General features: G+C 54.8%; 44 protein-coding genes, 1 pseudogene and 1 riboswitch. Of the genes and pseudogenes, 22 read left to right on the top strand and 23 right to left on the bottom strand.

Annotated features, from left to right (window positions below):
• The coding region (locus J4P41_RS13495; protein ID WP_426067536.1) for a hypothetical protein at nt 1-198 on the top strand (198 nt) is incomplete at its 5' end.
• A gap of 241 nt (nt 199-439) precedes the next feature.
• Here the strand turns inward: J4P41_RS13495 and ribH are convergent.
• The 5 genes from ribH to J4P41_RS13470 form a co-directional block, all read right to left on the bottom strand.
• Complete coding sequence (ribH, locus tag J4P41_RS13490; RefSeq protein ID WP_426067534.1) at nt 440-907, bottom strand: 6,7-dimethyl-8-ribityllumazine synthase; 468 nt, start codon at nt 905-907, stop codon at nt 440-442.
• Nucleotides 904-2,157 carry a 3,4-dihydroxy-2-butanone-4-phosphate synthase gene (gene ribB, locus J4P41_RS13485; protein WP_426067533.1) on the bottom strand — a complete coding sequence of 418 codons (1,254 nt, stop codon included), beginning with the start codon at nt 2,155-2,157 and terminating at the stop codon, nt 904-906. The genes ribH and ribB overlap by 4 nt, the downstream gene beginning before the upstream one ends.
• Nucleotides 2,154-2,792 (bottom strand): riboflavin synthase, encoded by a 639-nt coding sequence (locus J4P41_RS13480; protein WP_062505043.1) that lies wholly within the window; start codon nt 2,790-2,792, stop codon nt 2,154-2,156. Before J4P41_RS13480 ends, ribB begins: the two co-directional genes overlap by 4 nt.
• A complete protein-coding gene (gene ribD, locus J4P41_RS13475; RefSeq protein ID WP_426067538.1) occupies nt 2,774-3,808 on the bottom strand; it encodes a bifunctional diaminohydroxyphosphoribosylaminopyrimidine deaminase/5-amino-6-(5-phosphoribosylamino)uracil reductase RibD in 1,035 nt (344 codons plus the stop codon). The genes J4P41_RS13480 and ribD overlap by 19 nt, the downstream gene beginning before the upstream one ends.
• 118 nt (nt 3,809-3,926) lie before the next feature.
• A riboswitch (FMN riboswitch) is annotated at nt 3,927-4,085 on the bottom strand.
• A gap of 186 nt (nt 4,086-4,271) precedes the next feature.
• The gene (locus tag J4P41_RS13470; protein ID WP_007284482.1) at nt 4,272-4,463 is read right to left on the bottom strand and encodes an entericidin A/B family lipoprotein; all 192 of its coding nucleotides are present in this window, start codon (nt 4,461-4,463) and stop codon (nt 4,272-4,274) included.
• Between the two features lie 188 nt (nt 4,464-4,651).
• Between J4P41_RS13470 and J4P41_RS13465 the strand changes: the two genes are divergently transcribed.
• On the top strand, nt 4,652-6,103 hold the full coding sequence (locus J4P41_RS13465; protein WP_426067532.1) for a cryptochrome/photolyase family protein: 1,452 nt from the start codon (nt 4,652-4,654) through the stop codon (nt 6,101-6,103).
• A gap of 45 nt (nt 6,104-6,148) precedes the next feature.
• On the opposite strand, the gene J4P41_RS13460 is transcribed toward J4P41_RS13465, so the two are convergent.
• A complete protein-coding gene (locus J4P41_RS13460; RefSeq protein WP_426067531.1) occupies nt 6,149-6,601 on the bottom strand; it encodes a hypothetical protein in 453 nt (150 codons plus the stop codon).
• 76 nt (nt 6,602-6,677) lie between these two features.
• Nucleotides 6,678-7,280, bottom strand: coding sequence for a Crp/Fnr family transcriptional regulator (locus tag J4P41_RS13455; protein ID WP_034881553.1), 603 nt, complete (start codon nt 7,278-7,280; stop codon nt 6,678-6,680).
• Between the two features lie 269 nt (nt 7,281-7,549).
• Here J4P41_RS13455 and J4P41_RS13450 point away from each other — a divergent pair, with 269 nt between their 5' ends.
• The 4 genes from J4P41_RS13450 to J4P41_RS13435 all read left to right on the top strand — a co-directional run bounded on the left by J4P41_RS13450 (nt 7,550) and on the right by J4P41_RS13435 (nt 14,373).
• On the top strand, nt 7,550-8,323 hold the full coding sequence (locus J4P41_RS13450; protein ID WP_211567956.1) for an OmpW/AlkL family protein: 774 nt from the start codon (nt 7,550-7,552) through the stop codon (nt 8,321-8,323).
• 273 nt (nt 8,324-8,596) lie between these two features.
• A complete protein-coding gene (locus tag J4P41_RS13445; RefSeq protein ID WP_426067530.1) occupies nt 8,597-9,736 on the top strand; it encodes an efflux RND transporter periplasmic adaptor subunit in 1,140 nt (379 codons plus the stop codon).
• Between the two features lie 18 nt (nt 9,737-9,754).
• Nucleotides 9,755-12,865 carry an efflux RND transporter permease subunit gene (locus J4P41_RS13440; protein WP_426067529.1) on the top strand — a complete coding sequence of 1,037 codons (3,111 nt, stop codon included), beginning with the start codon at nt 9,755-9,757 and terminating at the stop codon, nt 12,863-12,865.
• Nucleotides 12,862-14,373, top strand: a complete 1,512-nt coding sequence (locus J4P41_RS13435; protein ID WP_426067528.1) for an efflux transporter outer membrane subunit — start codon at nt 12,862-12,864, stop codon at nt 14,371-14,373. Before J4P41_RS13440 ends, J4P41_RS13435 begins: the two co-directional genes overlap by 4 nt.
• A 51-nt stretch (nt 14,374-14,424) precedes the next feature.
• Here the strand turns inward: J4P41_RS13435 and J4P41_RS13430 are convergent, their stop codons facing one another.
• A complete protein-coding gene (locus tag J4P41_RS13430; RefSeq protein WP_426067527.1) occupies nt 14,425-14,646 on the bottom strand; it encodes a hypothetical protein in 222 nt (73 codons plus the stop codon).
• A 95-nt stretch (nt 14,647-14,741) separates the two neighbouring features.
• Between J4P41_RS13430 and J4P41_RS13425 the strand changes: the two genes are divergently transcribed.
• Genes J4P41_RS13425 through J4P41_RS13415 form a run of 3 tightly spaced genes read left to right on the top strand, consistent with a single transcriptional unit; the run spans nt 14,742 to nt 18,338 of the window.
• On the top strand, nt 14,742-15,482 hold the full coding sequence (locus tag J4P41_RS13425; protein WP_426067526.1) for an N-acyl amino acid synthase FeeM domain-containing protein: 741 nt from the start codon (nt 14,742-14,744) through the stop codon (nt 15,480-15,482).
• A complete protein-coding gene (locus J4P41_RS13420) occupies nt 15,482-16,024 on the top strand; it encodes a methyltransferase family protein (protein WP_426067525.1) in 543 nt (180 codons plus the stop codon). Before J4P41_RS13425 ends, J4P41_RS13420 begins: the two co-directional genes overlap by 1 nt.
• A gap of 7 nt (nt 16,025-16,031) precedes the next feature.
• Nucleotides 16,032-18,338, top strand: coding sequence for a putative bifunctional diguanylate cyclase/phosphodiesterase (locus tag J4P41_RS13415; RefSeq protein ID WP_426067524.1), 2,307 nt, complete (start codon nt 16,032-16,034; stop codon nt 18,336-18,338).
• 35 nt (nt 18,339-18,373) lie between these two features.
• Here J4P41_RS13415 and J4P41_RS13410 read toward each other — a convergent pair whose 3' ends face one another.
• The 3 genes from J4P41_RS13410 to J4P41_RS13400 all read right to left on the bottom strand — a co-directional run bounded on the left by J4P41_RS13410 (nt 18,374) and on the right by J4P41_RS13400 (nt 22,035).
• Nucleotides 18,374-20,311 (bottom strand): M61 family metallopeptidase, encoded by a 1,938-nt coding sequence (locus J4P41_RS13410; RefSeq protein WP_426067523.1) that lies wholly within the window; start codon nt 20,309-20,311, stop codon nt 18,374-18,376.
• Nucleotides 20,312-20,472: 161 nt separating this feature from the next.
• A complete protein-coding gene (locus J4P41_RS13405; RefSeq protein ID WP_426067522.1) occupies nt 20,473-21,075 on the bottom strand; it encodes a histidine phosphatase family protein in 603 nt (200 codons plus the stop codon).
• Nucleotides 21,076-21,102: 27 nt separating this feature from the next.
• On the bottom strand, nt 21,103-22,035 hold the full coding sequence (locus J4P41_RS13400; protein ID WP_007284050.1) for a ribose-phosphate pyrophosphokinase: 933 nt from the start codon (nt 22,033-22,035) through the stop codon (nt 21,103-21,105).
• A gap of 178 nt (nt 22,036-22,213) precedes the next feature.
• Here J4P41_RS13400 and J4P41_RS13395 point away from each other — a divergent pair, with 178 nt between their 5' ends.
• The gene (locus J4P41_RS13395) at nt 22,214-23,254 is read left to right on the top strand and encodes a glycosyltransferase family 61 protein (protein ID WP_426067521.1); all 1,041 of its coding nucleotides are present in this window, start codon (nt 22,214-22,216) and stop codon (nt 23,252-23,254) included.
• Nucleotides 23,255-23,304: 50 nt separating this feature from the next.
• Here J4P41_RS13395 and J4P41_RS13390 read toward each other — a convergent pair whose 3' ends face one another.
• The 3 genes from J4P41_RS13390 to J4P41_RS13380 all read right to left on the bottom strand — a co-directional run bounded on the left by J4P41_RS13390 (nt 23,305) and on the right by J4P41_RS13380 (nt 26,408).
• Nucleotides 23,305-24,222, bottom strand: a complete 918-nt coding sequence (locus tag J4P41_RS13390) for a hypothetical protein (RefSeq protein WP_426067520.1) — start codon at nt 24,220-24,222, stop codon at nt 23,305-23,307.
• An 88-nt stretch (nt 24,223-24,310) separates the two neighbouring features.
• A complete protein-coding gene (locus J4P41_RS13385) occupies nt 24,311-25,225 on the bottom strand; it encodes a hypothetical protein (protein ID WP_426067519.1) in 915 nt (304 codons plus the stop codon).
• Between the two features lie 70 nt (nt 25,226-25,295).
• Nucleotides 25,296-26,408: an energy transducer TonB gene (locus tag J4P41_RS13380; protein WP_034880784.1), complete on the bottom strand. Its 1,113-nt coding sequence runs from the start codon at nt 26,406-26,408 to the stop codon at nt 25,296-25,298.
• 197 nt (nt 26,409-26,605) lie between these two features.
• Between J4P41_RS13380 and J4P41_RS13375 the strand changes: the two are divergent.
• Nucleotides 26,606-27,255 (top strand): annotated as a pseudogene (locus tag J4P41_RS13375) (DNA-3-methyladenine glycosylase family protein).
• Here the strand turns inward: J4P41_RS13375 and J4P41_RS13370 are convergent.
• Nucleotides 27,252-28,022, bottom strand: a complete 771-nt coding sequence (locus J4P41_RS13370; RefSeq protein WP_426067518.1) for an alpha/beta fold hydrolase — start codon at nt 28,020-28,022, stop codon at nt 27,252-27,254. The pseudogene J4P41_RS13375 and the gene J4P41_RS13370 sit on opposite strands and share 4 nt — an antisense overlap.
• Nucleotides 28,023-28,153: 131 nt before the next feature.
• Between J4P41_RS13370 and J4P41_RS13365 the strand changes: the two genes are divergently transcribed.
• The 6 genes from J4P41_RS13365 to flgA all read left to right on the top strand — a co-directional run bounded on the left by J4P41_RS13365 (nt 28,154) and on the right by flgA (nt 34,376).
• Nucleotides 28,154-29,929 (top strand): chloride channel protein, encoded by a 1,776-nt coding sequence (locus J4P41_RS13365; protein WP_426067537.1) that lies wholly within the window; start codon nt 28,154-28,156, stop codon nt 29,927-29,929.
• Between the two features lie 62 nt (nt 29,930-29,991).
• Nucleotides 29,992-30,459 carry a RidA family protein gene (locus tag J4P41_RS13360; RefSeq protein ID WP_010503058.1) on the top strand — a complete coding sequence of 156 codons (468 nt, stop codon included), beginning with the start codon at nt 29,992-29,994 and terminating at the stop codon, nt 30,457-30,459.
• 119 nt (nt 30,460-30,578) lie between these two features.
• The gene (locus tag J4P41_RS13355) at nt 30,579-31,751 is read left to right on the top strand and encodes a GNAT family N-acetyltransferase (RefSeq protein ID WP_426067517.1); all 1,173 of its coding nucleotides are present in this window, start codon (nt 30,579-30,581) and stop codon (nt 31,749-31,751) included.
• Nucleotides 31,752-31,824: 73 nt separating this feature from the next.
• On the top strand, nt 31,825-32,565 hold the full coding sequence (gene flgF / locus J4P41_RS13350; RefSeq protein WP_426067516.1) for a flagellar basal-body rod protein FlgF: 741 nt from the start codon (nt 31,825-31,827) through the stop codon (nt 32,563-32,565).
• Between the two features lie 33 nt (nt 32,566-32,598).
• On the top strand, nt 32,599-33,390 hold the full coding sequence (gene flgG / locus J4P41_RS13345) for a flagellar basal-body rod protein FlgG (protein ID WP_007284063.1): 792 nt from the start codon (nt 32,599-32,601) through the stop codon (nt 33,388-33,390).
• Nucleotides 33,391-33,392: 2 nt separating this feature from the next.
• On the top strand, nt 33,393-34,376 hold the full coding sequence (gene flgA, locus J4P41_RS13340) for a flagellar basal body P-ring formation chaperone FlgA (RefSeq protein WP_426067515.1): 984 nt from the start codon (nt 33,393-33,395) through the stop codon (nt 34,374-34,376).
• A 4-nt stretch (nt 34,377-34,380) separates the two neighbouring features.
• Here flgA and J4P41_RS13335 read toward each other — a convergent pair whose 3' ends face one another.
• The 3 genes from J4P41_RS13335 to J4P41_RS13325 form a co-directional block, all read right to left on the bottom strand.
• Nucleotides 34,381-37,686, bottom strand: coding sequence for an efflux RND transporter permease subunit (locus tag J4P41_RS13335; RefSeq protein ID WP_426067514.1), 3,306 nt, complete (start codon nt 37,684-37,686; stop codon nt 34,381-34,383).
• Between the two features lie 79 nt (nt 37,687-37,765).
• Nucleotides 37,766-38,569, bottom strand: coding sequence for an SDR family NAD(P)-dependent oxidoreductase (locus tag J4P41_RS13330; protein WP_426067513.1), 804 nt, complete (start codon nt 38,567-38,569; stop codon nt 37,766-37,768).
• On the bottom strand, nt 38,566-39,750 hold the full coding sequence (locus J4P41_RS13325) for a lipase family protein (RefSeq protein WP_211567973.1): 1,185 nt from the start codon (nt 39,748-39,750) through the stop codon (nt 38,566-38,568). The genes J4P41_RS13330 and J4P41_RS13325 overlap by 4 nt, the downstream gene beginning before the upstream one ends.
• Nucleotides 39,751-39,878: 128 nt before the next feature.
• Here J4P41_RS13325 and J4P41_RS13320 point away from each other — a divergent pair, with 128 nt between their 5' ends.
• From J4P41_RS13320 to J4P41_RS13310, 3 genes are read left to right on the top strand one after another with little or no spacing between them, the layout of a single operon-like run.
• On the top strand, nt 39,879-40,130 hold the full coding sequence (locus J4P41_RS13320) for a DUF3297 family protein (protein ID WP_062022112.1): 252 nt from the start codon (nt 39,879-39,881) through the stop codon (nt 40,128-40,130).
• Entirely contained in the window at nt 40,127-41,080 is a 954-nt protein-coding gene (locus J4P41_RS13315; RefSeq protein WP_426067512.1) for a nucleoside hydrolase, read from the top strand. The genes J4P41_RS13320 and J4P41_RS13315 overlap by 4 nt, the downstream gene beginning before the upstream one ends.
• Before the next feature lie 41 nt (nt 41,081-41,121).
• Nucleotides 41,122-42,357, top strand: a complete 1,236-nt coding sequence (locus J4P41_RS13310; RefSeq protein ID WP_426067511.1) for an FAD/NAD(P)-binding oxidoreductase — start codon at nt 41,122-41,124, stop codon at nt 42,355-42,357.
• A gap of 75 nt (nt 42,358-42,432) precedes the next feature.
• On the opposite strand, the gene J4P41_RS13305 is transcribed toward J4P41_RS13310, so the two are convergent.
• The 4 genes from J4P41_RS13305 to J4P41_RS13290 all read right to left on the bottom strand — a co-directional run bounded on the left by J4P41_RS13305 (nt 42,433) and on the right by J4P41_RS13290 (nt 49,823).
• A complete protein-coding gene (locus J4P41_RS13305) occupies nt 42,433-45,501 on the bottom strand; it encodes a TonB-dependent receptor plug domain-containing protein (protein ID WP_426067510.1) in 3,069 nt (1,022 codons plus the stop codon).
• A 568-nt stretch (nt 45,502-46,069) separates the two neighbouring features.
• The gene (locus tag J4P41_RS13300) at nt 46,070-46,588 is read right to left on the bottom strand and encodes a cupin domain-containing protein (protein ID WP_426067509.1); all 519 of its coding nucleotides are present in this window, start codon (nt 46,586-46,588) and stop codon (nt 46,070-46,072) included.
• Between the two features lie 3 nt (nt 46,589-46,591).
• On the bottom strand, nt 46,592-47,140 hold the full coding sequence (locus J4P41_RS13295; RefSeq protein ID WP_426067508.1) for a VOC family protein: 549 nt from the start codon (nt 47,138-47,140) through the stop codon (nt 46,592-46,594).
• Nucleotides 47,141-47,234: 94 nt separating this feature from the next.
• Nucleotides 47,235-49,823 carry an MMPL family transporter gene (locus tag J4P41_RS13290; RefSeq protein WP_426067507.1) on the bottom strand — a complete coding sequence of 863 codons (2,589 nt, stop codon included), beginning with the start codon at nt 49,821-49,823 and terminating at the stop codon, nt 47,235-47,237.
• A 71-nt stretch (nt 49,824-49,894) separates the two neighbouring features.
• Here J4P41_RS13290 and J4P41_RS13285 point away from each other — a divergent pair, with 71 nt between their 5' ends.
• Complete coding sequence (locus tag J4P41_RS13285) at nt 49,895-50,494, top strand: IMPACT family protein (protein WP_426067506.1); 600 nt, start codon at nt 49,895-49,897, stop codon at nt 50,492-50,494.
• 101 nt (nt 50,495-50,595) lie between these two features.
• Nucleotides 50,596-52,290 carry an alginate export family protein gene (locus J4P41_RS13280; protein ID WP_426067505.1) on the top strand — a complete coding sequence of 565 codons (1,695 nt, stop codon included), beginning with the start codon at nt 50,596-50,598 and terminating at the stop codon, nt 52,288-52,290.
• 7 nt (nt 52,291-52,297) lie between these two features.
• On the opposite strand, the gene J4P41_RS13275 is transcribed toward J4P41_RS13280, so the two are convergent.
• Nucleotides 52,298-53,526: glycosyltransferase family 4 protein (locus J4P41_RS13275; RefSeq protein WP_426067504.1), on the bottom strand; the 1,229-nt coding region annotated here is incomplete at its 5' end.

Genomic DNA, 53,526 nt, shown 5'->3' with positions numbered 1-53,526 from the left:
CGGCGATGGACCGTGATCTGCTCAAAACGCAGAGCGAAAGTCACCCCGGAAACCCTCAATCAAAGCGCCAAAAAACTAAAATCATCAGACAAGCGCATCAACAAACAGTTCTTCGATCCCTCCAGATCGATGCTTCCTGCAGGAATGGCACGATCTATTCTCTTTGTTATAAAATCAAACCATACGGTTCTCTGGTAATTTGTAATGGAGAATTTTTCTCCAAGTGTTGTGATGCATGCAATCTCGGATAGGTCCTTGATTCGGTCTATTCCCCTCTGGACAAGCCGTCCCTGATCAATACAGACAACCTGTAAGTCATGAGTTAATATTGCATTCAGCATCAAGGTAAAACCTTTCTAGTTAACTCATATAGCCTATAAATTTTTACAGACTATATCCAGTGTCTCCATGCAGGTTGGGTTTTAAAAAATGTCTGGGGTCATATACCCCTAAGAAACGAAACACTTTCAACACACGCAGCAGCAGCTTCACGGCCTTTATTTTCTGCATCGTGGCGGGAGCGGGCAACAGCTTGAGCTTCTGTATAGGTCGTCAGGATTCCGAAAGCGATTGGCACTTCCGTTGCAAGTTGAGCCTGCATGATGCCGATGGTGGCCCCAAGGGAAATAAACTCAAAGTGCGCTGTGTCACCCTTAATGACGCAACCAAGACAGATCACACCTTCATACTTTCCCGACTTTGCCAGCTTTTGCGCTAGAAGAGGCAGTTCGAAGGCACCGGGGGCATCATAAACATCTACATCTGTGATGCCGCGCTCTTCCATCCACTCAAGCGCGCCATTCTTTAGGCCGCCCGTAATCTCTGTATTGAAGCGGCTGACGATGATGGCCATTTTCGGTGCAGGCGAAAGGCGCAGGTCAGGGGCGACGGGGATATGCTTGCTCATGCGGGCTGTTCCTGAAGAAAATGACCCATCCGTGTTCGCTTGGTGGCGAGATAGGCCCGGTTAAAAGGGTTGGCTTCGATTTCCAGTCGTTCACGAGACTGAACGTCAAATCCGAAGCGGACAAGGTTTGATTCCTTATCCGGGTTGTTTGTCAGAAGACGCAGGGAGGTTACGCCCAGATGCCGGAGCAGATCGGCTGCGGCGTCCCATTCCCGCGCATCCGCAGGCAGACCGAGAGCTTCATTGGCTTCGACGGTATCCATGCCGGCATCCTGTAATTCATAGGCGCGGATCTTGTTGGCCAAGCCGATACCACGGCCTTCATGGCCTCGCAGATAGACCAGCACGCCGGACTCCGCAGCGGAGATGCGCTCCAGAGCTTCCCGAAGCTGTGCGCCACAGTCGCAACGCAGGGAGCCAAGTGCATCACCTGTCACACATTCGGAGTGCAGACGAACAAGCGGCACTCCTTTGGACGGATCACCCTTCACCAGTGCTACATGCTCCACGCCGTCAACGGCCCGGAAGGCATGAATACGCAGATCATGGCCGCCAAAAATGCTAGGCAGAGCCGACGCCGCAATCATTTCCCCAGCGGCTGGGACAGGTGTGCTGATGAGTTGGGCGTCTTTTACAGGACCACGTCCATGCTCAAGGCACCATTCCTGAAGATCCGCGATGCTAACAATCGGCAGGCCGTGTTTTGCCGCATACCGCCGTAACTCCGGCAGACGCATCATGCTGCCGTCATCTGCCATGATCTCACAGATCACCCCTGCTGGCTCAAGGCCTGCGAGGCGCGCGATGTCGATCGAGCCCTCTGTGTGCCCATTACGCGCAACCACACCTTCTGGATGAGCGCGAAGGGGAAAGATGTGACCAGGAGAAACAACGTCCTCAGCTGTTGCATCCGGATTGGCCGCGATCACAATTGTCCGGGCACGATCCGCAGCGGAAATGCCTGTTGTGACACCCGTGGCCGCTTCAATGGAAACCGTAAAGGCTGTACCGCGTGGGTCACGGTTGCGGCTGACCATTGGGGGCAGTCCCAAACGATCTACCTGCTCGGCTTCCAGAGGAAGGCAGACGAGTCCGCGCGCTTCGCGTACCATGAAGTTGATGGCTTCCGGTGTGGCGAACTGTGCCGCCATAACCAGATCACCCTCATTCTCGCGGTTTTCGTCATCCACCATGACGACCATTCCGCCTGCGCGGATTGCCTCAATGGCGGCTTTCAGCGATGGCTTCATGATGCAACCTTTCCAAATGCAGGGGAGAAGCGGAGCAGGTTCTCAACGTACTTGGATAGCACATCGACCTCCACATTCATCCGGGTACCGATTTCCAGGGAAGAGAGGTTTGTGTGTTCCCAGGTATGGGGAATGATGGTCAGACCCACCTCGAATCCCGTCTGGTTTCCCCGAACAATCCCGTCATGCAGTTCGTTGACAGTCAGGCTGATACCATCGAAGGTGATGGAGCCCTTTTCCACGACATACTGGCGCAGATCCTGAGGCACAAAAACGCGGAGGGCATAGGAATCGCCAGCTTTCTGGATACTGGCGAGGGTCGCGACATTATCGACATGCCCCTGCACGATATGTCCGGAAAGCCGGGTGCTGGCTGCAACGGCACGCTCGAGATTGACCTTCGAACCGGCCTTGAGCTGATCCAGCGGAGTGCGGGATAATGTTTCGCCACTTAGGTGGAACGTCGCGAGACCGGTGGCATCGAACGTCTCGACCGTAAGGCAAACACCATTGATCGCCACGCTCTCGCCGAGTTCCAGATCCGGAAAGCCCGTTTCGATGGTCAGGTCCATGGCTTTGTCCCGGAGGGAGACGGAACGGACAGTGCCCAGACGCTCTACGATTCCAGAGAACATGTGTTTTCCCTCAGCAGTCGAAGCGGGCTCTCGTCCCGCGATTGAAGTGTGATGTGATCGGTGTCGCCATCCTTGCGAATGGTCAGCCAGTCGTCCCAAAGGCCTGCATCTGAAACGCTTTTCAGAAGAGCGGGACCGGCTTCCACCATGGCCCAGTTCACGCCACGATCCGCCAGCATGGCGGGAACAGCCAGAAGGTCCGTACTGGTCAGAACATCGAACCCGGATTGCTCCATTTCAGCTTTCCAGTCCGCTGGAAGGCGCCTATGCCGGTCGCACACGACCAGGAGACGTTTTGCGCGATCGGCGTGGTCTCGTACCCGACGCACTGTGAAGCGCGGTCTGTCAGCAAGAACGGTGCCAACACCCGTGATGATAGCGTCTGTTGCGCGGCGAAGCCTGTGTGCAAGCGTCAGGGAGGCCACGGATGTAAAAGTTGTTTGACCGGCTGGCGGAATCATAGATCCGTTCTGATCCAGAGCCTGCTTCACGCTGATCCAAGGACGATGACGTGTCACACGATTTTGGAAAGGGGCCAATAAAGCACGGCAGTCTCGGTGAAGATCGGCCAGTTCTGGGACATCGTTCAGGAATGTGACGTTCCGTCCGCCTGGCATCTCCCGAAGACGCGCAGCCCCCCCGGCTGCCTGTGGTGTAGGATCGGCAACTCCAATCCAGACATGCTCAATCGGGCTATTGCGCAAAGCTTCGCTGCATGGTGGCGTACGACCCGTATGATTACACGGCTCCAGTGTCACAATTGCTGTCCGAGCTTGCTCAAGCACGCCAACATCCCGTGCCTGCGCAAGTGCCATGGCTTCGGCATGTGGCTGACCAGCTTTCGGATGAACGCCAACCGTCAGGATGCGGCCTTTGCCATCCAGCAGAGCACAACCAACGGAAGGATTAGGGGAGGTTGCTCCTAGCGTGTCTACCGCCTGGGCAATAGCCACACGAAAGCCGTCCCGGATGGTTGCGAGATTTGAAGATGCGGAAAAGGCGGTCTGTTTCAACAAGGCTGCGGTCTTCGGTCCCAATCAGGGACGTCCGCAGGGCGCACGCCGCCCTTAACCGATGACCAGTGCTGGAGAAGAGTGCAATACACACCCTCTCCTGCCTGACATTGGGCAAGCGCTGCGTTCTCTCTCATCCGGACTGTGACCGTCGGCTCCGGAATCTCACCGGATCTGCTTGACCCATCTTCCCTGAAAGAAGAAGGCGCTCGCGGGCTCAGACAAACCAAAGTCCATCAATACCGCCGGTGGGGAGTTTCACCCCGCCCCGAGAACGTCTGTTCAGATTGAGATATGAGACCGGGAAATGACGGATTACAAGTGGAATCACGTTCAAAGATGTTAAAAATCCCTCAAGTCTCAGATTTTGTGATTTTATGGATATTATAAGCTGGATATGAAAAAACCGCCGGAGAAGACCTCCGGCGGTTGATCAATAACCATTTCTCGTCTGAACGAATAAAGATCAGTGTGTGGATGCGTCCGTATGGCGCTGGATGGCGTCCTGTGTTGCGTTTGCACCGCGAGACACGTTGTGACCCACAGCACTCACGTCCTGACCAGCACCATGAACAGTGTTGCAGGCCGAGAGCGAAACGGCAGCACCGGACAGCAGCGTCAGGGACAGTGCAACACGGGCGATGGACTTGATGGACATTCGGTATAACTCCTTCGAAAGAGCGTTCGGAGGCGAAACGCTTTTACAAAGAGAAAGTTCATCGACGGTAAGGATTTTGTGTGATTGGAATATTTCAAAATGAAACATAACAAATAAGGCAGTTTCATAGCCTTGTGAACAAAAGGACCTGTCAGACGCTATTCCCTCTTCATAATAGCGAGGATCCAATGTCTGCCAAAGGTCACCAAACGCCTGCTTCTCCTGTCATTGTCTGGTTTCGGGAGGATCTGAGGCTGACTGATCATCCAGCGTTGCAGGCTGCTGCGGCAACGGGGCAGCCTCTGATCTGCGTCTATGTTCTTGATGACGAAACACCGACTCTTCATAAACTCGGAGGAGCTGCGCGATGGTGGTTGCATGGTGCTTTGACAGACGTCAGAAGGGCGCTGAACCATCATCAAGGCACGCTTCTGACGCTTGCTGGGTCGGTTGAGAAACTGATTCCAAGACTGGCTCATGATACCGGCGCACAGGGCGTTTACTGGCATCATCGGTTGCATCAGAAAGAGCGCGAACAGGATGCCCGGGTCGCTTCCACGCTTAAGAAGCATGGGATCATGTCCGAAGCATTCTGGGGCACGGTACTGCTGGACCCAACACAGGTACAGACCAAGGAAGGACGATTCTATCAGGTTTTCACAGCGTTCTGGAAAGGTTTTCAGAAGCATGATGTGCCAGAACCTCTCGATGCTCCGACCACTTTGTCGTTTCATCCTTTGGCAGACGATCTTTTGGGTGAGTACTGTCTTGATGAGGCGTCCCTTCTTCCTGCGCACCCGGATTGGGCGGGTGGATTACGGACATCATGGGAGCCGGGGGAGAAGGAGGCGCATGAGCACCTTGAGGATTTCGTTCGCCATGATTGTGCTCGGTACAGCAAGAGGCGTGATGAGTTGAGTCGGGAAGGGACGTCGCGGCTGTCTCCTTATCTTGCCTCAGGCGCTATTTCTCCCCGTCAGATTTGGGGCGCTCTTCAAAAGAAAGGTGTCCATGATGAGGGCGCAAGCCTGTTTCTCTCCGAAGTTGGGTGGCGGGAGTTTGCGAAATATACACTCTTTCATCAGCCGCGCTTACCTGACACCAGCCTTGGCCAAAAATTTGAGAAGATGTCCTGGCGTAAGAGTGAAAAAGACCTGTTGGCCTGGCAGCAGGGAAGAACGGGTGTCCCTGTTGTAGACGCTGGGATGCGCCAGTTATGGAAAACCGGCTGGATGCATAATCGCGCCAGAATGATTGTTGGCTCATTTCTGACAAAGCATCTGCTGATTGACTGGCGTGAGGGGGAGGCATGGTTCCGCGACACACTTGTTGATGCGGATTGGGCAAGCAATTCCATGAACTGGCAGTGGGTCGCAGGGACGGGCATAGATGCATCGCCATTTTTCCGAATTTTCAACCCAACGCGGCAGGGCGTGAAATTCGATCCGGATGGGGATTACATTCGGCAATGGGTTCCAGAGCTTAAGAAATTGTCTGGCAAAGACCTGTTCGAACCCTGGAATGCGAAAGAGGATGATCTCGAAAGAGCAGGCATTACGCTTGGGAAAACCTATCCGAGACCTGTTGTAGACCTGAAAGAGGGCCGAGACCGGGCCATGGCCGCATTTAGAAGTTTGTGATCTGAAACTGTCAGCCGGGGAAAAACCCGGCTGACAACGAGAATCTTAGAGACCGCCGTTCAGGAAGTTGGTTGCATCGCTGCGGGTCTTCTTGCCGAGAGCATTCAGGCGGTTCTTCTGCTCCTGAGGGGCATTCTTCAGCTTCTGAAGCTTTTCCGTCTGCTCTGTGCGCGCAGTGTTCAGCTTGTCGCGTTCGCTATTGATCTGCTTCTGGATGCGGGCCTTCTGATTAGCCGGAGCATTTGTGTACTGATCCTTGAGGGACTGGATCTTCTGGGTACGCTGCTCCTGCGCAGCCTTGGACTGTGTCTGGTAGTTCTGAAGACGCGTATTCACGCTGTCTTCTTTCTTTGTCAGGTTTCCAAGAAAATCATTCTGGCTGGTGCTGCTCTGCGTGGCTGCTGCCGGATCTGCGGCATGCGCGTGAGAGACCACCATGGCGGAGCCCGTCAGAAGGCTGATGGCGAGCATGGAACGAAAGAAAAGACGGGATTTCATGAAGTCTCCTGTAAATGTCTGGCAGGAAGACACCAGTTCATCATGGCGGGAATGTGGCCTCACCTTGATGAGTCGACTATTCGAGGCCTTCCGCAATGGCAGAAATGCGCTCAGGTTGCATGATTGTAATGTGTGTGATGCCGCGAATGTTTATGAGACCTTCACGTTTGAAGGCACTTAGTACCCGGCTGACTGTTTCAATAGTCAGGCCCAGATAATCGGCAATATCTGTGCGGGGCATGGGAAGGTCGAATTCAACCTGGGAAGCGTTTGCGTGGCATGGCGGGGCCAGCAGGTGGATGCGTTCCATGAGAAAGGTTGCAAGCCGTTCCCGAGCTGTCTTGCGTCCCAGAAGCGTCAGTCTGGCCTGCATCAGGCTGAGTTCCCGCGAGGCCTCCTGTCGGAGGCGGTGTTCAAGGTTTGGGAAGCGATCTGTAAGTCTTTGCATGGAGGCATGTGGAAATCGACACAGAACCGCAGTGCCGAGCGCCTCTGCGCCAAATGCATAGCTCGTGGAAGCCGCCAGTCCGAGAAAGTCTCCGCCTTCGGCAAACCCGGTAATTTGGCGGCGTCCATCAGGAAGAAGTGTAAATAGCTTGACCCGTCCGTCAGTGACAACGAAGAAATCGTGTGCCGGAGAACCTTCTTCTATGAAAGATCGACCATCAGGAACGGTCATTCTCGAAGACTCGCTTGCCAGTATTGCAAGATCACAGTCTTCAATCGCGCTGCAAATACTATGCTTCCGACCGATGCAATGTGAGCAACGATCATGAATTTCTTCCGGGTTGCGCGACGACGTCATGACTCTTTGTTCTCTTCCGGCATGAAACATTTCTTCTGGCCGCCACACCTATAACACATAATTCCCCAGACTTGATCCAGGTCAAGGTGAGGGACAGGGAGGAGTGCTTTCTGAGGTCAACTATTGTTGATGGAACCTCCCTTATGAAGACTTCCGCTTTCGCGCTGGTCGCTGCCCTGGGCCTGATGGCTACTCCTGCTTTCGCACAGACAGCAGCCCCGCAGGCTACCGTTTCAGCTCCCATGACGGCCGCTCCTGTTCCGCAGGTCAATATCGTGCCGCCTGCCTCTGGTCACTGCGGTCTGTTCGAAACCTGCGCGAACACGAAGATTGGCCTCGGTAAGGGGGACTTCCTGATCCGTCTGTCAGCCTTGGGTGTGCTGCCGCAGGATACGTCTTCCCGCGTGAAAGTGATTGGTGGCCGGGTCAAGGCAACCAATCAGGTCGCTCCGGAATTCACATTCGAGTATTTCTTCACGGATCATATCTCTCTTGATCTGATCGCTGCCAGTACCCGTCATGAACTGGCTGCTGAAGACACTGCTCTCGGTAAGGTTGATCTGGGAAGCACATGGGTTCTGCCGCCAACACTGACCCTCGCCTGGCATTTTCGTCCGCACAAGCGCTTTAATCCTTATGCAGGTGTCGGCCTGACTCTGGCCTTCTTCCACAACATCAGTCCGGCTGGTGGTGCTGTGCAGAAGCTTGATCTTCGTACGACTGTTGGTCCGGCAGCGAATGTCGGCTTCGATTATCAGCTCGTCGGCAACTGGTTCTTCAACTTTGACGCCAAGCAGATGTGGCTTTCTGTGCCTGCCTTCGTCAACGAGCGCGGTGGAGCTTCTGGTCCGTATATCCATGCACGCGACAGCCTGAACCCGACGACGGTCGCAGCGGGTATCGAATATCGTTTCTGATCCGGTGTTTTAAGATGATCGGAAAAAGCGGTTCATTCTTTGAATGAGCCGTTTTTTTTATGTAATTTTTAAGTCAGAAGCATAAAATTTTTGCAATGCGTTGCAGAGAGGCTTTAGAAAATCCGAGTTTTCAGCTTCTAGTGGTTCCGATCTGATGGTGGCGGGATAATGTCCTGCCATGAAAACGTCGGGGTTCAGGAATAGCAGGGCGGTTTCTGCTTCTGTCGCCGTTGCGGCAGAGGCTGTCCAGCAGATACGGGGTTTTCAAAAAGTATGCGTGTTGCGCGCGTCAGCGCTCTGGCCGGTGGCCTGCTGATTCTTGTCCTTCTTCTTGGTTTCTTTCTGAGAACTCATCTGTTTGCCCCTTCGCATTTGGTCGCACCTGTTGCGCCCATGTTGACTCGGCAGAACGGCAGTATTGTTGTCAGGGACGGCAGCCCCCTTCAGAAGCGTCTGGTTATAACCCCTGTTGTGTCGGCGGACGACACAACAGCACTTGTGTTGCCAGCTCAGGTCGTGCCCATCCCTGATCATCAGGTGAATGTGCTTGCACCTGCGACGGGGCGCATCATGAGTGTGGCGGTTCAGCTTGGGCAGCATGTTTCCCGTGGACAGGTTCTCGCAACCATCGCAGCCAGCGATTTGGATCAGGCCTGGGCGGACGATCGCCGCGCCCGCGCCGCGCTGGACTTTGCGAAGCGTGCTTATGACCGCGCCCGTGGTGTTCTGGCTGCCGGTGGCAATGCTGTTAAAGATCTTGAATCTGCCCGTAACGATCTTTCGCAGGCAGAAGCTGAATCCCAACGCACACATCAGCGGCTCCAGGTGCTTGGTGCACGCTCTGATTATGCCGCTCAGGGGCAGGTTCCCCTCGTTTCTCCTGTTGATGGCGTTGTGGCGACGACGACTATGGCTGTCGGGGAGAATATTACTGATTCAACGGCTGTTCAGATGACGCTGCTGGATCTTTCATCTGTGTGGGTTGCTGCGGCTGTGCCGGAAGACCGTACTGATGATCTCGTTGGGAACGTTACGCTGGATATCACATTCCCTTCAATGCCCGGACGGCACTGCTCCGGGCCCATGGCGACCCTGGATCCTGCCCTCAAGCCAGACACACGGCGCGTCAATGCCTACGTGGTGTGTCCCAACGCTAATGGTACTTTGCGCCCTGGACTTTTTGCGTCAGCAAAGCTGGGGGTTCCTGCAAAAGCCTCCATTCTGGTACCGAAATCCGCATTGCTGATGAACAACGATCAGGTGTCCGTCTTCATCGAGACATCTCCGAGTGTTTTCAAAAGGCAGGACGTGACCATCACGTATGATGAAGGTGACGATGTTCGTGTCCTGTCCGGCCTTTCAGCAGGTGAGCGTGTCGTGACAAGCGGCGCCATCCTGTTGAACGACGACTGACCGGACAGGCCAGCCATCATGATCGAACGTTTCATTGCCTGGTGCTTCGTGCGCCGGAATATCGTTTTTTTCGCTGCGGTTCTGCTGGCTCTTATGGGCAGCTTTGCGTGGCGCATTCTTCCTGTTGAAGCATACCCGGATCTTGGGGCTGTCAGCGTTCTGGTCACGACCCAGCAGTCTGGCCTTGCCGCCGAAGAAATGGAGCAGCAGGTCACAATTCCGTTGGAACGGATGCTGGCCAGCGTACCGGGTGTGGCGGACAGTCGTTCCACCAGCACGTTCGGCCTGTCTCTCATCACGCTGATCTTCCGCGATGGAACAAACGTGTTCTGGGCGCGTCAGCAGGTAGAAACCATTCTGGCCAGCAATGCTCTTCCGAATGGGGCGCAGCCAACGCTGGGGCCGATTTCCGGCCCGACAGGCGAAATCTACCGCTATACGCTGGAATCAGATGACAAGAACCTGATGCAGCTTTCGGATGTGCAGAAGTGGTCCGTCATTCCGGCACTGCTGCATGTTCCGGGCGTTGTCAGTGTTGATAATTTCGGGGGCTTTACCCGTGAGTACCAGCTTGTTCTGACACCCTCTTCCTTGATGCGTTATTCAGTGGGGCTGGAAGATGTTCTGACCGCCATCCGCAACAACAATATCAATGCAGGCGGCGGCCGGGTCTCCCGAGGCGAACAGTCTTACATCGTTCGCGGTATCGGCATGATCCACTCTCTGGCGGACATGGAGAACATCGTCGTCGCCCAGCGTCATGGCGTGCCTGTCCTGATCCGTGATCTTGGCACGGTCCAGTTTGGTCATCAGGTGAGAGAAGGAATTCTCGGTAAAGACCACAACCCCGATATGGTCGAAGGGGTTGTGACCATGCTGAGCGGCGAGAACCCGTCCGTCGTGCTGGAAGATCTGCATCAGACCGTTGCCAAGCTTCAGAAGCAGTTGGCTCCTCAGCATATCCGCATCGTTCCTTACATGGATCGGGACAACCTCGTTCTGTCTACGACCCATAAGGTCACGGAAACGATGATCGAGGGTATTCTTCTGGTTGGCGTTATCCTGACGCTGTTTCTGGGAAGTCCCCGCAGTGCCATCGTTACGGCTGTCACCATTCCGCTCGCTTTGTCGGTCGTGTTCACGCTCATGCATTTCTTCGGCATGGCGGCGAATCTGTTCTCGCTGGGCGCGGTCGATTTCGGCGTGATCGTGGATGGCGCCATCGTCATCATGGAGACGATCCTTCGCATCCGTGAGGAACGCCCGACCGAAGCTCTGAATGCGGATGATGTTCTGACCGTCGCCAAGCGGGCCGGACATGCAATCTTCTCGTCCACGCTCGTTATTATTCTCGCATACAGCCCGCTCTTCGCCTTCGAAGGCAGTGAAGGCAAGCTGTTCCGTCCGATGGCTTATACGGTCAGCTTTGCACTTCTTGGCGCATTGCTCTGTGCTCTGGCCCTGATTCCTTCCCTGAGCTTTCTGGCCCTTCGCAAACCACGTCATATCTGGCGCAACAAGCCGCTGGAATGGCTGCATGAGCGTTACACGCATTGGCTGGGTCATTTTATCGACCGGCCATTCATCGCGTATATTGGCGGTGCTGGCGCGTTGGTCGCGGTCGTCTTCCTTGGCATGACGATCGGGCGCGAGTTTCTGCCGGATCTGGATGAGGGTGCTCTCTGGATTCAGGTGCAGATGCCTACCGGCATTTCTCTTGAGAAAGGCGAAAAGATTGCCAACGAATTGCGGAATGCAGTTCGGGAGTTTCCGGAAACGTCTTACGCCATCACGCAGCTTGGCCGTTCTGATGATGGGACGGACCCATGGACGCCGTCTCATATCGAGATGCCTGTCGGTCTCAAACCTTATGATCAATGGCCTTCAGGGGAAGACAAGGCACAATTCGTCAAGCGTTTGCGGGCCAGACTTGCGCAGGTTCCGGGCATTGATTTCGGTATCAGCCAACCTATTCAGGATAACATGAGTGATCTGGTGGGCGGTGCACATAGTCCGCTCGTCCTGCGTGTTTACGGAAACGACTTTCAGGAACTGCGCCGGATTGGCCAGCAGATCGTGGATGTCCTGCATCAGGTGCCGGGAACGGCAGAAGCGTCGATCTTCCAGGAGCCTCGGATCCCGCAGATCGCCGTGACGGCAGACCGTCTGGCGGCCGCCCGTTATGGGATCAGTGTCTCCGATATTTCTGATATGGTGTCCTACGGCATCGGTGATGCGGCGATCTCTACGGTGTATGAAGATGATCGCTTCTACAACGCGACGCTTCGTATTCCCCGTAAAGATGCTCAGGATCTTCAAAGTCTTGCCCAGCTTCCTCTGCTGGATGCGGAAGGCGCCTATATTCCCCTGTCGCAGGTCGCACATGTGGGACTGCGGATGGGTGAGAGCAACATTGCCCATGAATTGAGCCATCGCCAGATTACGATCCGCGTGGATAACGGTCAGCGTCCCCTGTCGCAGTATCTTGCCGATGCACAGGCACAGATTGAGAAATCCGTCCACTACGACAAGGAAAAGTACACGCTGGAATGGGCCGGAACCTTCCAGCAGCAGGAACGCGCCCAGAAGCGCCTGACTATTGCTCTGGGCATCATGTTTGCCATGATGCTGGTCCTGCTGTTCATCGAGTTTGGCAAGATCCGTCATGCCCTGCTCATTCTGAGTGTGGTGCCTCTGGCTACGCTGGGTGGTCTCGTTGCTCTGCATGTGCGCGGTGAAACCCTCAATATCGCCACAGCTGTTGGATTTATCGCTCTTTTTGGCGTCGCGGTGCAGAACGGCATCATTATGATTTCCAGCATCAACCGGCATCGCGCAGAAGGTCATCCCGTTCGTTCTGCGACAATCATGGGGGCTGGAGAACGCTTCCGACCGGTTCTTATGACGGCTACGGTCGCCAGTGCCGGTATGTTGCCGGCCGCTATGGCGACAGGTGTTGGTACGGACGTACAGCGTGGACTGGCTACGGTTGTGGTGGGTGGTCTCGGAATTGCCACGCTTCTCACGCTCTTTGCGCTTCCCGTCTATTTCAGCGAACTCGAAATGTGGGTTGAGCGCCGGAATGCCCGTCGTGCCAAACCTGTTGAAGAAAATGGAGCCCCGTCATGAAGCGGCTTCTCAAGGGTTCGACGGCTCTTCTGGGGCTGGTGGTTCTGGCGGGTTGTGCTGTTGGCCCAGATTTTCATAAGCCTGACCTGCCGAAGGGTATGGACTATCAGTCCGCTCCGCGCACAGTCACGGCTGGCCATGGCGGTACTGGTGCTGGTGTGTCCCAGACATTTCAGACTGGCGTGGATATTCCGGGTAAGTGGTGGGAAATTTTCCAGAATCCATCGCTCAATACGCTGGTTGAGCAGGCACTGGCGAACAACCAGTCCCTGAAAGCCATGCAGACAGGTCTGAAATCAGCCTGGGAACAAAGGCGTATCGAAGGGGCCGGTCTGTATCCAACACTCTCGGCATCCTTCAATCCGACACGGAACAAGACGTCTCGCGTTTACTCGCCGGTTCCGAACAACAATACCTGGCTCTATAACGTTCACACGGCTCAGTTGACGGTTGGTTATGTACCGGATCTCTGGGGTGGAACACGCCGGGCCATCGAGGCTGCGGGTGCACAGGCGGAAATCCAGAAGTTCCAGCTTGAAGCCACAGCCCTTACAATGATCTCCGATCTGGTCAATGCCACGATCGAGGAAGCTTCCATCCGGGCTCAGATTGCCGCGACGCAGGATATTATTGCGTCTCAGAAATCTACACTGGCCCTGATTACGAAGCGTCAGAAGTTGGGGGATGCATCCCAGCAGGATATGGTGTCCCAGCTTGCGTCGGTCGCGCAGCTTGAAGCCACCCTTCCGGGGTTGAATCTGCAACTGGCGCAGACGCGGGATCAGATGGCTGTTCTGGTTGGTGTAGCACCTAACACGCCTCTTCCAGAGTTCCGGCTTGAACAGTTTATTCTGCCTCAGACGCTTCCAGTGTCATTGCCGTCCGACCTTCTGAACCAGCGGCCGGACGTTCGGGCCGCTCAGGCTCAGATCCAGTCTGCCAGTGCACAGGTCGGCGTTGCGATTGCCAATCGCCTGCCCAACGTGCAGCTTAGTGCGCTGCCCGGGCAGGCCGTCGGCACAATGAGCGATTTTTTCAAGCCGGGCTATGGAAACTGGACGATCGCTGCCACCGTGATGCAGCCAATCTTTCAGGGCGGTTCCCTGCTTCATGCGGAGCGGCAGGCGCGCGACAATCTGATGCAGGCGAACGAGACCTATAAGGCCACTGTGCTGACAGCCATTCAGGATGTAGCTGACAGTCTGCATGCACTTGATTTTGATGCAGACGCTTTGCAGGCCAATCAGAGTGCTTATGACGCGACAACTCAAAGCCTGAAAATCGCTCACGCGCAGCTTCGTCTCGGGGATGTCAGCGAACTTATGGTGTTGCAGGCTCAACAGGCGAATGCCCAGGCGCGGCTTGCTCTGGTGCAGGCACAGGGGGCACGCTATTCGGATAGTGTCGCTCTGTTCCAGTCTCTTGGTGGGGGATGGTGGAACCGCAATGATCTGGGCATGACGCCGGCAGCGCAGAAGGCACTCGGAAAGTCGCTTGTTCCGTGGTGAAGGCACAAAAGAGAGGCAGTCTCGTGACGTACAGGTCACGGGCTGCTTTTCTCAGAGGTTCTGAAAAGCCTGTGCAAGCTCGTTCTGAGCCTCTGATGGATCTCTGAAGCCGGCATCGACCTGCCCATTCAGCCAGCCATGGCAGTATGACGGAGATTTGTCAGACCCTGGTTCTGTTATTCCATGGAAGCCGTCCAGATAGCCTTCCAGAATGTCGGCATCATCTAGTTTCCGGAATTCCGGTATCGTTCTGACTGGCTCGAACTCGGCCATCTTGGTTCCTCACATAATAATGGCTGCAAGATGCCTGACCGCAGGCCAGCCAGCAAATACTCTTGGTGTGTCCCACAACATGGAGCACACAAGAGATGTCTCTCAAAATTACCCCAATCCTCCAGGGTGCGTCGGTTCACACCCGATTGCCTCGACGGCTGAGCTCGCCGGATTATATCGCGAAGCTTGCGGTTGATCCTCAGACCCAAGAAGACGCATACCGTCTGAGGTATGAAAGCTATCTAAATTCTGGGTACATAGAGCCGAACGAGAGTGGTTGCTTCATCGATGATTATGATGGAATGGCCAACAGCCGCACGGTAGTTATTTACAGGGACGATGTTCCTCTGGCTTCTGTTCGAGTGTCTTTTCTTGTTTCCGGAAGTGATCTGCGCTCTCCGGGAGCCGATACGTTTCCCGAGGCCGTAAAGCGAATTCTCAAAGATGCGTCCTTTTCCCCCAGTGGGCCAGGACGAGGTCTTGAGCTCACCCGACTGGTTCGAAGCCCTGCGGCGCAGAACAATCAGGGGCTTGTGTTCCTGCTATATCGGATAGCCGGTTATCTGGGCATGATGTCTCATGCTCAGGTAGGCTTTGCCTGCGTCCGGAAAAACCACGTGTCGTTTTACAAACGGCTTGGTTACCAGCCTGAGACGGAACTTCGTCCTTATCCAGGGCTGAACTGCCCGATGCAGCTCATGTCATCGAACCGGCAACGGTATGACGAAATCCGGGCCTCTTTTCCTCTGATCGACCCATTCACGAGTGCCACCGACGGTCTCGAAGGTCTTCTTTCCGGCGACAGTGTCGCCCTTTGGCTGCGAGGAGCCGCATAATGTCCATTCTTGTTCTCATTCTCTCCGCCCTGAACTTTCTCTCATTCAGCTGGGGTGTGCGCGGACACTTTCAGATGGGTAATGGCATGCCCTTTCCGATGAAGGTCCTGTCTGCATGCAGCCTCGTTTTCTACGGACTCTTTCTGATTTCCCTGCGCTCTGTTCACGGAGATGTCTGGACAGTGGGAGGAACAGTATTTCTTTTTGTTTCCGCTTTGGCACTTTTCTGGTGGACTATCGCAATAACACGCAGAAATCGGCCAGATGTCGCCCATCATGATGCAGCTCCCCATCAGCTTTACTGCACTGGTCCCTATCGTATAGTCCGGCATCCTTTCTACTTGGCTTATCTCCTGTTCTGGACCGGTACGGCTTTGAGTGTTGGTGCATGGCAATGGCTGGGCATGATTCTGTTTACCGTTTGGTATGGTTTTCTGGCGTATCAGGAAGAACGTCGTTTTATTCAGTCAGATCTTGGTGGTATTTATGCAGATTATCAGAAAAAATCCTGGATGCTGTTTCCAGTTCCTTGGGTAAAATAAGAAAATAATGTCGGGCGATAGTAAATCGATAAAAATTTCATCTATCGAGTATCTGATAAATATCTGGAAGCTTTTCCAGATTGGTCAGGATGATGAAAATTTATCCTCGCTCCGTCATGAGCAGGCATCGGTTCTATCGCACGTCATCTGGTTATTTTCCATTCTGGGAATCAGCAGTAGCACCCTCTTTATCCTGAGGTTTGGGAATGGGTTCCGGCTGCTGGTTTCTACGTTCTATATTGCAATTATCTGTCTTTATCTTGTTTTGATTGCTGCCAGCCTTCGATGGCGTCGGGACCAGAATCATGATGCATTGATCCGGACATCCATTCGAATTCTTTTCGTTCTGGGGGTCGTGTGGGGCGGGTTGGTCAATATCTTTGCGATGATGGTTGAGCATCCCAGTGAAGAAGGTGCTGTTTTCGGCCTCATTATGGGATTGGTCTCAACGCCGATGCTGGGTGTGCCAATTCGGGCAGCTCTGGCCTTCTTTCTTCCGGTCAGCCTGTTTTGTACCATTGCCGCGCTGGTAACGCTTCAACCTGTTGAAAACGTCGCATTATTATCATTTTTCGGGTTTCTGGCCTTCGCCTTTATTGGCATCGTTTATATGAACAAGACGTTCCTGGAACGATCCATCGGCCGTTTGAATCTGCAACGACAACACGAAACTTTAAAGGTCTTTCTGAGAGAGTACGAGCAGGTTGTATCGGACTCGCTCTGGGAAACAGATGAAAATGGTTGTCTGCGGGATGTTACTGCGCGCATGTGTCAGTTCTTCCAGGCTGTTCCAGCAGAGATTGAAGGACGTGCTTTGGGCACGCTGGGGCTGGAGTCTGAACATCCGGCGCAGCCCGATATTGATGATCACATCCATCAGCGTAAAGCTTTCAAAGATCTTCCGGTTATCCTTCATCAGGACAGCGATGAACGATATCTGACATTCACGGGCTATCCTGTGCATGGTCGTAATGGCAGATTTCTAGGATTCCGGGGCGTTGTATCGGATATTACGGAACAACGGAAAGCCCAGAAGCGTATTCGTTATCTGGCAATGCATGACGATCTGACGGGGGCTCTAAGCCGGACGGCATTCCTAGAATTCATGAGTGACTGCTGCGTGAAGCAACAGCCATTTGCATTGTTGCAGGTTGATCTGGATCATTTCAAACCCATCAATGACGAATTCGGGCACGAAGTGGGCGACACGATGCTCAAGGCGCTTTCCGAACGGATTCGGAGTGTGATTGGACCCGATCATCTGATCGGAAGGTTGGGTGGTGATGAGTTTGCTGTTCTTCTCCGGGATGCCAATGAACAAGAAGCTACTGCACATAGTCAGGATATCGTTCGAACTCTGAATGAGGAGTTGAGTGCCGGTAAGGTTACGCTGGCGCCAAGTGTGAGTATCGGGATTGCAGTGTCTCCCGTTCATGGAGAAACAACAGATATTCTTTTCCGAAGGTCTGACCTCGCTCTATATGCCGCCAAGGAGAGGCGAAATATTTACTGTCTTTTCGAGCCGGGGATGGAAGTCAGTTACTTCAACCGGATCAGATTGAGAGATGATTTAACAAAATCTCTGGAGCGAAATGAATTCTTTCTCGATTATCAGCCTATTTTTGATACCCTCACACGCAGGCCGATTTCCGTGGAGGCGCTCGTTCGCTGGCAACATCCAACGGACGGCGTGGTTGGTCCAAATGCGTTTATTGCGACAGCAGAAAGTTGTGATCTGATTGAAGAGCTTGGCGCTTATGTTTTGTATGCGGCATGCAGTGAAGCGATGAACTGGTCTGTACCGTTGCCTGTGGCAGTCAATATTTCTCCGAAACAGCTTCGTTCCGGTCGGTTGCCATCTCTGATTGAAGACTGTCTTTTACAAACATCCTTTCCGGCAGAGCGGCTGATTCTGGAGGTCACGGAAAGTGTATTTCTTGCCGAGACAGCGCGGACCCTGACGCAGCTTGCAGCGATCCGGGCGATAGGCGTTCGACTGGTACTGGATGATTTCGGAACCGGGTATTCGTCTCTGACCTACCTGCGAGGGTTTGATGTAGACGGAATCAAGGTTGATGCGTCTTTTACAAGAGACATTGTCCAGTCTCAGAAAGTTGCAGCCATTGTACGGACGATTGCGCGTCTTGCCTGTGACATGAATGTTTACGTTGTGGCTGAGGGTGTGGAAACGGATGAACAATTGAACTGGCTGGAGCAGAACGGCATTGCTTTTGCTCAAGGCTATCTGCTGGGGCGTCCACAAAGTCCCACGAAATTACAGGCCCTTCTGGCGTCTTATCATAGCCTGGGTTGAAAGTCGGGATGGATAAAACCATCCCGACTGTGTCCTTAGCGCGGCGTGTAAATAGCGCTCAGGTAATCAGTGGTGCCATCGACACGTTCTAGATGAGGATAACGCAGACCCTCATGATAGGGGATGGAAACCATATTGATATGCTCTCCTGACTTCATAATTAGACGGATCGTCTGCTTTGGATCTTTCTGGGCGTCTGTAATGGCATGACGCAGACGTTCGCTGGTGTAGTCCATGTCATTGACAGCAAGAATGGTTTCCCCAGATGTCAGACCAGCTTTGAAGGCGGGGCTCATCCAGTGAACGCGAGCGGTCTTGCCGGACTTGGTGACGCTCATTCCCAGAGAGAATGTCAGGTCCAGACCGTGACGCATTCCTTCCGAGGCTTTGATGAAGGACGTTGGCTTGTCCGTATAAACAAGTTTGTAGCCACCGTTCTTCAGGCCATCGAGTGGAGCATGGGGCTGGATCGTGTCCAGACGGTCATGCAGAAATTTCGCCCAGTCATAGGGCTGGATGCTGTTGAGCGTCGCAGCAACTTCATCGAACTGATAGGGGCTGACAATGAAGCTGCCATTATTGGTGCCGAAGAAAGCTTTGGCGAAATCATCCAGAGACTTCTGTCCGTTCGACAGCTTGCGGATCAATGTGTCAGCGTCCAGCCAGATCAACTGGCCTTCGACGTAATAATCTTCTGAGCGTTGCCAGTCCCGCCATGACAAAGGGGCACGCTGGGCAATGACCGGATCATTCGTGGTGTCTTCAAGTGGACGCCAGAGACGGCCGGACTGATTGTCGTAAGTCGCTGCCATGTAGGCCAGTGCTTCGAAACCCTGATCTTTGGTTACGAGACCTGAGCGGGCTGCCAGAACATTGCCCCAGTATTGAGTTTGACCTTCATAAACCCAGAGTAGGGATCCGCGCTGCGGAACGTTAAAGTTCGGCGCCCACATATCAGCCGGGCGGCGATATTTTCCGTTCCAGGAATGGGTGTACTCATGCGCCAGAAGGTCGCGTTCGGGGAAGGTTTTGTCCCATTCTGTGAAATATCCCGGAGCCGCCGCATTTTCGCTGGACTGATGATGTTCAAGACCGATCATACCCAGCTCTTCCGTCAGGGCCAGCAGGAAGTCGTAATGGTCGTAATGATGGGAGCCAAAGAGCGTCGTCGCCTGACGGACCAGATTTTTATGCGCTTCGATCTGCGCGGGAGTGGCATTCAGGGAGTCTGGATCATCTGCTACGACATTCAGAGCCACTGGCACATGGTCCGGCCCTGTCAGGTCGATTTTCCGGAAATAACGGCCCGCGTAGATCGGGGAATCAACCAGTGTGTTGTAGGTTGTCGCGTTGAAATGGGTCTCGTCGCCGTAAGCAGGAGCGCGGAGAGCGGAGCCAATCTGCCAGCCATGTGGAACCAGAACGCTCGGCTTTACCGTAATGTCGCGCGTGAAATAGCCAGCCGGATAAAGCGAAACCTGATCCCACTGCACATTCACGATTGAAGGCGTCATGACAACGCGGCCCTGATCGGACGTCACGGGTGACAGAAGCTGGAAATGCAGATCCAGCGTCGGTGTGGTTGCGGAAACCGGAATGTGGAAAGCTGCGACATTGACGTTATCGCGCTTCCAGGAAATGGTTTTGCCGCCAGACTGAACCTTTAGGCTGCCCAGCTGCTCAATAACGCCGGTAGGAGAATGATCTCCCGGGATCCACATGGGATACAAAAGGATCATTTCACCCTTCTGTATGGCCTCTTTCGGAACCGGAACCGTTTCATGAATGGACATGATATGATGCGCGGTATCTGTTGCATCAACCGAAACTGATAGTGCGCCGGGGAAAGGCTTGTCCTGCGGGTCAGGCACCGCCGGAGGAAATGATAATGGTGTCGGTTGTGGTTGAGCCAGAGCTGGAGAGACCAGCCCGCTGAAAGCCGTTAGGGCAACCAGAAGACGTAAACGCGCCATTGGACAAGTTCCGGTATGTAAATCAAAGTCCTTTCTGGCCTAAATGTCTCCGACGATACACACAAGAGGCAAAAGTGCAGCAGGCACTTAAACGTATCGATTCCAATACGGACACTGAAAATTTCTTATTTCCCATATGGCGTTTAAGGCCCAGCCTGCCTTTACACTGTCTCCGGAACATGGGGCAGAATGGACCAGCCGGTTTCTGAAGGAGTCAGGTGGAGTGGAATGGCATTGGGCAGTCGAACATTCACAGGAAGGTTCATTCCGGCGCGCAAACTCCTGAACAGGGCACCATGCGCTACGAAAAGGGGTGTTCCGTTTTCTTGCAGGGCCTGATTTACGGCTCCCACCGCGCGCGTCTGAAGGGTCGCAAAGCTTTCGGCACCTTCGGGAGTGTAGCCATCTTCAATCCATGGGTCGTACCACTCTCCCATGGGCTGGCCTTCCTGAACACCAAAGCAGACTTCCTTGAGTTCTGGATCAATAATCAGAGGAAGGTTAGGGCCGCCGCTTGAACGAATGGCATCCCGGGTGTGTTCTGCTGTGACAAGCGCTCGGGAGAGGGGGGAGGCGACAATCCGGTCGAATGGCTTTTCGCCATTGCGGAACAAGCCTGCAAAAACCTGCCCGGCTCGCTCAGCCTGGGCAAGCCCGGTAGCGTTCAGGGGAATATCTGTCCGGCCCTGTGAGAGGCCACGGAGATTCCAGTCAGTTTCACCATGACGGAGATACCAGTAAGGCTTGGCAATGATCTTCGGCATAGTGAAACCTTCGGAGTTGGGGAAAACTCAGTCGAAGAGAGAGGAGACCGAGCTTTCGTCTGCGACAGCGCTCATGGCGCGAGCCAGAAGATTAGCAGTCGTAATCTGGCGAATGTTTGGCGTATCGAGTAGCGCCTGGGTGGCTGGAATACTGTCCGTCAGGGTCAGCATGTTCAAGGGACTGTTTTTCACGCGTTCGCACGCATTGCCAGTCAGAACGCCGTGAGTGACATAGGCTTCAACGCCTTCCGCACCACGGCTCATCAGGGCATTGGCCGCGTTGCAGAGCGATCCGCCACTGTCCACGATGTCATCCACCAGCACACAATAGCGCCCGGAAACATCCCCGATGACGTTCATGACTTCTGAAACGCCTGCCCGTTCACGACGCTTGTCGATGATGGCCAGATCGACATTCAAGCGCTGGGCGAGCTGACGGGCACGGACCACGCCACCCACGTCTGGAGACACGATCATTAGTTCGCGATCTGGCAGACGCGTCTTGAGGTCTCGGACAAAGAGGGGCGCTGCGTAAAGGTTGTCCGTCGGGATATCGAAGAAACCCTGAATCTGCATGGCGTGCAGATCCATCGTCAGGATACGGTTGGCGCCAGCTTCCGTCAGAAGGTTGGCAACCAGTTTGGCGCTGATGGGCGTACGGGGGCCAGACTTACGGTCCTGACGGGCATAGCCGAAATACGGCATGACAGCCGTGACGCGCTTGGCGGACCCGCGACGCAGCGCGTCCAGCATCACCAGAAGTTCCATGAGGTGATCGTTTGTCGGCATGCAGGTGCTCTGCACGACGAAAACATCCTCGCCTCGGACATTTTCCTGGATCTCGACAAACACTTCACCATCGGCAAAGCGCTTGACCACGGTTTTACACAGGGGCATCCGCAGTTCGTTCGCCACCGCACGGGCCAGCGGCAGATTACTGTTGCAGGCAACGATCTTCATGAAAACGGCCTCGTCCGGTATCCGTCAGGGGGAGAATTGCGCGCTTTCTAACAGTGTGCTTCCCCGCTGTCATCTGTTCTGCATCATTCTTTGTGCTGAGAGGTAGACTTGATGTGGAGGAAGATGCAGGCGAAACACATGAGAAGACTGTCTGTGCGGCCTTTTCGAAGGTCGCTCCATGCTACGGAAAGGTCAGGATATGCCCCTGAAAGACTGTACGGGTTTCGTTGGCAGAAAGCTTCTGATTCAGGACCTTCCCAATCAGCGGGAAGTCAGGAACGCTGTGTTCATTCCTCCCGGAAGTGGGCCGGAATGGGGGCTTTTTGACCCTTCAGGCCGCACAGTCCCGGAAGCCATGATCTATACGGGAGCAGGAGGGCTGCATACGCCGCTATGTGCACGGGCTACCCAGTCAATCCCGGAGTGCCCTGTTGTCAGTGAGGCTTTCGATTATGTCTTTGCAGGTAATCTGGATAAGTCATCCTGCGGCCATTTTCTGATCAACTCTTTTTCCCGTTTCTGGAGTTTGCCGCCTTATCGCAGAACTGGACTCCGTGTTGCGTTCAGCAGTCGACATTCCATCGCAGAACTGATGCAGGAAGATTACTTCCGGGATATCGTGACTGCGCTGGGTCTGGCGGAGCAGAATTTTTTGCGAGTTCTTGCTCCCGTTCGCTTCCCCAGAATCACCGTAGCCTCTGCTGCTTTCGAAGAACTCTCGTTGGTTCATTCCGTTTTTGCAGATCTGACCCATCACCTGGGGCGCCAGCTGCTCCCCGAAGGGGCACAGGTTCAGCCGGGGCGGGTCCTGTTTTTCTCACAGGAAGCCCTGAAAACGGGGAATGTCCGGGTTGAAAACGAAGCTGCATTGACGGCCATCCTGCGGGAACGGGGAATTGGGATCATTCATCCCCATCAGATGACATTCCGGGAGCAACTCAAGCTCTGGGCGTCAAATCCGCTTGTGATTGCCTATAATGACTCCTGCCTTCACATGAGTGCGTTTTTTCCGCAGCGCAGGGTCATTACCTTGGCTCATGGGCCTGATATGTGGGTTAATCAGTGTCTGATTGACATGGCCAATAGTAATGATGCCCGATATCTTTACGATTCTGTGGGATTGGAACGTATGGGGGCAGGCCATGGCTTCCACATGAATTATCGCATTCCTGACCCTGAAAGGCTTGCGGCCGAGTTGGTAGAGTTCGCCCTTGGGTAGTATCGGGAACACGGCGCACCACTACTTTGGATCGTGCGCCGTAGTCCTGATCAGAACTGATAAGCCAGGCCTGCATGCAATGTCACGTCATTCGACAGACTGCTGGAGTGGTTCTGAAAATGAGGAAGACTTCCCCAACTGTAAATTCCGATGCTGTTTGAAGTATTGGTAGTGCTGGCGTCAGCCTGCGCACGGTGGGTATAGGAATAATCTCCTCCAGCAGTCAGATGCAGATGCTGCGTCATACGATAGTCCACGCCTAATCCGCCCTGCCAAAGGGAATGTGCCGATGAACTCAGCCCATAGTCATATCCTGTGTGGCTTTTCAAAACTGCGGCCCAACCAAAGCGTCCGCGTAAAACGAGGCGTGAAGTCAGAGCGTAATCTGCTTTGAGGCCTGCTCCCACAAAGAAGCTTCCAAAGTCACCAAAGTTGTCAAAACCATTGGACAGATAGCCTCCCTGAGCAAAAGGAGTCAGAAGCAGCGACTGGGAAAGCAGCAGGAAGCCCTTTCCAATCTCACCGCGCGTTGACGTTGCTTTTGCGTCGTCTTTGCCTCCAAAACGGAATGTGTAGGGAGCACTGGCAGTAGCGTGCGAAGCAAAATGATATTTGTAATTTCTCTGTCCGTCCTGTAGCCCAAATTGCGCAGAGGCGTAAAGATTGCTGATCCCGAAAGCGTCGAACATGACAGAACTGTCTGCACGAAAGCCCGGCGTCCATCCGATACGCCGACTGTCGCTGTTCCACCCGCTTTCATACGAGCGCGTTCTTCCGGTACTCGTATAAGCGGTTCCAACGTAGGATGTTGTGTCGGAAGAGAGAGCGTCCTGAAAAGATCCAGTGATGGAAAGACCGATTTCGCGATTTACAGCGACCACTGGAGCCGTTTCTGCGAAGGCCGAGGAGCCAGTCAGGCCAGATAGTCCCAAAATAGTCAGACAAACCTGACCCCGTATCGAACGCATGCAAGAACTCCGAAGCATTTAAAAGCCACGAAGTCTTATCGGAGTGTTACTCTATGAAACAGAGATTTTTATAAGCACCTCAGACGCTTTATTTTTTGGTTGTCGGATTGGCCACAGGCAAAGGCGTGTGGTCGCGACCGGAATAGTTGGTCACGATGGTTCGTACGGCTCCAGCGGCTTCTTCGGCAGCCATGACTGCCGTATCCCCCCACGCGCTATCAAGAGAGTGCGCCGGAATATCGTGAAGCTGCGTAGCAGCGCCAGCTTCCTTGCCGTCTGGCGTCAGAACATGCCATGCGATTTCGATGTGCTGGGCTGGTTTGCCGTCAAGAGAGCCACCATCGGCGATTTTAACAACGCTGCGAACAGTGAAATCAGCCCCTTTGGGCTCTGTCTGAACCGAATTTGTCGCATCTGGTAGCGATGAATAAAAAGCACGCGCCAGAGACTTGTCTCCATCGCCAGGGGCACCGCTGACGCCAGCGAAATAAATCCGTGCCGCGCGGTGCATCAGGCTGTGTTGATCCTGCTGCATCATGTCTGCCTGAATGCCGGTCAGAAGATTGGCCAGTTCTGGAGCTTCCTGTGTTGCCGCGCCTTTGAGTGCCATGGCGTCCCCGGCACTCCACCCTGCCATATCGACAGCAGGCCCGTCGCTTTCCGCTCGGGCTTTACCGTCTGGCGTCATGATCACGTAATGGGGAATGACGCTGCCATTATGTGTGTGCGCGCTCATCTTTACCCACCAGTCTCCTGGTTTCTTCGGCTGGGCAATTGCTGGAACGGATTGCGCAACCATGGCTTCGGCCAGAGCGTGCGCCCAGAGTTGAGCCGCATCGTCTGAAAGGAGTGAATCCGCAGGCGTAGGAACTGCCAGACGAGCGGGAGGAAGATTCGCTGTGGCCAATTGCCGGGCTTGCTGGCCGGGGTCCGAAAATGGATGGGGCATATCAAAGCACCCAGCCAGACAGAGTGGCAGCAGAACAGGCAGAAAACGGCGCATCGGGGCTCCGGAGTGGTAAAGGGACATCGGGAAGTTTAGGGCAACACTTCCACGATGTCGAAACAGTGGCTTAACGGCGGATCAGGATATAATTGATCGTCACGTCGATATCGAAGTGATCGCCCTTCATGTCCGGCGGAACAGGTGGCAGATGCGCGCCCTGGAACATGCCGGTGGTCGCGGCATCCAGAGAATAAGAGCCAGACTGACCCGTCAGACGGACAGTTTTTACATGTCCAAAACGATCTAGAACCACATGGACGGAAGACGGTCCATCCTCGCCAGCCCGGGCCGCATCTTCCGGATAGTACATATGCGAACGGATCCAGCGATCAATTTCGCTGCCATAATCTTCACTGACGCCCTTGACGCTGGTGCGGGTCTGATAAGGCGCGTTGATGGCACCATTCATGCTGAGCGGCCCGAGAGACATGTCGATCGGGCCGCCTGACCCTGCCGGACGCCCACGACGATGACGATAAGGCGAAGGTTGCTCTCCGAAGGAATAGTCCATCGGGTGAGACAGCGGATTGTTGTTGCTCTGCCGGACGGAGCGATGGGCCCGATGACTATGTGGCGTCGTCTGCTGGCTCCGCTGGCTCGGCGCATTGCCGGGGGTGACAGGAGCCGGACTGGGCGCTGTCTTGGGAAGTTCGGCAGATGGTTCCTGCGGTACGGGCGGGGCCGACGGCGTTTCTGGCGTGGGGACGGCTGGTGTCGGTGCGGATTGTTGCTGATCCGGTTGTTGCTGCTCCTGCTGGGTTTCTTCCGGGCTTTGTGGGGAGGGCGGCGGCGGTGCCCCTCCTTCTTCATGCGCGCGCGGGCCCTGCATACTACTCTTGGATGGTGGCTGATCGAACACCATCTCGACCTGCGGTTCACTGCCAGCAGGTGATCCATGCATGGCATGATGCTGCGTGAGCAGAAGCGACAGAACTGCCGCATGAATACCGGCAGAAATACAGAACGGAATGACAGGTCCCGGCTCGACGATGGTCTGCGGCCGCATCATCGGCGTCAGAACCGGGCGAACGGCTGTTGCAGGCGGAACGTAATCCCTCAGTCGGGAACGGAGACCGGAAGGCGCATGAGCAGGCGCAGTGGCCGCGCGCGTTCTGCCCGCGAACAGTTTGGGTTCGCGGCGTCCTGATCTGGCGCTGTCAGAAGGTACGCTGCCGTTCATAGGGAGCGGGCGCACTCAGAAGAGGGAAGGTGGCGGCACGTCATTGCCAGGCTTTGTGCACCAGGGCGGGCGGGTTTGTCATCCGGCAGGCTGGTATCCGGTCTGGGGGTTGGCGTTGCGTCTGATGCTATCATGGCAGTAATGGGCCATTCACGAAAGAGACAAAGCGCCACAGACCTCACAGGAAAAACAGCGTCATGACAGACCCTCTCATATCGTCTCTTTCCATTGATCCGGATGTCGCTGTAGCGATCAGAAGAATTGGGCCCTGTCGTCTGCGTGGAGATGACGGGCAGGACCCTTATGATGCGCTGTTACGAACCATTGCCGGACAACAGCTTCATGGTGCGGCGGCCCGACGAATTTTCGGTCGTTTGTGCCTTCTTGGGCCCGCAGCGTCCGAGACTGGGCCGCCCCAGCACCAGAGGTTTTGCTGGCCTTTCCGGAAGATACACTGAGGGCCTGCGGTTTATCTGCAAGCAAACAGATCGCCATGCGAGGCGTGGCTCAGGCTCGGCTGGAGGGTCTGGTACCGACACGGCTGGAGGCGGAAACGCTTGGAGATGAAGATCTGATTCAGCGCCTTGTGACTTTACGCGGTGTGGGCCGATGGACTGTAGAGATGCTTCTGATGTTCACGTTGGGCCGGCCGGACGTCATGCCAGTCGATGATTTTGGTGTGCGGGAAGGCTGGCGACGGATCAAGAAGATGGAGACGGCTCCTAAACCTAAAAATCTCAAGAACGAAACGCTTTGTTTTTCTCCGCACAGGTCTGCTCTTGCCTGGTATTGCTGGCGGGTTGCGGAAGAGGGCAAGAAAGCTGCCCTCAACACACTTACGGGCTAGACGTCCTGGCCGGTCAGGAACGCCATCATTGTCGCAATGAACGGGCGTGGCTGCTCCGCGTGCAGCCAGTGCCCGGCGCCTTCCAACGTCAAAATCCGGGCCTGAGGGAACAGAGCGTGGATCAGAGCATGATGTTCGGGCCGGACGTAGTTTGAATTGCCGCCGCGTAGAAACAGGGCTGGCCCGTCATAGGGCGCTGCCTGGCTATCGGGCCAGCCTTCAATCAGACCAATTCCCTGCGTAATCTCATCAAATCCGATCGCCCATCCCGGAGCGCCATCCAGAGAGACATTCTGTGCCATCAGTTCGGCGACGGCCCGGCTTCCGGTAATAGGTTCGAGAAGGTCCAGCGCGCCACTCCGTGTCAGTTCTGAAGGAAAAGTGATCGCATCCAGTTTTGCAATCATGTCCCCATGGCCCTGCTGGGTCCGGGCTGGAGCCATATCCGCCACCATCAGACGCGTGACCCGGTCCGGGTCAGCCAGTGCCAGCATCATGGCGACCTTCCCGCCCATCGAATGACCGACGAGCGAAAAACGCTCGATCCCAAGATCGTCAAGTGTTTCCAGAACATCCTGTGCCATCGCGGGGTAGCTCACGGGACCATGCGGGCTGTCCCCATGATTGCGGAGATCCAGAGCAATCGTCTGGAATGTCTGTGAGGCTTCCCGCTGAAGAAACCCGAGATTACGCGCTCTTCCAAACAGACCATGCAGGAAAACAACGGTTTCCGGCCCATCCCCACGTTCGATGGCATTGAGTTTCATGCATGATCCTTCCGTGACAGCAGTTGATTGAAAACAGCGTTGCGGCCAAACAGAACTACACCTGCCGTCGGGGAGACCACTTGTCCACCAGTCCCGCCCGTAACGAATTGCGTTTTCGTCTGAAGCGTCACATGCGCTCTCTCCTGCGTCATCCGGCTCTGGCCCCCGTGACGTTGCGAGCGATGGTTCGTGCCGATGAAATCTGGCTCGCTGTTCTGGCAGCGGTTGTTGGCGCGGTATCGGGCTTTTGCGTGGTGCTGATAACAACCGTGACGCTGTCTCTGCACCGTGTTCTGTTTGGTAGAGGCAACACCATGAATGGCCATCTGTCTGGCCTGACATGGTTGCCTCCCTGGCGTGTTCTGCTGGTTCTGACGCTGGGCGGCCTTGCTCTGGGGTTGTTTGGGGTTGTCTTCAGCAAAATTATGCCCCGCCGGCCCGTCGATCCGATCGAAGCCAATGCCCTTCATGGCGGCCGCATGTCTGTCCGTGACAGTCTGATCGTCGCATTGCAGACCGTTATTTCCAACGGGGTTGGAGGGTCTATCGGGCTCGAAGCCGGCTTTACTCAGATCGCTGCTGCTCTAGGCTCCCGGATCGGACAGGCCTTTCGTGTCCGGCGTGAAGATCTGCGTGTTCTGGTTGGGGCTGCGGCGGGCGCGGCCATCGGGGCTGCGTTCAATGCTCCTGTTGCCGGGGCATTTTATGCCTTCGAACTCGTCATCGGTTCCTATTCGCTGGTCAGTCTGTCTCCCGTTGCGATTGCTGCGCTCGCAGGCGTCGGCGTCGCACATCTGTTCGGGCATATGCCTGCCGCCGTCATGATCGCGGACCCTGGCGTGCTAACATGGAATGGCAGTTTCAGCGTTGTCATCATCAGCGTACTGTCCGCACTCACAGCCATTGGCGTCATGTATTGCGTCACCCAGACGGAAACATTGTTTCGGCTTCTGCCTGGTCCTGTCTGGCTGAAACCTGCCGTTGGCGGATGTCTTGTGGGAGGGCTCGCTATTCTTCACCCTTCAGTTCTGTCTGCTGGGCATGATGCAATGCGTGTAGTGTTTGCCGGGTGGATCACACCCTGGATGGCTCTGGGTCTCTTGTTGCTCAAAGCTCTGGCATCCTGCATCTCAATTGGCTCCGGCTTTCGGGGTGGCCTTTTCTTTGCCTCTCTCTATCTCGGAACGCTGGCGGGAACCGTGTACGGGGCCCTACTCGAATGGCTGGGTCTGGCCCCCGTTTCGCCGACAGCCTGTGCATTGATCGGCATGAGTGCCATGGCAGTGGCCATCATTGGCAGCCCCATGACCATGGTATGCCTGCTGCTGGAACTGACGGGTAGTATTTCCATGAGTGGCGCGACCTTCGTGGCCGCAGTGCTCTCGTTACTGACCGTCCGGCGCCTGTTCGGGTACAGTTTCGCAACCTGGCGCTTTCATCTTCGGGGTGAGTCCATTCGCTCCGCTGTGGATATCGGTTGGATGCGCTCCCTGAATGTCCGTCGTATGATGCGCGGACAGGTCAGGACGATCCCCTTCGACACACCGCTCAACAGGGTGCAGGCTCTTTTTCCTCTTGGGTCGGCGCAGCGGATTGTTCTTCTGGATCGGGATGGGCGTTATGTCGGAATGGTCAATGTGGCGGAACTGCAAGCTGTTCCGCCAGCCGCCACACCCGTCATGGCCTTGGCACACTTCGAAAATGCCATGCTCACACCGCTTTTGACGGTCCGCGAAGCTGTGGAACTGTTCGAGCGTGCAGAAGCTGATGCCCTCGTCGTCGTCGAAGATTTCCAGTCACGGCAGGTGGTGGGTATCCTCACGGAACAGCATGCGCTTCGCCGATATGCCGAGGAACTGGAGCGCAGTCGTCGCACGCTCGCCGGGGAAGAAGGTGCTTCAGCGTGAAGCACTCTTGGCATTACGGCCTTGGCGCTTCAACATGACAGTCCATTCACAGGAGAATTTCCATGTCCAACACGCCTGAAGACCGTCTCGCTGCTCTTGAAATCACTCTGCCGGAAGCTGCTGCACCAGTCGCAAATTATGTGACAACCGTTCTGACGGGGAACCTGCTCGTCGTGTCCGGCCAGCTTCCACTGGTGGATGGCAAGCTGCTCATCACGGGCAAGCTAGGCGACGAAGTGTCGAACCATGCCGGTGTGGCTTGCGCCCGCGCCTGCCTGATCAACGTCATTTCTCAGGCCAAAGCAGCGCTGGGCGGTGATCTGTCGCGCATCAAGCGCGTTGTGCGTCTCGGCGGTTTCATTGCCTGCACGCCGGAATTCACCGAGCACGCTGTTGTCATGAACGGTGCGTCTGATCTGGCTGTTGAAGTCTTTGGTGACGCAGGTCGTCATGCCCGTTCGACGATTGGTGTTCCGAGCCTGCCGGTGAATGCACCGGTTGAAGTCGAAGCTCTGTTCGAAGTCGTCTGAGGCTGCCAAGGTGGGAGGCTCTCAAGGCTTCCCACCATTTAGAGGGCTGAGGTTGTTTTTCCTCATCTGAGCCACACGTTTACCCAGATGCGTCAGACAGATTTGCAGGATCAGCCCTCATGAATAACGCCTTGGAGCCGGAGTGGTCTCTGACACTACACGCGTCCATTCACGACATTGGTTCTGTTGAATGGGACGCCTGTGCCGGAGACGAAAACCCCTTCGTGTCGTTCGGATTTCTGTCCGCGCTCGAAGATAGTGGCTCCGTCGCAGATCGAACAGGCTGGCTTGTGCGTCATGCTGCCCTTCGTGCCCCGGACGGAACCATTCTGGCACTGGCTCCTCTCTATGGAAAAGCCCATTCCATGGGAGAGTATGTCTTCGATCAGTCCTGGGCGCGGGCCTATGAAGCCGCCGGGGGCCGGTATTACCCTAAATTCCAGTGCGCTGTTCCCTTCTCTCCTGTCCCCGGGCCACGTCTTTTGCTTCGGAAAGACCTGCCAGACCCAGACGCTGTGGAGCAGGCTCTCGCAGCGGGGCTTATGCAGGCTGCGTCCCAATTAGGTCTGTCGTCCGTTCACGCGACCTTCTGTAACCAACAGTCCATGGCGGCTTTCGAAAGAGCAGGATACCTGACACGGCTTGGCGTACAGTATCATTGGCACAATCAAGGATATGGCAGTTTCGAAGACTTCCTGAACGCCTTGTCTTCCCGTAAACGCAAGGCCTTGCGCAAAGAAAGGAAGTCCGCGCAGTCCTGCGGACTGACCTTCGTGACGCGACGTGGACAGGATATCACGCCCGCTGATTGGTCCGTGTTCTATCGCTTTTATCAATCCACGATCGACCGAAAATGGGGGAGCGCTTACCTTTCGGAAGCGTTTTTCCCGCTGCTTTCGGAGCGATTGGGGGACCGTGTGGTTCTGATGATGGCCGAGCATGAGGGTAAGCCTGTGGCCGGGGCGCTGAATCTGATGGGCCGGGATGCGCTTTTTGGCCGGAACTGGGGATGTGAGGGAGACTGGCCCTTCCTGCATTTCGAGCTCTGTTACTATCAGGCCATCGACTTCGCGATTGCTCAGGGACTGAAGCGCGTTGAGGCCGGCGCTCAGGGGGAACACAAGATCCAGCGTGGCTATCTGCCAGCCTTTACACATTCTGCTCATGCCATTGCTGACCCCGGCCTGCGCAATGCGGTGGCAGCGTTTCTGGATGAAGAGCGGGCGGCCATTCGCGACGAAGCAGAAGCCCTTGCGGCTTATTCTCCATATCGTCAGGACGACTCGCCCTGATCATGCTGGTTAACGATTGGGAAAGGGTCTGACGGGTAAGCTCTCCTGACAGCGGGATGCCGGAGCTTCAGTCTTGGAGAACAGTACCTATATTGCCCTTTCGCGCATGGATGCCCAGCAGCGCGCCATGTCGGTCGTTGCCGATAATATGTCGAATGCCTCGACAGTTGGTTACAAGCGCGAAAGCGTTCTGTTCAGCGATTATTTGTCTAAACAGCATGCTGCTGACCAGCCCACGGGTTCTGAGACGCAGGCTTATACGCAGGACCGCGCAACCTATCGGGATTTCCAGCAGGGCGATCTGCAACAGACCGGAAACCCGCTTGATCTTGCCTTGGGCGGAGAAGGCTACTTTCAGGTGCAGACGGCCAACGGTGTGCGACTGACGCGTGCCGGGCGCTTCGAAAAGCAGCAGGACGGGACGGTCGTCGATGAAGCCGGTAATGCGCTTCTGGATCGCGAAGGGCAGCCCATCGTCCTGCCAACAACCGATCATCGGCTAACGATTTCATCGGATGGTGTGATTTCAACTGAAACCGGCGAGGCGGGACAGATCGGAATCGTAACCGCACGGGACAACAACACGCTTCAGGCAGAAGGCAGCCATCTTCTGCGCTCTGACCAGCCAACCAATGCTGTTGATCGCCCGCAGGTCATGCAGGGGATGCTCGAAGGCAGCAATGTGCAGATGATGTCTGAAGTCACGAAGATGATGGATATCCAGCGCAATTTTGATTTCATGGCGCAGTTCGTGAATGCCGAAGCGACCCGCCAGCAGAACGCAATCGACAAAATCGTTCAGGTTTCAGCCTGACAGTTTTCCTGACGGGACAAGGATACATTTTCCATGCGCGCACTCGACATCGCCGGAACGGGCATGCAGGCCCAGCAGACCAACGTTGAAACCATTTCCAACAATATCGCGAACATGAGCACGACAGGCTACAAGCGCTCGCGTGCCGAGTTTCAGGACCTGATTTATCAGAACATTCGCCGTGTCGGCACAAGCTCTTCCGATACGGGCACGACGGTTCCGTCCGGTGCACAAGTTGGCCTCGGCGTAAAAACTGCAGCAATTTACCGCATCAATGATCAAGGCAGCCTGGAGCAGACCAGCAATTCTCTGGATCTTGCCGTTCAGGGAAAAGGTTATTTCCAGATCCAGCTTCCGTCAGGGCAGTTGGCCTACACCCGGGACGGTACGTTCTCGATGGATAACACAGGGTCGCTTGTCACAGCGGACGGCTATCAACTTAGCCCGACCATCACGATTCCCAACAATGCCCAGAGCGTCAGCATCGATCAGTCCGGGCAGGTGAGTGTAACGGTTGCCGGGCAGAATAACTCCACGGTGGTTGGTCAGATCCAGCTCGCGACTTTCACCAACGAGAACGGTCTGGATGCCATGGGACAGAACCTGTTCACGCCAACCACTGCGTCTGGGGACGCGATGCTGGGAACACCAAACACGACCGGCTACGGTAGTGTCATGCAGGGGTATGTTGAGAATTCTAACGTCAATGTTGTGACGGAAATTACTGATCTCATTACAGCGCAACGTGCTTATGAGATGAATAGTAAGGTCATCACTTCTGCTGATGATATGATGCAGACCCTTAACAATCTGGGTGGTCGTTAATCATGGGGCGTGGGCTGTCGTGCCTTCCCCTGTTGGCGTTGCTCGCCTCTGGGTCTGTGCATGCAGCAACTTTGCGAACCAATATTCGCGTCGACCATCCACGGGTTCGTTTGTCCGATCTGTTTTCTGGTCTGACCGCCGGACAGGATGCTGACATCGGCGATGCGCCCGCGTTGGGGGGGAACTACGTTGTCGGTGGGCCTCAGCTAACTGCGATCGCTGCTCAATTCGGGGTGGACTGGCCAGATGCATCGCCTCTCGTTTCCACAACAGTAACGCGCGCAACCCGGATGATTGAAGAAGACGATGTGCTGTCTGTGTTAAGGCAAAGCTTCGACTTCCCGGAAGATGCGCATGTTGAAATAACCTTGGCCGACTTTAAACCGGTTCCTGTCCCTGCTCAGGAGACAGCGGCTCCGACTATTTTGCATCTTGATCGCCCGCCTCATGGGGGAGGACATTTCAGTGCTCGTATGGAAATCCCTTCAAGTACAGGTGGAAAAGGAACCGCATTTCCTGTTACCGGGACCGTGACGATGGAAGTTAAGGCTGTTGCGCTCCGGCATTCCGTTCGGCCGGGGCAACCCATTCTGCCTGAGGATGTCAGTATAACGTTGCTCAGATCTTCGGATGTTCCGGATGATGCATTGCAATCGGTAGATGATGCTGTGGGGTTGGAAACAAGAAGCAGCCTGTCTGCCGGGCAGGTTCTCGCCTCTTCGCAGCTTGTTCATCCGCAGCTTGTCAAAAGAGGATCACCGGTCGTTCTGTCCTACTCCCAGTCTAGCCTGCACCTGACTGTGTCTGGCACTGTCATGGAAGCAGGTGGAAAGGGCGACATGGTGCATGTCTATAATGCGAGTAGCCGTATGGTTCTGACTGGGCGCGTTATTGGCAGAACGGAAGTAGAAGTCATTCCTGGTATCACGCCTCTCTCTGCTGACAGCGGGAACCGCCCGGAGGCGGTAAGCCTACCGACACTCTGAAAAATCATGCTTTCTCTGGTTGGGAGCTGGAACGGCCCAGCCGGTGAATACGCTGTACGATCCTTGCACTCAGTCGGCGCATCCATTTCCCAATCGCATCCATCCAGAGATAGACAATCGGCGTCGTATAGAGCGTGAGAAGCTGGCTCACGATCATTCCGCCCAGCACGGACACACCCAGCGGCGCACGCATTTCGCTACCATAACCATGCCCGATAATCAGCGGTACGGCACCAAGAGCAGCAGCGAGGGACGTCATGAGAATGGGGCGAAAGCGGGTGATGGAGGCTTTGAAAATAGCGTCTTTGGGAGATAATCCTTCAGACCGTTCGGCATGGATCGCAAAGTCGATGACCAGAATGGCGTTTTTCTTCACGATACCTGTCAGAAGAATAATCCCTATGACCGCCACGACGCTGAAGGGCAGCCCAAAACACCACAGTCCTATGACCGCGCCAATGCCAGCGGAGGGAAGCGTTGAAAGAATGGTAATGGGATGGATCAGGCTCTCATAGAGAATACCCAGAACGATATACATGACAGCAATCGCGGCTGCGAAAGCGATCAGAGCATTGATCATGACCTTGGTTGTATCACCTGCAGTGCCTGTAAACTCGCCCAGAATACCGTCAGGAGCGTGCGTTTCCTTCATGGTGTCCTGAATCAGTTTGACACCTTGGGCATAGGTGACACCCTGAGCCAGATCGAAGGAAATTGCTGTCGAATAATAGCCGGAACGATGGGTAACATCGAGTGGCTGCTGCTTCCACAGAACGGAGGCCACATTATCCAGCGGGATCATGGTTTCTGTCGAAGACGAGACGGCTGAACCGCTCGATTTGTTGCCAGAAATCTGGTTGGCAAGAGAGTTCTGGATAGATGAGGAAGCAAGGGACGTGAAGGTGCTTTCCGTAGCAGTGGTAGAGGCTTTGGCCCGGATCAGGTTTGATGCTACGCCACCGGCAGCCGTCCCAGCCGAAGTCGAAATCCAGATCTGATGCAACGTATTCGGGTCTGTCCGATATTTGGGATCAAGGACCATGATGACACGGTGTGTCGTGAGGGGCAGGTGAATGGTGGAAACAATGGCCTGACCGTAAGAATCATACAGGACATTCTGGATAAGCTGAGGCGTTACGCCGTATCGCGCTTCTGTGTCCCTGTGTACGGTAATATAGGCAGCGACGGACTGGCTTTCTGTTGCAGATGAAACATTGATCATCTTCCCTGATGCGCGCAGGGCCCCCAACATCTTCGGCAGATAGCTGGTCAGGCTGGCAATATCTTCGCTGCGGAGCACATAACGGTAGGCGCCGGTGTTCTTCTGGCTGCTGCCCCCCTGACTGTTTCCACCGACATTCCAGAACATGACGTCTGCGCCTGGCTGAACCGGAACAGCTTTGCGAATACGGGCAAGGACCGTGGCTACGGGAGCGCGCTCGCTCTTTTCCTTGAGGTGAAGGTAAAGTTCACCCGAATTCTTGTCGTCGCTGAAAATCGTGGTGGATGTAATGTCCGGGTCTTTCTGGACGATGGCTCCAACAGCGCGCAATCGGCGATCAATTTCATCAAAGGACATGGTCGCATCTCCTTTGATGCGACCGCCGATCAGGGAAATGTCCTGCTCAGGAATGAACTCCTTTGGCATGATGATGACGGACCCGACCAGCAGGATGAAGCTGAGAGGCAGGGTGAGACCCATCAGGACCGTATGGCGAAGGCACCAGTGCATGGAGCGTGCATACAGGCGGACCATGCCGTCCAGGCCTGCTTCCGTCACGCGGATGATCGCACCGCTCAGGCCAGTGCGAGGGCCTGTTCCATGGTCAATCTCTAGCATACGGGCACACATCATGGGCGTCAGCGTAAGGGACAGCCACATCGAGATCACGATGGCGGAAATCATGGTCATGCAGAACTCGAACATGATCGAGCCTGCGGTGCCGGGAAGGAAAAGAAGCGGGATGAAGACAGCTACGAGGGACGCGCTGATGGACAGGACCGTGAACCCGATCTCGGAAGACCCGACAATACTGGCTTCATAACGGTCCATTCCGTTTTCCATGTGACGGGCGATGTTCTCCAGCACCACGATCGCATCGTCCACCACAAACCCGACAGCGATTGTCAGGGACATCAGGGACAGGACGTCCAGCGTAAAGTTGAAATACGCCATCGCGGCGAGTGTGCCTGACAGGGCGATCGGCACCGTGACGGCAGGAATGACGGTCGTCATCACTTTCCGGAAGAATAGCAGGATGACCAGAACCACCAGAATAACCGAGATGACAAGGGCTTCCTTGGCATCGTCGAGGGCTGCCCGGACGGAGCGAGACGTATCCAGCCCTACAACCAGTTTGACGCTTCCTGGCAGTCCAGCTCTCAGCTTGTCCAGATTGGCGTTGATCCCGTTGACGATTTCTACGGTATTGGCATGAGGCTGCCCTGAGACGACCATCGTAATGGCGCGGTGACCATTGATGTAACTGGTCTGATAAACGTCCTGAACGCCGTCATAGACCTTGGCAACGTCTTTGAGGCGAACGGGGTAGAAGCTGTTCCGGTATCCGACGATCAGATCCTGATACTGGTCCGCCCTGACCGCCTGATCGTTGGTGGACAGCAGCATCCGCTTGCCGTGACTATCGATGAAGCCTTTAGGCGTGAAGGCGTTGGCCGATGCGAGCGCGGTCCGGATATCTTCAAATCCGATACCCCATTTGTAGAGGGGGCCGGGATTGAGTTCCACGCGAACAGCAGGGTTTGATGATCCGACGACTTCTACACGACCGACGCCCTTGACCTGAGCGAGGTAGGGTTTGACCTGAATATTCGCCACGTCATACAGCTCGGCCTGCGTCAGTTGATCGGTTGTGATGCTGAGCAGATAAACCGGAAAGCCACTTCCATCGAGTTTGAACGCCTGAGGATCGTCATCCAGAGTACCGGAAGGCAGGTCACTCCGTGCCGCTCTGAGCGCTGCCTGGACGTCTCGCAGGGCACCGTCGATATTTCGGGAAGAAGAAAATTCCAGAAAGATCTGTGCCTGCCCCTGACTGGTATCGGACTCGATGTGTTGCAGATCGGCAATTGAGCCGAGACGTCGCTCCAGTGGCGTCGTGACGGAGGTTGCCATCTGTTGCGGGTCAGCGCCTGGTTGCGTCGCTACGACCATGATGTTGGTCGTCGTTGCATCGGGCATTGTCGCAACAGGTAGTAGAGGATAGCAGATGAGACCCGCCATGAAGATGGCGATGGACATCAGGGTCGTCGCGACGGGGCGATCAATGAACAGGCGGCAGAAATTCATGCCGACAGCTTATCCTCGATTACGGCTTTTGGGTCATTACCATTAGGACACGAAAAGTCATTTCGTGCGATGAGGATGATCAGTAATCCGGCATGCCGTGGGGCCGGGCCGAGGGTTGGCGGCAGTAATAGAGTTCCGTCAGTCGTGGTGGCAGAAGATCCGTCAGCCTTGCGCCGAGAACAAGCCATTTCGGGAAGGTGATACGTCGCTTACCACGCAGTGTTCCCCGGAGAATCTGGCGTACGGCTGTGTCTGTTGAAACCAGTCCCGGCATAGGAAAACGGTTTCTTCTAACCATTGGTGTATCCACAAAACCACAGCAGACGCTGGTTAGGGTAATCCCTGATTTTTCCAGTGTTGGAGCGGTTGCCACCGTGAATCGGTCAAGCGCTGCCTTGGAAGCAGAATAGGATGGGGTACCGGGATAGGACACAAACCCGGCGACGGAAGCGATTACGCAGATCCGGCCTCGTTGACCGCTTGGATCAAGAGCCTGCTTCTTCATGACGTCCATGGCTGGGAAGAGCGTGTTCAGGGAGCCTAGAAGATTGGTCTCAATCATGAGACGGGCATGATCTTCGCGTTCCACCGTAGGAATGGCCGTGTTTGCTGGCGGAAGGCCGCCTGTAATACCAGCACAGGCGAAGACCATGTCCAGCCGGATGGTACCTTCTGCATGAATCCATGCGGCCATGTCCTCTCGGTCCCGCGTATCAAGAACGCGGGTTTTGACAGTAGCGCCTAGGTTTTCGCAAAGACGTCGTGTTTCGTTCAGACCTTCAGGATCACAGTCTCCCAGTACAAGGTGCTGATCTGCTCGGGCCAGACGGCACGCCAGCCCTCGACCAATGCCAGAGGCCGCACCTGTGATCAGGATTTTCACCGGGCGGGACAACTGCTGGGGGGCGTTTGGCCTGACATGAGAGTCCGCACAAACGTATGGGCATCTGTCGTTACGGCACTGAGTGTCCCATTATGGCTTGCGCCGCCATAAGTGTGATGGGTGACGGATGTCCCGGCCGCACAGAGGGCGGAAACCAGACGTTGTTGCTCATTGGGGTAAGAGTGAAGGTCTTGCGTCCCTGTTGCGATCATGACAGGCGTGGAAAGTGACAGGGAGGGATATTCTGCCCATTTCAACGCAGGCGTCAGAACCGCTTCTGCCCCGGGACGCAGCATGGTGGCCGGTGTCAGGCCAGAACGGTGGGCCATGGGAAAAAAGTCTGAACTACATGTTGTGGCAGCGTCGTGCATGAGCGCCAGTGCCCGCGTCGTGAATACAGCGTTTGGATCAAAAGATGGGTCGGCCTGCGAGAGGGAAGCACCCAAGGACAGAAGTTCGGGCACAGCTGGCGAGAAACTGTGCGGATTGCGCGGATGGAGAAGATCCTGAACACCCTGCGCGTCGAGATAAGGCGGAGCGACAGCGACCGTTCCGACGATATGTAATTGTGGCGCGTAGGTTGCAGCCATGGCGGAAGCTGCAAGAGCAGCCTGAGCGCCTTGCGAATGACCGCTGAGAACGGTTGTCAGGGAGATGGACGGGAAGCGGGCATGGGCGGCGCGGACAGAGTCCAGCATGCTCATGCCTTCAGAACGCGCATTGAGCAGCAGGGCATCCCCTGGTTCTCCGAGGCCCGGATAATCCGTTGCCACGATCGCAAAATCCTGTTGCAGCCATGGCGCGTAGAAATGCTCCTGCACGGTTCCCAGACCCATGACAGAGGGTGCACAGGTCAGGTGAAGGCCGCTCTCGCCATGACCCCACGCCAGAACAGGCCAGCCGCCAGCGGGAGGTGTGCCGCGTGGGATCAGGACTTCAGCAGAAACGCGTACAAGCTGGTTGGGATTTCGAGCATCCGAACTGCGGTAAGTCAGACGCCAGGCCTGTCCCGGCATGTGGGAGATCATGTGATCGATCTGAATGGCCTGTCCGGCCGCAACCGGTGCGCTCAGCGAGTAGGAATCTCCGTCATCCTGAGAGGCGCATGCTGAGAGAAGGGCGAGGGACAGACCAAAAAGGGTCGTTGTACCGAGTGTCTTGCAAAAACGGGTCAGGGTCATGGCTGCTTGTGATCTCCAGCGCAGGAAAACGCACCATAGCAGCGGTGGTTGTCTGCGGGGAGCCTTCCTGACTTGGAGGACGGGCCATCCGGCGCTACAGAAGAGGCACAGTAAGAAAAGGATAGACCATGAGCGATACCCCTCCCGATCGTCTGTGCGCCAGCCCGGACAGCCCATACTACAACGAAGACGTTCTGATGCGCGGTGTTGGCGTTCGTCTGAAGGGCGAAGAGAAGACCAATGTTGAGGAATATTGCATCAGCGAAGGTTGGGCTCGTCTGTCCGTAGGCAAGGCTGTTGACCGTAAGGGCCGTCCGATGACGCTGAAGGTCACTGGGCCGGTTGAAGCCTGGTTCAAGGACGACGCGAAAGACGCATGATGACGCAGGTCAGCCCGCGCCGGATCATTATTGACACGGATCCGGGACAGGATGATGCCGTGGCGATTCTGCTGGCGCTGGCCTCGCCAGAATTGCAGGTGGACGCGATCACGACCGTCGCCGGTAACGTACCGCTTTCACAGACGACCAAGAACGCCTGTGCCCTGCTTGAACTGGCAGGACGCGAGGAAGTCCCTGTCTATGCCGGAGCGGCCCGTCCGCTCCATAAAGCGCCCATCAGCGCTGAGCATGTGCATGGGGAAACGGGAATGGGGGGGGCAAACCTGCCTGAACCCCGGCTTCGTGCGCAGGCGATTGATGCGGCAACGCATCTTGTCGATGTGCTTCGGAAAGAGCCCGCAGGCAGCATCACGCTTGTCTGCCTGGGTCCGATGACCAATCTGGCTCATGCCCTGACGCATGCCCCTGACATTGCCCCGAAAATTGCCCATCTCGTGGCGATGGGCGGTGCTCAGAGGGAAGGTGGTAACATCACCCCAACGGCTGAATTCAATTTCTTCGTTGACCCTCATGCCGCGAAGATCGTGATGGGGGCAGGTATTCCCACAACGCTTTTGCCGCTCGACGTGACTCATCGTGCCATTGCTACGCCGCGCAGACTTGCATCGATTGCAGACCTGAAAACGCCGATTGGCGATATGGTCGTCCGGATGCTTGGAGCGGAAGACCGCTTTGAGAAGATGAAGTATGGCTGGGAAGGCGGTGCTTTGCATGATCCACTGACAATTGGCTGGCTTTTGTGGCCAGACCTGTTCAGCGGTCGGGAGTGCAATGTTGAAATTGAGGTTGATGCCCCGCTCTGTCTTGGACAGAGTGTTGTTGACCTTTGGAAAGTAACCGATCGCCCTTGCAATGCGTTGTGGATTGATCACGTTGACTCCGACGCGTTCTATACCCGTCTGACGGAAAGACTGGCCCGTTTGACCTAGGGTTTTCTTATCGTCAGTCCCGTGACTTTGGAGCATCGAACATGTCAGACCCGACCCCACAGGATCGCTTCTCCGTTGTCATTGTTGGTGGTGGTGCCGCTGGCATCACAATTGCTGCTCAACTGAAGCGTCAGCGCCCCAATCTTTCGGTGGCGATTATCGAACCCTCAACGACGCATGCTTACCAGCCAGGCTGGACGCTCGTTGGTGCAGGCGTCATGACACTGGCGGAAACGCTGCGCCAGGAAGGTGGGCTGATCCCGAAAGACGTTACCTGGCTTCGGGATAGTGCCGTGTCATTCGAGCCGGATGCAAACACTGTCACGCTGGCAAGCGGGCGTGTTGTTGAATATCGCCGCCTTGTCGTCTGCCCGGGTTTGCAACTGGACTGGGACAAGATCGAGGGCCTTCCCGAAACGCTTGGCCGTAATGGCGTGACGTCCAATTATTCGCGCGAAACCGCTGCTTATACCTGGGAGTGCATTCGCCATCTGGATGGCGGGAAGGCTCTGTTTACACAGCCTCCGATGCCGATCAAATGCGCAGGTGCGCCCCAGAAGATCGTGTATCTGGCCAGCGATCATTGGCGTAAGGAAGGGTCACTCCACCGTACGGAAGTTGATTTCTCAATTGCGGGAGATGCCCTGTTCGGGGTGAGCTATTTTGTCCCATCTCTTCAGCGCCAGATCGACTTTTATGGGGTCAACCTTCACAAAAAGGAAAATCTCATCAAGGTGGACGGTGAGAAGCGGGAAGCGACTTTCCAGATCGTTGGAACGGACGAAACTGTCATCCGTAAATTCGACATGCTGCATGTCGTCCCGCCACAGAGCGCACCGGATTTCGTGAAGAAAAGCCCGCTGGCCAACGCGGGCGGCTGGCTGGATGTTGACCCTTCAAGCCTGCGCCATGTGAAATACGACACCGTGTTCGGGGCTGGAGATGTTCTGGGCACGAGCAATGCCAAAACGGCTGCTGCAGCCCGTGAACAGGCACCAGTTGTCGTGACAAACCTCCTCGCTTCGCTGGATGGTCGGCCGCAGACAGGTGCCTATGATGGTTATGGTGCTTGCCCGCTGACGGTTGCTTACGGCAAGGTTGTGCTCGCAGAGTTCCTGTATGGTGGGAAGGTTGCTCCCAGTTTCCCATACGACCAGCGTAAGCCGAGCCGCTTTGCCTGGCTGCTGAAAACAGAGGTTTTTCCGCGGCTGTATTGGCAGGGAATGCTCAAGGGGCATGATGTGAAGGTCAAGCACAAGGTCAAAGAAAGCACCTGAACCTTAATTAGGTGTAGAAACAAAAAAGGCCGGGAGAAAACTCCCGGCCTTTTTTGTTGGCTCTCTGAGGAGGGGTCAGAGAGATACATTCACACCGAAGTGGAAAGAGCGCAGGACAAGGCCCTTCTGGCTCCATGCAGAGTTGTACAGATACGAACCATACGTTGCGAAGTCGTATGGGGATTTGAAGCCAAGCAGGTTATAAACGTTTGCATAAACGTTCCACCGATCGTTGATCCGATAGTTGACGGTCAGATCCACATCCCAGAATGCTTTTGTATGGCACTGGTTGGGCGTATAGGCCTGCTGAATGGAGGCAAAGCTTGAGCAGGTGTTGCGGGTACCGGCTCCGGTTTGGTCTTCAGCTACTGTTTTATAGCCGCTGGTGTAATAAACGGTCGGTGTAACAGCTAAGCTTTTGTAAATGAAGGTGTTCGACCAGTTTGCGCGCCAGCGAGGCGTGCCGGATGCTGAAACGGCACCATAAGGACCAATTGTTCCAGCGTAATGCTGCACCTGCCCGTCAGGTGTTGTCAGATTAAAGCTGTGCACATACGTAGCGCTCCCAGTGCTGATCCAGCGCACATCATGCAGGACACCTGGTAGACGGGATGTTGCAGAAATTTTGAAATCTACACCATCTGTGACGACCTCATTGGTATTTAGGTAGCCAAGATTAATGAGGGCAGGGCGTGGTGGCGCACCCGGATGCTGGGTGTCGACAATGTCAGGAGTGACGCTAACGCCGGGTGGTAGAGATTCACCAGCTAAATAGGCCTCAGCAACAGAGGTCGTGCTGACCGGGTTTGGTGCGATATAATTTGATTTCTTGATGTAGTAGTAATCAAAGCTGAGGTTCAGCCAGTCGGTTGGCTTGATGAGTGCACCGCCAGTGAAGTTGGTGGCAATTTCTGGTTTGAGGTTCGGGTTGCCAGCAACGTTTGATCCAATGCTGTACGATTGAGCATAGGTATCCGGTGTCCCGTTCGGGTTGAGATGCTGGTTAAGCCAAGCCTGATTACGAGGCTGATAGGTTGTATAACCGACGTTGGAGCCGCCCGTTTCCGCAAAGCTTGGAACGCGGAAGCCACGAGAGAACGTGCCGCGCAGTGAGAATTGCTTGACGGGTGTGAAGATCAGTCCTGCTTTTGGTGTGTAGTGGCTGAAGCCTTCCGAATAATGATCGTATCGACCAGCAATGTTGCCAGACAGCATTTTATGGAACGGAAGGCCCAACTCGAAGAAGCCGGATTCAACCCAGCGGCTGCCCTGTGCATTGAACGGATTGATCGCACCCGTGTACTGCGCTGTTGGATCGGACGGATCATAGGGGTTAGCGCTGGGGTCGTTAAGAGACTCGTAACGGACGTTTCCACCAATCGCGAGATCGACCGTTCCGCCAGGTAGTTTGAACAGGCCCTTACTAAGCGACATTTCGCCAGAATATTCCTGCGTACGGGCATTCATGACGTTCGGCGGCGCAATGGCTTTGCGAACGGCATTCGTATTTTTGGACGGATCGACGAAGTTGTAGGTGCCATTGGTGATGGCCTCTTGAATTCCGCGAATTGTCGGGACGCCAAGAATGGTCTGTTCAAGCGTTGTGTTCATGCCGACGAAATTAACGTCGTAATTCCAGTCAGACCCCCAGTTGGAGGCAGCGGAACCATTGTAACGGGCGGATCCGCGGAAGTTCTGGCTCAATTGGGTGTTCACGCGCTGAATATCGCTGAACATGCCAATAACCTGTGCCGCCTGACCTTGTGCTGCAAACGGGTTGTTCGGGTTAAGCGATCCATCCGGCAGATACACAGGCAGAGGTGTGCTAAGGGTATTCGCTGCACGAGCCTGAGACTGTACACGAATATTGACAGGTGTACCGGTGTAAGTGGAAAGCGCCTGAGAATAGGTGAACATCGCGGTCAACTGGGAACGCGGGGTAACCTGCACTGTTGTATGGATTGTAGCGTTAATACGACGCAGGGACGGAGAGACCTGGGAATAATCGCCCACAGAATTCTGGGTGCAGGCCTGACTAACAGAACCTGTAGGTGTTCCAGCTACATATCCGCTGACTAGTGAGCCAAAAGAGCCACACCCGGCAGACGGGTTCAATAGCTGATAAGGTCCAACACCACTGGTGCTACCGTTACTTGGACGGACTACGGTTGCGGGAGTTGCACCGAAATTCGAGATGGAGCCATCAGACCCAAGAACGTTGGTGTTTCCGTTCTCGCCACCAAGTTTGGTCAAATCTCCGGTTTTATAAGGGTACCCTAGCTGACGGTTATAGAGGGCATCATCCTGCTGGTATTCGGAGTTGATATAGACGTTATATCCATCCCGCCGCAGATCGCCGAAGCCATAAGTTGCATAAAGCTTCTGGTGGCCGGAATCGCCGCGTTGAGACAGGCCGCCTTCGGCATTGCCTTCAAAACCCTTGATTTCTTTGCGAGTTACGTAGTTGATGACGCCTGCAATGGCATCAGCACCGTAACGGGTTGCCGCGCCGTCTTCCAGGACATCTGTGGATTCCATGATGGATGACGGGATCCAGTTGGTATCAACGAAGTTACGCTGGCCATCGTCAGACAGCGGATAGTAGGACAGGCGTTGTCCATCCATCAATACCAGCGTGGAATCTGAACTCAGACCACGAAGCGAAGGTGCAGAGGCACCGCCCGCAAAGGCGCCGTTCGCGGAGAAAGCGTTGGTCAGGCTACCCGCACCATTGGAAGACAGCGCCTGTAGCGCGTCGGTTACGTTAGCAAACCCGCGCCGCGCCATGTCTGCCCGGCTGATATGTGTGATGGGTGACATGCTGTTGACGTTGGGATCGTGTAACAGTGAGCCTGTTACTGTAACGTGTTCAGACCGGGCAGATTCGACCTGTTGCAGATCTTTTTTCTGTACATGCTGTGCCGTCAATGTCGTAGCGACAGGAGCCGACTGCTGAACAGGTGCAGTAACTTTGGATGAAGTTTTTTTGTTTGTTGAATGATGTCTGGTGGGAGTCTGTGCTTTGGCTTCTGTAACTGGGATTGCGCAATATGAAATGCCTGCCAGAAGCGTAATCTTTAGAAAGCCTGTTGAAACACCCCAGAAAATCCCGGAGCGACCTTGCTTGGGTGGAGACTCTGACATGAGAATCGGTTTCCTTGCGCGTAACGTTTCAATTGTATCTTCGGTTACAAAATTGAGAGGAAACGTCACTGATCCGCAATAGAAACAAACAGAATAAACATCAATAATTCATGTGTGTGTCATAATGAACACATTTATTTCAAAGTGTGTTAATTGCTCATGTTTGTGTTTCTTAAGTATAGTTCAATCCTTATGTAAAATATTTTTATGTATGAGAATTTTTCGATATCGTTTTGATAAAAACTCTTTGATCTTGGGGGTTTCTGTTGCGATTTTTCTAGCGTAACCTAAAGACACGCGGTGCCAGATCTGGATGACTTTCTGATCTTTCTGTGAATATTATAATATCTGCATCGCGTTTGTTTTTACGTTTTATGAAACGGGATTTGCTTAAAAAACCCTTGATTTGATTGTGTGTTGAGCGGTTTTCTATTTTGAAGATCTTGATACGATAAATATCTGTGATATGTACTTTTTTAATATAATGGATTAATATTTTTGATATTAATAAGGTATTTCGAATTTTAATAATTAAAAATTTTTGTAAATATTTTATATGAATATTGAATCACTTAAATCGACATGGTTGATCCACGGTTGGGGTTTCGTCCGTTTGAATAACCATCAAAGTAACGGAACCGTCACCGACGTTGCCTGCAAAATGGCCGACGTGACCTTTTAAATCCTTGCGGCTCATCTGGTCTTCTCCGAGCGACACATCGCCTGGTCCCATCTCGACACGGGTTCCATCCATGGCCGTAACGTACCAGGTTCCTCTGAGGGGAATAATCCATTGAACTTTCGGATCTGGGTGCCAGCTTCCATTCCAGTGAGCGGGTTGCACCGTGGAGATGACCTGTGCCTGTCCTGCTTTGAGGCGATCCTGCCATTGTGGACCAGCCGGTTTGGACATGGTTTTCAGAACGTAATTATGAAATGGACAGTGTGTCATGTGACTGACGCCATTATGGTCCGTCCAGTTGTGCCAATAATAGGTTGTAGGAGGTGGCGGATCTGCCGCCAGTGTTTCGTGTGTGTAGGTTACAAGTGCAGATATAGCGGTGAGGGAAAGCAGAACGCGTCGCATGATTTATGATTCCTCATGGCGTGGAGGAGGCTGATACCGTTTGGTGGGCGCAATATCATCGAAGCGTTCCCGGCTGGGGGTGGAGAGAAGTTCGATGATCATGCCCCATGGAGCACGGCCATAGCAGAACATGTTTCCTGGAGCAGCTTCGAGGGAGGGTTGACCTTGTGGATCGGTGAGGAGTTCGCCACCGGCTTTGATGAAGCGAGCGCAGGCAGCACGGATGTCATCAACATAAACTGCAAAATGTTGAAGTCCGAAATCATTGGCACGAAGCGCTGTGCGCTGATCGGGACCGTGCATTTCGAACAGTTCGATCCCTGGTCCATGGCCGAGGGACATCATGCACATTTCCCACACTACTGTTCCTTGTGGCAGGCCAAGAATGGCTTCCGTCTGGGGACCTTGTTGAGGCGTGGCATGGGTGACGTTGCGATAGAGTGCAACGGCTCCCAGTGCGGCCTCTAGAAACCTGATGGCAAGATTGATGTCTGGAACTGTGACGCCGACATGATCTATGCCGCGCGGAAGCCCCGAATGATCTGGGGTCATGGAGAGATCCTTCAGTGATGTGAAGATCTCAACAGAGGGACGAGGGTCATGGTTTCCAGGACCCTCAAAAGTTTATGACGGAATGTTTCTGTTTTTAGGCTTCGTCGATAGGGCGTTTGGGCAGCAGGGCTGGAACGAAGAAGAGTGTGCAGATCAGTGTGCACCCCAGAGACATCAGTAGCAGTCGTCCCATGCTGGCTGTCCCCGGATGGGCTGAGGTTGCCAGAGAGCCGAAGGCCGTTGCGGTTGTCAGGGCGGAGAATAGGACTGCGCGGGCTGTCGGGGACGTCAGGGGGCCTTTGATCCCTTCACGCCAGTTCATCACGAAGTAGATATTGAAAGATACGCCGACGCCCAGCAGCAGTGGCAGGGCAATGATGTTTGCGTAGTTCAGCGTTTCAGGAACTGTGACGATCAGAATGACAGTCAGCAGCGCGGAAAGCAGAAGCGGCGCCATCACAAGGGCTGCGTCGAGGATGCGGCGCAGGACAGCCAGCAGGATGATGCTGATCATAATGAGCGCGGAAATAGCAGCCACAGTGAACGCATGAACGATTGTATTGGCGCTTTCTGTAATCTCCATGGCCGGACCACTGATATCAGGATTGACCGAACGCAGTTGGGATACGAACTGGTGCATCACAGGGGTTTCAGAGATCTGTCCCTTCGGGTGAATGGTCAGGCGCTGGCGACCATCAGGGAGGGCATAATCCTTGCGAATGTCTGCGGGGATGTTGTCGATTGTGATCGCCTGAGGCTGCAAGGCAGTACGCAGCATGGAAAGCTGGTCAGGCAGGAAGCGCGTCAGGGCGTGGCTGGCGTTGATCAGTGTGGCATCCGGCGCAGTTGAGAGTGTTGTGAGTGCCTGACGGATCTTTTCCAGCGGCGCGGGAAGCTGTGCTTTGACGTCATTCAGTTTGACGGCGGCAGCCAAAGCAGCAGCACGAATAGCGGCGGCATCCGGTTCTGGCGCTGGGGTTTGAACTGTGATGGTGGGCAGCAGGATAGACGCTGTATCCTCGATCATGGCCAGTTTGCCGGTCTGGTCATCAGGGACCAGAGCTCCTAGCCACAGGACATCATGCACGCTGGGCAGTTTTGAAAAGGCTGCGGCATTTTTTGCAGCGTCCTGAATGTTTGAAACCAAAAGTTGTGCGAAGTACGGCGTAGTGATCGGGTTATCTTCAAGAAGGTGAAGTGCGTGCATCCCCTCAGTATTGGGGTTCTTTGTGTGCAGAGGGTCTGCATCAAACTTCAGAAGTGGCATGAGTGCGACACCGACGACACCAAGAAGCGCGAAGACACCGACAATTTTCTTGCGTTTGTGACGCAGAAGATGATCGACAGGCGCCATGAACGTGAAACCTGGCTCCCCGGCACCAAGCTTTGCCCGGAAAAGGGAAAGGAGCGCCGGGAGGAGTGTCATGGTGCAGAAGAACGCGATCAGCATCCCAAACCCGGCAATCAGACCGAGTTGTGCAACACCGATAAAGCTTGTTGGTGTGAAGGCGAGAAAGCCTGCCGCAGTTGCCAGCGAGGCTACGAGAATCTGGGCCCCACTTTCACGCCCGGTAAGAACAATCGCGTCGTGGAGGGTGGGCATTGTGCCGTCGTCATGACGTTGTCCGCGAAAGCGAACGCAATACTGAATGGCAAAATCCACAGCGATGCCGACGAACAGGATCGCGAAGGCGACAGAAATGAGGTTCAGTTCCTTCACCGTCAGAGCCGCAAAGCCTGTTGTGAGGAGAAGACCGGCAATCAACGTGAGTAGGATCGGAACAATGACGCGGATCGAGTGAACAGCCAGAATCAGCCAAAGTGCGACCAGAACCAGTGAAAGCACCAGTCCCAGAACCATGCCGTGCGCGACGGTCGAGAATTCCTCGTCGTTCAGTTTGACTTCGCCTGTAATGGTGCCTGAGGCCTGCCCGGACTTCACGAATTCGAGGTTGTCGATAGCCTGACGCATGGCAGTGGTTGCGCCCTGTCCGGGCTGAAGAGAGCTATAATCTAGCTTCGGTTTTGTAACGACGAATTCGTACCGGCTGCCCAATTCAGCCAGTCGTCCAACCAGAAGATTTTGCCAGGAAAGATCTTGCGGATGGTCTGCTGCGGCTTGCGTCAGGGATTCTGCAAATCCATCCAGAGCACCATTAAAACCACTGGGAATACCCTGACCTGCCTTGATGCCGTCTCCGATCAGGCCCAAAGCACCGAATAGTCCCCGGGCTGATGGATCTGCGGCCAACGTTCCAAGAAAAGGTTGGGCAGAGACGATGGAGTCAAGCAGAGGCTCCAGATCTTTCTTGTCCAGGAATAGAAAGCCATGGCTGTTGTAGAAGGGGTTATCACCCGGAAGGCTGACCAGCTCAAAATGGTCATGATCCTTACCCAGTTCGGCTGCGAGTGCCCGAGCGGTGGCTCTGCCTTGTTCCGGAATATGGCTGTCGATGATGGCAACCAGCTGATTGTCATCCTGCGGGAAGAGACGATTCATTTCGTCCGTCCGCTGTTTCCAGGGCAAACTGCTGGCAAACATCTTGCCGGTGTCAGTTGTTACACTGAGGCGCGTGATACTTAGTGCGACACATCCCGCACAGAGAAGCGCAAACAGAACCACCACCAGTGGCGCACGACGTGCACAGGCGGCATTCAGCCGACCGATCAGATCCGAAAACATGGGGCCTACCCTTAACAGAACGGGCAGCATTTCCCTACCCCAACCTGACATTTCCGCCATCATGAGGCACAATGGCGGCCATGACGTGGACTCTCGATGGCATGGCTGAACATGAAAGCGTAATCAAGGGAAGTACTTTCCTTGCGCGCGCTGCTCCCGTGCCTGATGAAACAGCGGCTCTGGCGTTCTTCAACGAGGTTGCGGTGCCGGATGCTACACACAATTGCTGGGCTTTTCGGACCGGACAGCGTTATCGCACGAGCGATGATGGAGAACCTTCCGGCACGGCAGGACGTCCGATCCTGTCTGCCATTGAGGGGCAGGATTTCGACAACGTGATGATCGTTGTGACGCGTTGGTTCGGGGGGGTGAAACTTGGGGCGGGGGGGCTGGTCCGAGCGTATGGTGGGGCGGCCGCAGCCTGCCTGCGTGAAGCGGCCAAAATCGAACGTATTGAAACACTGCCTCTGCGGTTTCATTGCCCTTTCTCGGCCTATGCCCAGGTTGAAGCCAAGTTGCCCGGATGGCGTGCTGAAAAAACTCTCTGTGATTTCGATGCGGAAGGGGCTTGGCTAACGCTTGCCGTTCCGGTTGAGTATGCAGATACGGTGACGGATTATCTTCGGGACCTGACGCGCGGGCAGATGACCATTAGTCGGCTGGACCAATAATAACGATATAAAAAAGTTATAAATAAAATCATACTTTACATAATGTGTAATATGAGGCTCACTCATTGTTCTGATTCGTTTGCGCTGATCTGTGGGTCTCAATGGTCTTTTCTGTTCCTCGTTACCATCAGGAAAGACGTCTTTCTGTCAGCCTGTTCGTTCTGGTCGCAGGGCTTGGGAGTCAGGCACACGCTCAGACGGCTATCCTGAAGACTAACCCATTGGAGCAGTCGCCTGCCGATGAGGAGTGGATCAAGGTTCCATCAACCGAACGGCCAATCATTCAGGATTATCCTCATGCTGGTGTCGTGGGGCAGCCCCGCCGGATCACGGCAAAGCAGAATCGTGCCCCAAACGGTCATCAGGGCCCTTGGGGCGATTTCAATTACGGGAACGGTGAAGCGGCAGGCTTTGGTCCGGTTGGTCGCTACGGTGCGGCTGCTTGGGCTGAAGACTGGAGCTACCTGCGGGACAGGAGCAAACGCACGGATTTTTTTGATCCACTGAAATTCATTGCACTCAATAACAGCCGCACCATTTGGCTAACCCTGTCTGGAGAGTCGCGTCTGAGAAACTGGTATGAGGAAGACCCATTTCTAGGGCGAAGCGGCAAGGCGAAATCAGGACGTTTTGGTGCCCGCAATCTTTTGGGGGCCGATCTTCATTTTGGTCAGCATGTGCGGCTTTTCGGGCAACTTATCAACGCGGATGCAGGCGGCTGGCGAGGATATGGGTATGGTTCGACCTATCGGAAGAGGTTGGATCTACAACAGGGCTTTATCGAACTAAAAGGTAAAGTCGCTGGCGCACAAAGCGGATTTATGTTCGGGCGCCAACAGTTTCTCGATGCTCCGTCTTACATGCTTTATAATCGTGAAACGCCGAATGTTCCGCTGTCATGGAATGGCGGTCGATTTTATGCGCTCTGGCCCCGTATTCGTGTGGACGCGTACGATTTTGTCCAAACCAAAACGGATAGCCGTCTGATGTTTCACAATACGGAAGACTACGGAACGCGACTTTATGGTGGCAATACTACGATCATCGTCCCGTCCTTTGCGGTTGGCGGGGAGAAGGTGCACTCCTTCCTGGATCTGTTCTATATCCGATATCGCTATAGCAGCGGACTTTCCGCCGTACCGACGGCCTCTCGTATTCTCAAGGGAACATCATCCCGAGGCAATCTGGGGTTTCGCTGGTACGGTACATCGGCTTCAGTCGAATATTCGGTAGGTGCGCTTTATCAGAGCGGTACATTTCAGTACGCAGGCACTGAACGGAAAAGCAGTGTGCGGGCCTGGGCCGTGAATACGATTGTGGGATACCGCCATACGCCATCACCGTTGCATCCTTTTCTAGGGATGCAGGCGGATGTGTACTCTGGGGGATCAGATGGCCGGAACGGCACACTTCATACGTATATGGCGCCGTTCAATCCACAGACGAACTATCTGGACACGACAACCTATGTTTCGCCATCCAATCTGGTCAGCCTTTCCCCTGTTGTGAGCATCACGCCGTGGAAGGGCTTTGCGTCCCTGCGGCTGAAAGCGCCTTTCATGTGGCGGCAAAATGCAAACGGAGCCCTCTGGAGTTCGTCTGGTCCCTACACATTCGCCCGCTCTTATCGTGGAGGGTATGTGGGGGTCGTGCCGCAGGCTTCTCTGACATTACAGCTTAACCATCACCTGACGTGGCAGGTTTATGGTGCACGGTTTATGGCGTCGAAAAGTCTGCGGGGAGTGGGTGCACAGAGCGGAAGTTATGCGCAGTCCAATGTGACGTTCAGGTTTTAAAAGAAAATCAGTTCAGAACCGGCCTGGATGTATCTTCTGGAAGAGGACTCACGTCCTCCATGACAGGAGGAAAAATATCTTCCAGCAAGGTCTGAATGGCAGCATTTGAAAAGCGTTCGCGTAGCAACTTCCGGGCCGCTGTAACCTGCGCCTTTTCTGTAGCAGGTTTCAGGAATTCTACGGTTTTTTGGGCGAATTCTTCGGCTGTCTCAGCAATTGCTTTCCCCCATACAGGATGATTGTTGTCGACCAATCCCTCGGCTGCGATGGGTGTCATAACGATTGGTAGGCCTACAGACCATGCTTCCAGAACCTTGCCTTTGATGCCTGCACCGTAGCGGAGAGGGGCGACACAAAGAGAGACATCTTTCAGAGCCTGCTCAAGACACGAAACATGCCCGACGATTTCTACGCCCTCCTCCGCCAGCATATGGATGGCATGGGGCATGGCGCTGCCAATCAGACGGCAGACAAGATCCGGGACGTGCTTTTTCAGCCTAGGGAGAATGTCCAGCACCAGCCATTTGGCTGCATCCGTATTGGGGGCATGACCAAAATGCGCGACAAAGGCGATGATGGGCTTTCGGGATGTTTGACGTGTGCGGGCTTTGACAGGAACGGCCCAGGGAACGACATGGACATTGGCTGTTGGAACAACGCGCTCCAGCCACTCGGCTTCAATGGGAGAATGCGTCAGAACATGATCGGCAGTCCATGCACACATGTTCTCGCGTACTTCGAGATGCGTTGCCACCCGGTCAAGTTCTGGCCGTTGTTCTACGATGGCCTGTCGATGGAGGCGCAATGAGGCCAGATCTGCGATACTCCAGATCAGTGTGGCTGTTGGGGCAAAGGCGCGCGTTAAAGCGGTGTAGCTTTCAGCATTGTTCAACCGGTGCAGATAAACGACTTCCAGACCCGTTCCGAGGCGTTTGAGAGCCTCTTCTGGTCCTGTAAAAACAGGGGGCATAAGGCAAGTGATGCCCAATGCAGCCAGCCGTATCTGATCCTGTTCTGAAGGGGGCTGTCGGGAAGCAATAAAGTTGCAGATATAGCCTAGAGCCTGTGCTGCCCGGATATGAGACAGCAAGGCGACAGAGCCTGCGTCAAACGTGGAGGGTTCGAAAAACCTTCTGGATTTGAGGGTTCCTCTGTGATTCCATCTCTCCTGCGTTGATTGGGGATGATGGCAGATGAAGCAGCCTGGTTTCTTTGATGTTGAAGAGCGGCTGGCCC

This window comes from Gluconobacter sp. NFX36, from assembly GCF_049887835.1.
Taxonomy (GTDB): Bacteria; Pseudomonadota; Alphaproteobacteria; order Acetobacterales; family Acetobacteraceae; genus Gluconobacter; species Gluconobacter japonicus_A.
Note: the sequence above shows the minus strand (reverse complement) of the source record. Positions and strands in the feature narration are given on the sequence as shown.

Excerpts from the sequence above, each read along its gene's own strand:
- ribH (WP_426067534.1), bottom strand. The coding sequence starts at position 907 with ATGAGCAAGCATATCCCCGTCGCCCCTGACCTGCGCCTTTCGCCTGCA.
- ribB (WP_426067533.1), bottom strand. The coding sequence starts at position 2,157 with ATGAAGCCATCGCTGAAAGCCGCCATTGAGGCAATCCGCGCAGGCGGA.
- J4P41_RS13480 (WP_062505043.1), bottom strand. The coding sequence starts at position 2,792 with ATGTTCTCTGGAATCGTAGAGCGTCTGGGCACTGTCCGTTCCGTCTCC.
- J4P41_RS13470 (WP_007284482.1), bottom strand. The coding sequence starts at position 4,463 with ATGTCCATCAAGTCCATCGCCCGTGTTGCACTGTCCCTGACGCTGCTG.
- J4P41_RS13465 (WP_426067532.1), top strand. The coding sequence starts at position 4,652 with ATGTCTGCCAAAGGTCACCAAACGCCTGCTTCTCCTGTCATTGTCTGG.
- J4P41_RS13460 (WP_426067531.1), bottom strand. The coding sequence starts at position 6,601 with ATGAAATCCCGTCTTTTCTTTCGTTCCATGCTCGCCATCAGCCTTCTG.
- J4P41_RS13455 (WP_034881553.1), bottom strand. The coding sequence starts at position 7,280 with ATGACCGTTCCTGATGGTCGATCTTTCATAGAAGAAGGTTCTCCGGCA.
- J4P41_RS13450 (WP_211567956.1), top strand. The coding sequence starts at position 7,550 with ATGAAGACTTCCGCTTTCGCGCTGGTCGCTGCCCTGGGCCTGATGGCT.
- J4P41_RS13445 (WP_426067530.1), top strand. The coding sequence starts at position 8,597 with ATGCGTGTTGCGCGCGTCAGCGCTCTGGCCGGTGGCCTGCTGATTCTT.
- J4P41_RS13440 (WP_426067529.1), top strand. The coding sequence starts at position 9,755 with ATGATCGAACGTTTCATTGCCTGGTGCTTCGTGCGCCGGAATATCGTT.
- J4P41_RS13435 (WP_426067528.1), top strand. The coding sequence starts at position 12,862 with ATGAAGCGGCTTCTCAAGGGTTCGACGGCTCTTCTGGGGCTGGTGGTT.
- J4P41_RS13430 (WP_426067527.1), bottom strand. The coding sequence starts at position 14,646 with ATGGCCGAGTTCGAGCCAGTCAGAACGATACCGGAATTCCGGAAACTA.
- J4P41_RS13425 (WP_426067526.1), top strand. The coding sequence starts at position 14,742 with ATGTCTCTCAAAATTACCCCAATCCTCCAGGGTGCGTCGGTTCACACC.
- J4P41_RS13420 (WP_426067525.1), top strand. The coding sequence starts at position 15,482 with ATGTCCATTCTTGTTCTCATTCTCTCCGCCCTGAACTTTCTCTCATTC.
- J4P41_RS13415 (WP_426067524.1), top strand. The coding sequence starts at position 16,032 with ATGTCGGGCGATAGTAAATCGATAAAAATTTCATCTATCGAGTATCTG.
- J4P41_RS13410 (WP_426067523.1), bottom strand. The coding sequence starts at position 20,311 with ATGGCGCGTTTACGTCTTCTGGTTGCCCTAACGGCTTTCAGCGGGCTG.
- J4P41_RS13405 (WP_426067522.1), bottom strand. The coding sequence starts at position 21,075 with ATGCCGAAGATCATTGCCAAGCCTTACTGGTATCTCCGTCATGGTGAA.
- J4P41_RS13400 (WP_007284050.1), bottom strand. The coding sequence starts at position 22,035 with ATGAAGATCGTTGCCTGCAACAGTAATCTGCCGCTGGCCCGTGCGGTG.
- J4P41_RS13395 (WP_426067521.1), top strand. The coding sequence starts at position 22,214 with ATGCTACGGAAAGGTCAGGATATGCCCCTGAAAGACTGTACGGGTTTC.
- J4P41_RS13390 (WP_426067520.1), bottom strand. The coding sequence starts at position 24,222 with ATGCGTTCGATACGGGGTCAGGTTTGTCTGACTATTTTGGGACTATCT.
- J4P41_RS13385 (WP_426067519.1), bottom strand. The coding sequence starts at position 25,225 with ATGCGCCGTTTTCTGCCTGTTCTGCTGCCACTCTGTCTGGCTGGGTGC.
- J4P41_RS13380 (WP_034880784.1), bottom strand. The coding sequence starts at position 26,408 with ATGAACGGCAGCGTACCTTCTGACAGCGCCAGATCAGGACGCCGCGAA.
- J4P41_RS13370 (WP_426067518.1), bottom strand. The coding sequence starts at position 28,022 with ATGAAACTCAATGCCATCGAACGTGGGGATGGGCCGGAAACCGTTGTT.
- J4P41_RS13365 (WP_426067537.1), top strand. The coding sequence starts at position 28,154 with ATGCGCTCTCTCCTGCGTCATCCGGCTCTGGCCCCCGTGACGTTGCGA.
- J4P41_RS13360 (WP_010503058.1), top strand. The coding sequence starts at position 29,992 with ATGTCCAACACGCCTGAAGACCGTCTCGCTGCTCTTGAAATCACTCTG.
- J4P41_RS13355 (WP_426067517.1), top strand. The coding sequence starts at position 30,579 with ATGAATAACGCCTTGGAGCCGGAGTGGTCTCTGACACTACACGCGTCC.
- flgG (WP_007284063.1), top strand. The coding sequence starts at position 32,599 with ATGCGCGCACTCGACATCGCCGGAACGGGCATGCAGGCCCAGCAGACC.
- flgA (WP_426067515.1), top strand. The coding sequence starts at position 33,393 with ATGGGGCGTGGGCTGTCGTGCCTTCCCCTGTTGGCGTTGCTCGCCTCT.
- J4P41_RS13335 (WP_426067514.1), bottom strand. The coding sequence starts at position 37,686 with ATGAATTTCTGCCGCCTGTTCATTGATCGCCCCGTCGCGACGACCCTG.
- J4P41_RS13325 (WP_211567973.1), bottom strand. The coding sequence starts at position 39,750 with ATGACCCTGACCCGTTTTTGCAAGACACTCGGTACAACGACCCTTTTT.
- J4P41_RS13320 (WP_062022112.1), top strand. The coding sequence starts at position 39,879 with ATGAGCGATACCCCTCCCGATCGTCTGTGCGCCAGCCCGGACAGCCCA.
- J4P41_RS13315 (WP_426067512.1), top strand. The coding sequence starts at position 40,127 with ATGATGACGCAGGTCAGCCCGCGCCGGATCATTATTGACACGGATCCG.
- J4P41_RS13310 (WP_426067511.1), top strand. The coding sequence starts at position 41,122 with ATGTCAGACCCGACCCCACAGGATCGCTTCTCCGTTGTCATTGTTGGT.
- J4P41_RS13305 (WP_426067510.1), bottom strand. The coding sequence starts at position 45,501 with ATGTCAGAGTCTCCACCCAAGCAAGGTCGCTCCGGGATTTTCTGGGGT.
- J4P41_RS13300 (WP_426067509.1), bottom strand. The coding sequence starts at position 46,588 with ATGCGACGCGTTCTGCTTTCCCTCACCGCTATATCTGCACTTGTAACC.
- J4P41_RS13295 (WP_426067508.1), bottom strand. The coding sequence starts at position 47,140 with ATGACCCCAGATCATTCGGGGCTTCCGCGCGGCATAGATCATGTCGGC.
- J4P41_RS13290 (WP_426067507.1), bottom strand. The coding sequence starts at position 49,823 with ATGTTTTCGGATCTGATCGGTCGGCTGAATGCCGCCTGTGCACGTCGT.
- J4P41_RS13285 (WP_426067506.1), top strand. The coding sequence starts at position 49,895 with ATGGCGGCCATGACGTGGACTCTCGATGGCATGGCTGAACATGAAAGC.
- J4P41_RS13280 (WP_426067505.1), top strand. The coding sequence starts at position 50,596 with ATGGTCTTTTCTGTTCCTCGTTACCATCAGGAAAGACGTCTTTCTGTC.